57 protein-coding genes (1 of these 57 only partly in view) are annotated in these 54,579 nt (G+C 65.2%); 31 read left to right on the forward strand and 26 right to left on the reverse strand.

Annotated features, from left to right (window positions below; all coding sequences use genetic code 11):
- A partial coding sequence (locus ATF69_RS00920) for a GNAT family N-acetyltransferase (RefSeq protein WP_342212234.1) occupies positions 1–526 on the forward strand: 526 nt, incomplete at its 5' end.
- A gap of 848 nt (positions 527–1,374) precedes the next feature.
- On the opposite strand, the gene ATF69_RS00925 is transcribed toward ATF69_RS00920, so the two are convergent.
- From ATF69_RS00925 to ATF69_RS00985, 13 genes are all read right to left on the reverse strand, one after another.
- Positions 1,375–1,806 (reverse strand): GNAT family N-acetyltransferase, encoded by a 432-nt coding sequence (locus ATF69_RS00925; protein WP_056067433.1) that lies wholly within the window; start codon positions 1,804–1,806, stop codon positions 1,375–1,377.
- A 181-nt stretch (positions 1,807–1,987) separates the two neighbouring features.
- Positions 1,988–2,869, reverse strand: a complete 882-nt coding sequence (locus tag ATF69_RS00930) for an AraC family transcriptional regulator (protein ID WP_146869615.1) — start codon at positions 2,867–2,869, stop codon at positions 1,988–1,990.
- Positions 2,870–2,881: 12 nt separating this feature from the next.
- Complete coding sequence (locus ATF69_RS00935) at positions 2,882–3,241, reverse strand: nuclear transport factor 2 family protein (RefSeq protein ID WP_108497445.1); 360 nt, start codon at positions 3,239–3,241, stop codon at positions 2,882–2,884.
- Positions 3,242–3,365: 124 nt separating this feature from the next.
- Positions 3,366–4,421: an NAD(P)/FAD-dependent oxidoreductase gene (locus tag ATF69_RS00940; protein ID WP_146869616.1), complete on the reverse strand. Its 1,056-nt coding sequence runs from the start codon at positions 4,419–4,421 to the stop codon at positions 3,366–3,368.
- A 124-nt stretch (positions 4,422–4,545) separates the two neighbouring features.
- Positions 4,546–4,875 carry a ferredoxin FdxA gene (fdxA, locus tag ATF69_RS00945; protein ID WP_055393870.1) on the reverse strand — a complete coding sequence of 110 codons (330 nt, stop codon included), beginning with the start codon at positions 4,873–4,875 and terminating at the stop codon, positions 4,546–4,548.
- A 114-nt stretch (positions 4,876–4,989) separates the two neighbouring features.
- On the reverse strand, positions 4,990–6,360 hold the full coding sequence (locus ATF69_RS00950) for a sulfate adenylyltransferase subunit 1 (RefSeq protein WP_146869617.1): 1,371 nt from the start codon (positions 6,358–6,360) through the stop codon (positions 4,990–4,992).
- Positions 6,360–7,313, reverse strand: coding sequence for a sulfate adenylyltransferase subunit CysD (gene cysD, locus ATF69_RS00955; protein WP_099729969.1), 954 nt, complete (start codon positions 7,311–7,313; stop codon positions 6,360–6,362). The genes ATF69_RS00950 and cysD overlap by 1 nt, the downstream gene beginning before the upstream one ends.
- A gap of 14 nt (positions 7,314–7,327) precedes the next feature.
- Positions 7,328–7,951: a phosphoadenosine phosphosulfate reductase domain-containing protein gene (locus ATF69_RS00960; protein ID WP_056067445.1), complete on the reverse strand. Its 624-nt coding sequence runs from the start codon at positions 7,949–7,951 to the stop codon at positions 7,328–7,330.
- 49 nt (positions 7,952–8,000) lie between these two features.
- Complete coding sequence (locus ATF69_RS00965) at positions 8,001–8,390, reverse strand: DUF934 domain-containing protein (RefSeq protein ID WP_395458275.1); 390 nt, start codon at positions 8,388–8,390, stop codon at positions 8,001–8,003.
- 37 nt (positions 8,391–8,427) lie between these two features.
- Complete coding sequence (locus ATF69_RS00970) at positions 8,428–10,212, reverse strand: nitrite/sulfite reductase (protein WP_056067447.1); 1,785 nt, start codon at positions 10,210–10,212, stop codon at positions 8,428–8,430.
- A gap of 7 nt (positions 10,213–10,219) precedes the next feature.
- Positions 10,220–11,023 carry a sulfite exporter TauE/SafE family protein gene (locus ATF69_RS00975; protein ID WP_146869618.1) on the reverse strand — a complete coding sequence of 268 codons (804 nt, stop codon included), beginning with the start codon at positions 11,021–11,023 and terminating at the stop codon, positions 10,220–10,222.
- A 136-nt stretch (positions 11,024–11,159) separates the two neighbouring features.
- Positions 11,160–13,121 (reverse strand): bifunctional tRNA (5-methylaminomethyl-2-thiouridine)(34)-methyltransferase MnmC2/FAD-dependent 5-carboxymethylaminomethyl-2-thiouridine(34) oxidoreductase MnmC1, encoded by a 1,962-nt coding sequence (mnmC, locus tag ATF69_RS00980; RefSeq protein ID WP_146869619.1) that lies wholly within the window; start codon positions 13,119–13,121, stop codon positions 11,160–11,162.
- Between the two features lie 287 nt (positions 13,122–13,408).
- The gene (locus ATF69_RS00985) at positions 13,409–13,681 is read right to left on the reverse strand and encodes an oxidative damage protection protein (protein ID WP_010461281.1); all 273 of its coding nucleotides are present in this window, start codon (positions 13,679–13,681) and stop codon (positions 13,409–13,411) included.
- Positions 13,682–13,843: 162 nt separating this feature from the next.
- On the opposite strand from ATF69_RS00985, the gene ATF69_RS00990 reads away from it, so the two are divergent.
- The 16 genes from ATF69_RS00990 (at position 13,844) to ATF69_RS01055 (ending at position 26,623) form a co-directional block, all read left to right on the forward strand.
- Positions 13,844–14,866: a sulfate ABC transporter substrate-binding protein gene (locus tag ATF69_RS00990; protein WP_056744259.1), complete on the forward strand. Its 1,023-nt coding sequence runs from the start codon at positions 13,844–13,846 to the stop codon at positions 14,864–14,866.
- A gap of 177 nt (positions 14,867–15,043) precedes the next feature.
- Positions 15,044–15,634, forward strand: coding sequence for an NADPH-dependent FMN reductase (gene ssuE, locus ATF69_RS00995; RefSeq protein ID WP_146869620.1), 591 nt, complete (start codon positions 15,044–15,046; stop codon positions 15,632–15,634).
- 138 nt (positions 15,635–15,772) lie between these two features.
- Complete coding sequence (locus ATF69_RS23075) at positions 15,773–15,949, forward strand: hypothetical protein (protein ID WP_158641471.1); 177 nt, start codon at positions 15,773–15,775, stop codon at positions 15,947–15,949.
- 58 nt (positions 15,950–16,007) lie between these two features.
- A complete protein-coding gene (locus tag ATF69_RS01000; RefSeq protein WP_116749593.1) occupies positions 16,008–16,979 on the forward strand; it encodes a sulfonate ABC transporter substrate-binding protein in 972 nt (323 codons plus the stop codon).
- 53 nt (positions 16,980–17,032) lie between these two features.
- Positions 17,033–17,161, forward strand: a complete 129-nt coding sequence (locus ATF69_RS23375; protein WP_280178962.1) for a hypothetical protein — start codon at positions 17,033–17,035, stop codon at positions 17,159–17,161.
- Positions 17,162–17,207: 46 nt separating this feature from the next.
- Entirely contained in the window at positions 17,208–18,371 is a 1,164-nt protein-coding gene (ssuD, locus tag ATF69_RS01005; RefSeq protein ID WP_146869621.1) for an FMNH2-dependent alkanesulfonate monooxygenase, read from the forward strand.
- A gap of 23 nt (positions 18,372–18,394) precedes the next feature.
- The gene (locus ATF69_RS01010) at positions 18,395–18,769 is read left to right on the forward strand and encodes a VOC family protein (protein ID WP_146869622.1); all 375 of its coding nucleotides are present in this window, start codon (positions 18,395–18,397) and stop codon (positions 18,767–18,769) included.
- Positions 18,766–19,632 carry an aliphatic sulfonate ABC transporter permease SsuC gene (ssuC, locus tag ATF69_RS01015; RefSeq protein WP_056067463.1) on the forward strand — a complete coding sequence of 289 codons (867 nt, stop codon included), beginning with the start codon at positions 18,766–18,768 and terminating at the stop codon, positions 19,630–19,632. Before ATF69_RS01010 ends, ssuC begins: the two co-directional genes overlap by 4 nt.
- A 48-nt stretch (positions 19,633–19,680) precedes the next feature.
- Complete coding sequence (locus ATF69_RS01020; RefSeq protein ID WP_146869623.1) at positions 19,681–20,643, forward strand: aliphatic sulfonate ABC transporter substrate-binding protein; 963 nt, start codon at positions 19,681–19,683, stop codon at positions 20,641–20,643.
- A gap of 4 nt (positions 20,644–20,647) precedes the next feature.
- Positions 20,648–21,457 carry an ATP-binding cassette domain-containing protein gene (locus ATF69_RS01025; RefSeq protein ID WP_056067467.1) on the forward strand — a complete coding sequence of 270 codons (810 nt, stop codon included), beginning with the start codon at positions 20,648–20,650 and terminating at the stop codon, positions 21,455–21,457.
- A 60-nt stretch (positions 21,458–21,517) separates the two neighbouring features.
- On the forward strand, positions 21,518–21,733 hold the full coding sequence (locus ATF69_RS01030; protein WP_015013774.1) for a TOBE domain-containing protein: 216 nt from the start codon (positions 21,518–21,520) through the stop codon (positions 21,731–21,733).
- Positions 21,734–22,074: 341 nt separating this feature from the next.
- Entirely contained in the window at positions 22,075–22,683 is a 609-nt protein-coding gene (locus ATF69_RS01035; RefSeq protein WP_146869624.1) for a TetR/AcrR family transcriptional regulator, read from the forward strand.
- Positions 22,684–22,888: 205 nt separating this feature from the next.
- Positions 22,889–23,890 (forward strand): NADP-dependent oxidoreductase, encoded by a 1,002-nt coding sequence (locus ATF69_RS01040; protein WP_146869625.1) that lies wholly within the window; start codon positions 22,889–22,891, stop codon positions 23,888–23,890.
- Between the two features lie 131 nt (positions 23,891–24,021).
- Entirely contained in the window at positions 24,022–24,729 is a 708-nt protein-coding gene (locus ATF69_RS01045) for an SDR family oxidoreductase (protein WP_146869626.1), read from the forward strand.
- 409 nt (positions 24,730–25,138) lie between these two features.
- Complete coding sequence (locus tag ATF69_RS01050) at positions 25,139–25,543, forward strand: GreA/GreB family elongation factor (RefSeq protein WP_146869627.1); 405 nt, start codon at positions 25,139–25,141, stop codon at positions 25,541–25,543.
- Between the two features lie 123 nt (positions 25,544–25,666).
- Positions 25,667–26,623: a universal stress protein gene (locus ATF69_RS01055; RefSeq protein WP_146869628.1), complete on the forward strand. Its 957-nt coding sequence runs from the start codon at positions 25,667–25,669 to the stop codon at positions 26,621–26,623.
- Positions 26,624–26,679: 56 nt separating this feature from the next.
- Here the strand turns inward: ATF69_RS01055 and ATF69_RS01060 are convergent, their stop codons facing one another.
- A complete protein-coding gene (locus ATF69_RS01060) occupies positions 26,680–28,044 on the reverse strand; it encodes an LLM class flavin-dependent oxidoreductase (RefSeq protein WP_146869629.1) in 1,365 nt (454 codons plus the stop codon).
- A 140-nt stretch (positions 28,045–28,184) separates the two neighbouring features.
- Positions 28,185–29,042, reverse strand: a complete 858-nt coding sequence (locus ATF69_RS01065) for a TauD/TfdA dioxygenase family protein (RefSeq protein ID WP_108497574.1) — start codon at positions 29,040–29,042, stop codon at positions 28,185–28,187.
- Between the two features lie 279 nt (positions 29,043–29,321).
- Here ATF69_RS01065 and ATF69_RS01070 point away from each other — a divergent pair, with 279 nt between their 5' ends.
- From ATF69_RS01070 to ATF69_RS01100, 7 genes are all read left to right on the forward strand, one after another.
- Positions 29,322–30,428 carry an ABC transporter substrate-binding protein gene (locus ATF69_RS01070; protein ID WP_146869630.1) on the forward strand — a complete coding sequence of 369 codons (1,107 nt, stop codon included), beginning with the start codon at positions 29,322–29,324 and terminating at the stop codon, positions 30,426–30,428.
- A 289-nt stretch (positions 30,429–30,717) separates the two neighbouring features.
- Positions 30,718–31,590: an ABC transporter permease gene (locus tag ATF69_RS01075; protein WP_146869631.1), complete on the forward strand. Its 873-nt coding sequence runs from the start codon at positions 30,718–30,720 to the stop codon at positions 31,588–31,590.
- A 13-nt stretch (positions 31,591–31,603) separates the two neighbouring features.
- Positions 31,604–32,407 (forward strand): ABC transporter permease, encoded by an 804-nt coding sequence (locus ATF69_RS01080; RefSeq protein ID WP_146869632.1) that lies wholly within the window; start codon positions 31,604–31,606, stop codon positions 32,405–32,407.
- Positions 32,408–32,464: 57 nt separating this feature from the next.
- Complete coding sequence (locus ATF69_RS01085) at positions 32,465–33,298, forward strand: ABC transporter ATP-binding protein (RefSeq protein WP_116749602.1); 834 nt, start codon at positions 32,465–32,467, stop codon at positions 33,296–33,298.
- Positions 33,299–33,334: 36 nt separating this feature from the next.
- Complete coding sequence (locus tag ATF69_RS01090) at positions 33,335–34,429, forward strand: ABC transporter substrate-binding protein (RefSeq protein ID WP_146869633.1); 1,095 nt, start codon at positions 33,335–33,337, stop codon at positions 34,427–34,429.
- On the forward strand, positions 34,426–35,784 hold the full coding sequence (locus tag ATF69_RS01095; protein ID WP_146869634.1) for a sulfatase family protein: 1,359 nt from the start codon (positions 34,426–34,428) through the stop codon (positions 35,782–35,784). The genes ATF69_RS01090 and ATF69_RS01095 overlap by 4 nt, the downstream gene beginning before the upstream one ends.
- A gap of 193 nt (positions 35,785–35,977) precedes the next feature.
- Positions 35,978–36,946 (forward strand): CysB family HTH-type transcriptional regulator, encoded by a 969-nt coding sequence (locus ATF69_RS01100; protein WP_146869635.1) that lies wholly within the window; start codon positions 35,978–35,980, stop codon positions 36,944–36,946.
- Positions 36,947–37,004: 58 nt separating this feature from the next.
- On the opposite strand, the gene ATF69_RS01105 is transcribed toward ATF69_RS01100, so the two are convergent.
- Entirely contained in the window at positions 37,005–38,645 is a 1,641-nt protein-coding gene (locus tag ATF69_RS01105) for an argininosuccinate lyase (protein ID WP_208758676.1), read from the reverse strand.
- Entirely contained in the window at positions 38,609–38,806 is a 198-nt protein-coding gene (locus ATF69_RS23080; protein ID WP_158641472.1) for a hypothetical protein, read from the reverse strand. Before ATF69_RS23080 ends, ATF69_RS01105 begins: the two co-directional genes overlap by 37 nt.
- Positions 38,807–38,820: 14 nt before the next feature.
- Here ATF69_RS23080 and ATF69_RS01110 point away from each other — a divergent pair, with 14 nt between their 5' ends.
- On the forward strand, positions 38,821–39,777 hold the full coding sequence (locus ATF69_RS01110) for a LysR family transcriptional regulator (RefSeq protein WP_146869636.1): 957 nt from the start codon (positions 38,821–38,823) through the stop codon (positions 39,775–39,777).
- A gap of 42 nt (positions 39,778–39,819) precedes the next feature.
- Here the strand turns inward: ATF69_RS01110 and ATF69_RS01115 are convergent, their stop codons facing one another.
- Positions 39,820–40,695 (reverse strand): LysR family transcriptional regulator, encoded by an 876-nt coding sequence (locus ATF69_RS01115; RefSeq protein ID WP_208758677.1) that lies wholly within the window; start codon positions 40,693–40,695, stop codon positions 39,820–39,822.
- 109 nt (positions 40,696–40,804) lie between these two features.
- Between ATF69_RS01115 and ATF69_RS01120 the strand changes: the two genes are divergently transcribed.
- Positions 40,805–41,815 carry a zinc-dependent alcohol dehydrogenase family protein gene (locus ATF69_RS01120; protein WP_146869638.1) on the forward strand — a complete coding sequence of 337 codons (1,011 nt, stop codon included), beginning with the start codon at positions 40,805–40,807 and terminating at the stop codon, positions 41,813–41,815.
- 80 nt (positions 41,816–41,895) lie between these two features.
- Complete coding sequence (locus tag ATF69_RS01125) at positions 41,896–42,243, forward strand: nuclear transport factor 2 family protein (RefSeq protein WP_244303624.1); 348 nt, start codon at positions 41,896–41,898, stop codon at positions 42,241–42,243.
- A 177-nt stretch (positions 42,244–42,420) separates the two neighbouring features.
- On the opposite strand, the gene ATF69_RS01130 is transcribed toward ATF69_RS01125, so the two are convergent.
- The 4 genes from ATF69_RS01130 to ATF69_RS01145 form a co-directional block, all read right to left on the reverse strand.
- Complete coding sequence (locus ATF69_RS01130; RefSeq protein ID WP_146869639.1) at positions 42,421–42,957, reverse strand: hypothetical protein; 537 nt, start codon at positions 42,955–42,957, stop codon at positions 42,421–42,423.
- A gap of 120 nt (positions 42,958–43,077) precedes the next feature.
- Positions 43,078–43,821 carry a YkgJ family cysteine cluster protein gene (locus tag ATF69_RS01135; RefSeq protein ID WP_146869640.1) on the reverse strand — a complete coding sequence of 248 codons (744 nt, stop codon included), beginning with the start codon at positions 43,819–43,821 and terminating at the stop codon, positions 43,078–43,080.
- Positions 43,818–45,308 (reverse strand): sensor histidine kinase, encoded by a 1,491-nt coding sequence (locus tag ATF69_RS01140; RefSeq protein ID WP_146869641.1) that lies wholly within the window; start codon positions 45,306–45,308, stop codon positions 43,818–43,820. The genes ATF69_RS01135 and ATF69_RS01140 overlap by 4 nt, the downstream gene beginning before the upstream one ends.
- Positions 45,289–45,987, reverse strand: coding sequence for a response regulator transcription factor (locus ATF69_RS01145; RefSeq protein WP_056067514.1), 699 nt, complete (start codon positions 45,985–45,987; stop codon positions 45,289–45,291). The genes ATF69_RS01140 and ATF69_RS01145 overlap by 20 nt, the downstream gene beginning before the upstream one ends.
- A gap of 152 nt (positions 45,988–46,139) precedes the next feature.
- Here ATF69_RS01145 and ATF69_RS01150 point away from each other — a divergent pair, with 152 nt between their 5' ends.
- Positions 46,140–46,562 carry a tripartite tricarboxylate transporter TctB family protein gene (locus ATF69_RS01150; RefSeq protein ID WP_056067517.1) on the forward strand — a complete coding sequence of 141 codons (423 nt, stop codon included), beginning with the start codon at positions 46,140–46,142 and terminating at the stop codon, positions 46,560–46,562.
- A gap of 10 nt (positions 46,563–46,572) precedes the next feature.
- Complete coding sequence (locus ATF69_RS01155) at positions 46,573–48,087, forward strand: tripartite tricarboxylate transporter permease (protein WP_056744313.1); 1,515 nt, start codon at positions 46,573–46,575, stop codon at positions 48,085–48,087.
- A gap of 86 nt (positions 48,088–48,173) precedes the next feature.
- Here the strand turns inward: ATF69_RS01155 and ATF69_RS01160 are convergent, their stop codons facing one another.
- The 3 genes from ATF69_RS01160 to ATF69_RS01170 form a co-directional block, all read right to left on the reverse strand.
- On the reverse strand, positions 48,174–50,477 hold the full coding sequence (locus ATF69_RS01160; protein WP_146869642.1) for an ATP-dependent DNA helicase: 2,304 nt from the start codon (positions 50,475–50,477) through the stop codon (positions 48,174–48,176).
- Entirely contained in the window at positions 50,474–51,367 is an 894-nt protein-coding gene (locus ATF69_RS01165; protein ID WP_146869643.1) for a hypothetical protein, read from the reverse strand. The genes ATF69_RS01160 and ATF69_RS01165 overlap by 4 nt, the downstream gene beginning before the upstream one ends.
- 400 nt (positions 51,368–51,767) lie before the next feature.
- Entirely contained in the window at positions 51,768–52,700 is a 933-nt protein-coding gene (locus tag ATF69_RS01170) for a LysR family transcriptional regulator (RefSeq protein WP_158641473.1), read from the reverse strand.
- Between the two features lie 65 nt (positions 52,701–52,765).
- On the opposite strand from ATF69_RS01170, the gene ATF69_RS01175 reads away from it, so the two are divergent.
- Both ATF69_RS01175 and ATF69_RS01180 read left to right on the forward strand, forming a co-directional pair.
- Entirely contained in the window at positions 52,766–53,527 is a 762-nt protein-coding gene (locus tag ATF69_RS01175; RefSeq protein WP_244303625.1) for a sulfite exporter TauE/SafE family protein, read from the forward strand.
- A gap of 6 nt (positions 53,528–53,533) precedes the next feature.
- A complete protein-coding gene (locus ATF69_RS01180; RefSeq protein ID WP_110958933.1) occupies positions 53,534–53,725 on the forward strand; it encodes a hypothetical protein in 192 nt (63 codons plus the stop codon).
- A 208-nt stretch (positions 53,726–53,933) separates the two neighbouring features.
- Here ATF69_RS01180 and dgoD read toward each other — a convergent pair whose 3' ends face one another.
- On the reverse strand, positions 53,934–54,579 hold the 3' portion of the coding sequence (dgoD, locus tag ATF69_RS01185) for a galactonate dehydratase (protein ID WP_146869646.1). 503 nt of this gene lie beyond the right edge of the window; the window shows 646 of its 1,149 coding nt (coding positions 504–1,149); its start codon lies beyond the right edge, outside the window — the gene reads right to left on this strand; it ends in the stop codon at positions 53,934–53,936.

Consider the following 54,579-nt stretch of genomic DNA (forward strand, 5'->3'; position numbering starts at 1 on the left):
AGCGTACGGGATATTTGGGATACACATTCGTGCGCTGGGGACCATTCAGTTCAGCACCCTAAACACAGGCAGCATGTACCCTCTGTCAACGGCATTTTCCGGCCAGCAGCGGGCATTGACATGGGGAAAAAACAGAGTGCAGGTACGTGATCTGGAAAGCCGAGACATTGAGGATGTGTATCAGGTCCTGTCCACCAATGGATGGGCCCATCGAGTTCCTGATGTTGAGTACCTTCGACGAATCGTAGAGGCCTCACAGCGCAGTTGCGTCGCAATCGAAGGGGGCAAAGTTGTCGGTTTTGCGCGGGCCATCACGGATGGATTGTCTAATGGCTATCTCTCAATGGTGGTCGTCGCTGAGCCACATCGTCGACAAGGTGTTGGCAAGGCATTGGTCAAAAGAATCGTCGACTCGGACCCACAGATCACCTGGGTTCTCCGAGCAGGGTGGGATGGGGCGCGTGAGTTCTTTACTGCGCTTGGTTTTTCTGCGTCAAGCGACACGATGGAACGATTACGTCGTTGAGGCCGCTTCGGGCCCTGAGCAGCCGTTGGGCGAAACTGCCCCAAGCTGCCGTTCGTTCAGCACCCGCTGCCTAGTAGTCCAAACCGCGCGATCGCAGTGCTCGCAGCCTTCGTATTGGCAAGCTATTGCTTGCTGAATTGATGCTTGCCGGTTTGTAGGAAACTCATGCCTGTGCTTTTGAACGGTGCCACTGACCGCAAGCTCAATCTGCAAGCCAACTCCAGGGGGAGTCAGAGTTGAGAATACCCCTCAAAATCCAGTTTATCTCGCAGGTGTTGTGGGAGGCATCACGTTGAACACTATGACAAGACCGGCCCGCAAGCATTTGTCAATCGGCTGGGCAATGTTGGCCTGCGCAATGGCTGGGCTAGTTGCCTTTCAGGCCAACTCGATAGGCGGCTTTGGGCATCTCGGCTGGCCGGCTGGACTAGAAGCTCTCCTCGCGTTCTTGAGTTTGGTAATTTCTAGAGGACTCTGGACGGGGCACACAGACGTGCACGTGTTAGTCAGGTGGACTTCTTTTTTCCTACTGCTCCTGCTTTGGCCAGCTGTAGTGATACTCATGTTCCTCTCCCCGATCTTTTCGCTGCCGTTCATCCTTGTTCTTGTGCTGGCGCATGCCAGCAGAAGCGCGCTGGCCGAGGCGTGATGTCTTACATGTAAGTCGACACGGATGCTCCAAGAGCATGCGCTCGCTTAGGTCACTGCTGGCCTTGTCTTTAATTTGCCCCAACCGACTGCTCTTGGCCGGATTCTGCCCCACACAGAAGGACGCTAGCGGGCCCGTTGCAGTCCTTTGGCCCCCGGCAGCAGACGACTTGCCGGTACGCATCATCTTGATTTGAGGATTAGCTTTCACTAAGGTAGCCCCCCTCCACCTGCTGCTGCTGATTCTTGAAGATAGCCATAGCCGTCTTCATTCGCATGAAGCCGAATTTCCTGTAGAAAGGTTCTTTGCCAGGGACCGCATACAAGATGATTTTCTTGTGACCGGATGACATTTCCACCAGGTCACTGACAACTTGTTTGCCGAGGCCTGTGCCTTGATAGCTGGGCAATACCGCAACGTCGCATATGTACGAGCAATCTCCACCATCAGCGAGCGCGCGTCCCACCGCTACGAGCTTCGCATTCTCGTAGACGAAACACTTGAACATGCTGTTTGAGAAGACTTTCTGCAGATGAAGCGGCGGCTTCTCGCCTAGTGGTGCAGCCCGATAGAGGGCAGAAAGTTCTTCCCAGTCGACTCCATCTGCAGAGTGTTTCCATTCGAGTGGCATTTGTGGCTCCAATGTCCGCTTCTGGCCAGTAGGTCGCGGGCAGCTCGATTGCTGTTCCGACCCTGGCTCCGGATGATCTTAATCAGGTTCAAAGGGACTCTCTCAGTCGCTTCCGGCAGGCCGGTTCGACGCCCTTAGCAATGGCGCCCCAAAGGAGCGCGGTCCTCTTGGAGGGGGAGGGTCAGCGCTTGCCCTGGGCAATCGGGATTGCGTAGTGCATTACGGAGTCGCTGGACGTCGGGTGGTATTGCGAGCCGTAGATTTCCAGATCCGGCCCCAGGGTGTGCGACGGGCCGGCCGACAGCAGCCAGCTCGCATAGATGTAGTTCACCGTCACATCGACGTTCTGCGCAGGGCCCCGGTGGGTGAAGCGTGCATAGGTCGATCCGGGGATTTCCATGGCCACCATGCCTGGTGGCAGCGCACCGAGGCCCCGCACTTCGATGCAGGCCAGGTAGCGCAGTTCTTCGGTGTGGGGCCCCGCTGGGGCTACGACGCCGTAGCAGACCCCGGGCACGGTGTTCGCAATCTCGCCCAGCCGAGGCAGGAACTTCGCCCACAGGGGCGGCAGTTTTTGCCCCAGATTGTTCTTTTCGGAGTCGATGCCGTAGTAGTCCGTGGGCAGTCCGACCAGCTGCATGGCAGGCTGCTCCTTGATGTCGGGTTCCAGCGAAATGTTGTGGTGAATGTGCGCGAGGTAGCTTTCGTCGAAGCGGATCTTGCGCACGAACAGCGAGCGGTTGCCCATCTTGCGGTACTGCGACGGTGTGAGCCGATAGCAATCCTTGAATGCGCGCGTAAAGCTCTCCTGCGTCTCGTACCCGGACGCCAGCGCAATGTCGAGCACGCTCAGCCGTGTGTGGGTCAACTGCTCCAGCGCCCGCGAGAACCGGCGCGACCGGATATAGGTCTTGAGGGTTTCGTTGGTCAGCGCCTTGAAGATCCGCTGGAAGTGCCACTGGCTCATCCCGGCAGCCCGTGCCACCTCGGAAAGCTGGATATCGGATTCGAGATGGGCCTCGACGAAATCGATACCCTCCTGGATTTGCCGGAGATAAAGCACGGTGGTGTCGGTTCAAGGGGTTTCAAAGAAACCGGTCATGGCAACCAGGCGATTCTGGTCGTTGTACCGGCCGTAGCTCACGCCTTCTCCGATCACCTGTCCGCTGCCATCCACCATGTTCCATTTGGCGATGCTCTGCTGGTTGTGGCTGGCGAAATAGTGGGTCACAAAATGCCCGCCGGGCACCTGACTGTGAAAGTTGTCCATGTAGGCCGTCAATTGGTCCCAGCCCTGGGCGGTGGCCAGCGGGTCGTTGTAGGTGCAGGCGGGGTCGAGGGATTGGGTAAAAAGGGCTGTGCGGTCCGCGGCCGAATCGGTCTTCCACGACGCGGTGTAGGTGTCCCAGATGGATTGAAGGGGTGGTTGGCTCATGGCGTGCTCCTGGTGGGTGGATGGAGACGCCATCGTGCCGGGCGCCTGCGCGCCCTTTGGACATTTTGTGCTTTTTGTGGGCCCGTCGTTTGGGCACGAAGTGACGAGCCCTGGCCCGCCGGGACTACACGGTGGCAGAAGGCGCCGATAACGGTGCAACGCCCAGCAGCTGGTGCAGGCGCGGACTGGTGGTGGTGTACTGCAGCGCCACCTTGTCGCCCTTGAGCACCTCGGCCGCACCAAAGGCCGCCAGCGTGGCTTCGTGGAAGCCGCACAGGATGAGCTTGCGTTTGCCGGGGTAGGTGTTGATGTCGCCCACGGCGTAAATGCCGGGCACGCTGGTGCGGAAGGATTCCGTGTCCACCACCAGTTGTTTGCGGTCCATGGCCAAACCCCAGTCCGCAATGGGCCCGAGGCGGGGCGAGATGCCCAGCACGGCCACCAGCAGGTCCAGCGCCAGGGCGCGGGTGCTGCCGTCGGCATCCACCACATGCAGTGCGGTGAGGCGGTCGCCCGCAGTGTCAATACCGGTGATCTGTGCGGCCTCGACCTGGATGCGGCCCGCATCGCGCAATTGCTGCAGGCGTTGCAGCAGGGCTTCAGGCGCCTGGAACACGTCGCGGCGGTGCAGCAGGCTGACGCGTGCGGTCTGGCCTTGCTCGACCAGTTCCACGGCGCGGGCCACGGCGGGCTCGTCGCCGCCGTGCACGACCACGTGGCGCCCGGTCACATCCACAGTCGCGGCCAGATTTTGATAGTGGACCTGGGTGCCCACAAAGCGCTCGATGCCGTCCACCTTGAGCGTGCGCGGCACAAAGGCGCCCACACCTGCGGCAATGAACACGCTGCGGGCCAGCAGTTGCGCACCTTGCGAGGTTTCGACCAGCAGGCGGCCATCGGCCTGCACGGTGAGTGCGGACACCAGCGTGTTCAGGTGCCACTGGGTCTTGAACGGCGCAATCTGCTGCAGCAGCAGACCCGCCAGCTCACGCCCGGTGCACACCGGGATGCCGGGTATGTCGTAGATGGGTTTGTCGCCGTACAACTCGACGCACTGGCCGCCCGCATGGGGCAGGGCGTCGATCAGGTGGGCGGTGATGCCTTGCAGGCCCAGCTGGAAGACCTGGAACAGGCCCACGGGACCCGCGCCGATGACGACGGCGTCGGTTTCTTGAATCATGCTCAAGCCACGCGCGCAGCGCCCGAAACTGGCGCTGCCAAAGACCTGTGCCACCGTGGAACTGGCTTTGCCAGGCCACTGGTGGCGTCCCCCTTGGGGGATGGCGCGAAGCGACTCAGGGGGGTCACTTGACTAGTTCGTTGACCTTGCCCGGCTTGCCATTCCATTCGTCGGCGTCGGGCAGCGCCGGCTTGCGCTTGGTGATGCTCTTCCAGCCGTCGGCAAAGGCCAGGTCGGCGTTGAGCTTGATGAAGGCGATCTGGTCGGCCGGCAGGTCTTCTTCGGCAAAGATGGCGTTGGCCGGGCACTCGGGGATGCAGACGGCGCAGTCGATGCATTCGTCAGGGTCGATGACGAGCATGTTCGGGCCTTCGCGGAAGCAGTCCACGGGGCACACGTCCACACAATCGGTGTACTTGCACTTGATGCAGTTTTCGGAAACGACGTGGGTCATGACAGGAGTTGTGTGGGTCGGTGAAAACCCTCGATTTTAAAAGCTTTCACCGACCTTTGGTTGCAGGGTCCCTCACCCCGATGGGGTGACTGGGGCTTGGGGCGCTGATCTGGATCAGTTGACGAGCACGGCGCCAGCGGTTTTGTGGCTGGCGGTGTCCACCAGAATCAGCGAGCCCAGCACGCGGGCCTGGCTGAATGCTGCGGCGGGAATCGCCTCCTGCAGCAGCAGGTCCACATGGCCGATGGCATTGGGATCGAGCTGCGTGGCGGCTTCTTCGGCCAGCGTGTTGATGTTGAGCTTGTGCACCACGGCCTTGACCTTGGCCTTGACCCAGCGGTGGCCGTGGAGCGCCCAATACACGCGGCCTGCAACCAGCGGCTCGTCGTCCATCCAGGCGACGGTAGTGCGCAGCTCGCGGCTGGCGGGCCAGGCCGGGGTGGCGGCGGGCGTGTCGCCAAAGTCGTCATCGGCTGGGGCTGCAGCGGGTGTGGGCGCTGCCAAAATCCAGTCGCCGCGAGATACGTCCACCTCGCGGTCCAGGATGATGCCCGCGCTGGTGCCTGCGGGTACGTCCTTGGGGTGGCGGGCGTGGTCCAGCACCTGGGCCACCGTGGCGAGCTGGCCGCTGGGGAAGATCTGCACCGCCGTGCCGGGCGCAAAACTGCCGGCGGCCACGCGGCCCCAGAACACGCGGCGGCCCTGGCTGGTGTCCGACGAGGACGAGAACTTCTCGACCCACTGCACCGGGAAGGCAGGTGCCAGTGCTGTGTCTGCCGGGGTGTTGTGCAGTTCTTCCAAGACTTGCAAGAGGGTAGGACCGTCATAGCCGCACCAGCCTGCGTGGGCGTCCACCACGTTCCAGCCCTTGAGGGCGGAGACCGGCACCATGGCTCGCACGGTGATGCCTGCCGCCTGGGCAAAGGCCTGCAGTGCGCCTTGAATATGCTTCCAGGCCAGTGCGGGGTCTTCCACCGCGTCCAGCTTGTTCACGGCAAACACCAGCGAGTGCACGCGCAGCAGATGGGCCAGCAGGCTGTGGCGGCGCGTCTGCGGCAGCAATGCGAGGCCGGGGTTCTTCCAGTCGAGCTTGGTCGCATCGACCAGCACCACGGCGGCGTCGGCGCTGCTGGCGGCCGTCACCATGTTGCGGGTGTACTGCTCGTGGCCGGGCGCGTCGCCAATGATGAACTTGCGCTCTTCCGTGGCGAAGTAGCGGTAGGCCACGTCGATGGTGATGCCTTGCTCGCGCTCGGCGGAAAGGCCGTCGGTCAGCAGGGCCAGGTCGGTCTCACCCTGGCGCTGAACGCCGGCCAGGTGGTCTTGCAGCACGGCCTTGCTGTCCACCAGCAGGCGGCCGATCAGCGTGCTCTTGCCGTCATCGACGGAGCCGCAAGTGATGAACTTGAGGGCGGAAATATGGTCGTTTTGGCCGGTAGCGCTAGTGTTGTTTGTGCTGGTGGCTATTGAATTGATAGCATTCATCAGAAATACCCGTCCTTCTTGCGCTTCTCCATCGAAGCATCCGATGTCTTGTCGTCCATGCGCGTGGCGCCACGCTCGCTCACGTCGGCGGCCAGGGTCTCGATGACGATCTCGGCCGGGGTGGCTGCGGTGCTTTCCACGGGGGCGGTGCAGGTGATGTCGCCCACAGTGCGGAAGCGCACATCGCGCGTTTCCACCACATCGCCCTCACGCGGCGGGGTCAGCTCGGTCACTGGCATCAGCAGGCCCTTCTTGTCCACCACCTGGCGCTTGTGCGTGTAGTAGATGCTGGGCAGGCCGATCTGCTCGCGGTCGATGTACTGCCACACGTCCAGCTCGGTCCAGTTGCTGATGGGGAACACGCGGAAGTGTTCACCGGGCTGCAGGCGGGTGTTGAACAGGGTCCACAGCTCGGGGCGCTGGGCCTTGGGCTGCCATTGGCCGAAGCTGTCGCGGTGGCTGAAGATGCGCTCCTTGGCGCGCGCCTTTTCCTCGTCGCGGCGGGCACCGCCGATCAGGGCGTCAAAGCGGAACTCTTCAATCGCTTCGAGCAGCGTGACCGACTGGTGCACGTTGCGCGACTCGCCGGGGTGGGCCAGGCGCACGGTGCCGCGCGCCATCGAATCTTCCACGCTGCGCACGATGAGTTCGGCGCCCAGCTCCTTCGCCCGGAAGTCGCGGAAGTCCGTCACTTCCGGGAAGTTGTGGCCCGTGTCGATCATCAAGAGCGGGTAAGGGATGCGGCCCGCGCCAAAGGCCTTTTCGGCGCACTTGAGCATGACCAGCGAATCCTTGCCGCCCGAGAACAGAAGGGCGGGGCGCTCGAAGGCGGCGGCGACTTCGCGCAGGATGAAGATGGTTTCTTCTTCCAGGGCGTCCAGGTGGGAGTTGTTGAGGTGGTAGCTCATGTTGTTGGTTTTCTCAAGCAGCGCTGAGTCGGTGCGGGCGTTCATGGTCGGACCTGGGGTCAGTGGGCAATGTGCAGGCCACACTCGCGGTTGTCTTCCCCCTTGGTGGGGTCCACGTAGTCGAAGTTGTTGGGCAGGCCGTGTTTCACGCAGTACTCGTGCAGGTCTTTGGACGACCAGTGCAGCAGCGGCGCGACCTTGATGAGGCCGTCGGGGTTGATGCTCACCGGGTCCATCTGCGCGCGCACGGCGGTGTCGGTGGCGCGCAGCGCAGTGAACCAGACTTGCGGCGCGGTCTCGCGCAGGGCGCGGGCAAAAGGCTCCAGTTTCACCTCTTCGGTGAAGGCAGCGTGGCGTGGGTCGTCCAGCGCGGGCGTAGGGCCGTCCACCGCTTCGCGATGGGCGCGCGAGCGCAGGGGCAGGTAGATCTTCAGCTTCAACCCCAGCTGCTGGGTCACTTCGTCGGCAAAGCGGTAGGTGGCTTCGGTGTTGTAGCCGTTGTCCATCCAGACCACGGGCACATCAGGATTCACCTGCGTGACCATGTGCAGGATCACCGCTTCGAAGGGACGGAAGTTGGTGGTGACGATGCTGGTCTTGCCCAGGCCCAGGGCCCATTCCACCAGGGCGGGCGCGTTGCGGCCCAGGTCGGCGTTGATGCGTGCGAGATCGATTTGGCTCATGGTGAGGGACTCGTGTGTTGGTGCAGCGGGCGCGTGGGCAGTGCGCCTGTCAGGCAGCCTTGGCGGCAAACAGGGGTTGGGGGTTCACTGCGTCGCCCTGGTAGAAGCCAGGGAAGCGTTCAAACTGGCGCTGCGCATCGGCAGCGTCCACGCCCTCGCGCAGCACGGCGCTGGAAAAGCCCGTGCGTTGCATCTGCACCAGCTGATCGATCAACACATCGCCGGTGGCGCGGATCTCGCCCGTAAAGCCACGGCGGCGGCGCAGCAAAAAAGCCTGGCTGAATGCGCGGCCATCGGTGAAGTTGGGGAAGTGCAGATCCACACGGTCCACGCCATCGAGCGGCAGGGCCAGCGCATCGGCATCGTTGGGCAGGGCCACGGCGCGGGCGTCGCCATCGGCAGGCGGCTGGTGGTCTTGGGCGGCGATTAGTTTCAACATCATGTCTGTGGGGCTGTGCTGTACGGCGCTGCGGGGCTCAGGCGGCAGCGGTTTCTGGTTCTTTGTGGCGTGCCTGCTTGGCGGCTTCCTTGAACGGGTCGAGGCCAGTGCGGCGCACGGTGTTCTGGAAGGTCTCGCCGCTTTCGCGCAGGTCGCGGTAGGTGCCGAGCACGGCCTCGATCACATCCGGCACTTCGGCCGCTGAGAACGATGGGCCAATCACCTTGCCGGCCACGGCAGCGCCCGACAGGTCAGAGCCGTCGGAGCCGCCCAGCGTGACCTGGTACCACTCTTTGCCGTCTTTATCGACGCCCAGGATGCCGATATGGCCGCTGTGGTGGTGGCCGCAGCTGTTGATGCAGCCGCTGATGTGCAGGTCGATCTCGCCGATGTCGTCCAGCTCGTCCAGATCCTGGTAGCGCTGGGTGATGGCCTCGGCAATCGGCAGCGAGCGGGCATTGGCCAGTGCGCAGAAGTCGCCGCCGGGGCAGGCGATCATGTCGGTCAGCAGCTGCACGTTGGCGCTGGCCAGGCCCAGGGCCTTGGCTTCTTGCCACAGGTCAAACAGACGGCTGGCGTGCACCCAAGGCAGCAGCACGTTCTGGTCGTGCGTCACGCGGGCTTCGCCAGCAGAGTATTTGTCCACCAGGTCGGCCAGTGCGATCAGCTGGTCGCTGGTGGCGTCGCCGGGCGACTGACCAGGGCGCTTGAAGGACAGCGTGACCGCGCGCAGCTGAGCGTTTTGGTGGGCGTGGACATTGCGCTTGAGCCAGCGGCCAAACATCACATGCTCTGCCGCCTGTGCGTCCAGCGATGCCTGCAAGGCTGCAGGGGCCACGTCAGCAATGTCGGCCAGCTTGGGTGGCACAAAGCAAGCGGCCACGCGGTCAAATTCGGCCTGCGGGATGGTGTGGGGGCCGCCGTCGATCTCCAAAATCTGGCGGTATTCGGCTTCTACATCGTCGATGTACTGCTGGCCTTCGGACTTCACCAGAATCTTGATGCGGGCCTTGTACTTGTTGTCGCGGCGGCCGTGCTCGTTGTACACGCGCACGATGGCCTCGATGTAATTCATGATCTGGTTCCACGGCAGGAACTCGCGAATCACGGTGCCGATCACCGGCGTGCGTCCCATGCCACCGCCCACAAACACCTTGAAGCCGATCTCACCTGCATCGTTCTTGACCAGGTGCAGGCCCACATCGTGCCAGCCGGTGGCCGCGCGGTCGTCCTTGGCGCCGGTGATGGCGATCTTGAACTTGCGGGGCAAGAACGCGAACTCGGGGTGCAGCGTGGACCACTGGCGGATCAGCTCCGCATAGGGGCGGGGGTCCACGATCTCGTCCACGGCGATGCCTGCCAGCGCGTCGGTGGTGGTGTTGCGGATGCAGTTGCCGCTGGTCTGGATGCCGTGAAGGTTCACGCTGGCGAGCAGGTCCATCACGTCGGCGCTCTTGGACAGCGGAATCCAGTTGAACTGCACATTGGTGCGGGTGGTGAAGTGGGCGCAGTGCGTGGGCAGGAACGTGGTGCCCAGCTTGCCCTGGCCTTCCATGGCGGCCTTGAAGACGGCGGCTTCGGGCTCGTCGTATTCGCGGGCAATCTGCGCCAGCACGCGCAGCTGGCGGCTGGCGATCTCGCCGTAGGGCACTGCCACGCGCAGCATGGGCGCGTAGCGCTGCACATACCAGCCGTTTTGCAGGCGCAAGGGGCGGAAGTCGTCCTCGCTCAGCTTGCCCGTCTGCCAGCGCGTGAGCTGGTCACGGAACTGTGCGGCACGCTGTTTCACGAACTGGGTGTCGAAAGCGGTGTATTGGTACATAGGGGGCTCAGATCAGAATCAGTTTGAAGCCTGCCCAGGCCAGCAGAATGGACAAGGCGGAGCGAATCAGGCGCTCAGGAGTACGGGCGACGAGGCGAGAGCCCAGCCAGATGCCCGGCAGCGAGCCAGCCAGCAATTGTGCAAGCAAAGGCCAGTCCACCGAGCCCAGCGACGCATGACCCAACCCTGCCACCATGGTCAAAGGCACGGCGTAGGCAATGTCGGCACCGATGATGCGCGGCAGCGGCAGCATGGGGTACACCAGCAGCAGCACCGTGACGCCGATGGCGCCCGCGCCCACCGAGGTAAAGGTCACCAGCGTGCCGATCACGGCGCCCAGCAACACGGGCAGGCTCCAGTGGCGGGGGCGGGTGGGGTCTCCGGTGTGGCTTTTGCGGGCAGCGGCTTCGGCCACCTGGCGCTGGGCAGAAAACGCCACCACCTTGTAGAGCGTGGCCGCCGCCGTGAGCAGCAGGGCAAAGCCCAGCGTGGTGGTCATGATGGCCTGTGCCGTGCCGCTGGCGGGCCCCAGGACTTTCAGCGCCCACAGCGCCAGCAGCGCCGCCGGAATGCTGCCGGCGCACAACTGACCCACCACTTTCCAGGGCACCAGCCGTTGGCGGGCCAGGCTCACTGTGCCGCCCATTTTGGTGAAAGCCGCGAACAGCAGGTCGGTGCCGACCGCCATGTGGGGCTTGATGCCAAAGAAGAAGATCAGGATCGGCGTCATGAGCGAGCCGCCGCCCACACCGGTCAGGCCAACGATGAGCCCGACGGCAAAGCCCGCAAAAACAAACGCCAATTCATGCATGGCGGCGAATGTAGAGGGGCTTCTTATGGATGCAAACTATTGTTTTGCTCTGCCAATATGCTTATTTGTTTATAAGCAAGGCTTGGCGCGGGCTGGCGGGGTGGCCGCCGCCGGCCACCCACTTGCCGAGAGGGTGTTACGGCAGGCGCTCGGTGCCCAGCGCCTTGGCCAGCCGCGCATCCAGCGGCAGGGGCTCGCCCTGCACTCGGGCGGCCAGCAGTTCGCCGCACAACAGCGCCAGTGTCAACCCCCGTGCGCCCATGGCCGTGCTGGCCCACAGGCCCGGCAGGTGGGCCGCGTCCACCGGGCCCACGAGAGGCAGCCGGTCGGGCGCGGTGCAGCGCACGGCGGCCCAGGTGCGCAGAGCCGGGGACTCGCCCGGGGCGGGCTGAGGCGCTGACACGGCCAGCGCCTGGGTGAACAAAGGCTCCAGCTGGGGCGCGATGCCGGGCAGCAGGCCCTGCAGCTTGGCCCAGTTGGTGGCATGGGCGGTGTGGATGTCGGCTGTGCTGGGCGGCAGGGCCTGCACATCGCGTTCGAACGTCGAGCCCATCACCCAGCATTGATCGCCATCGGCTTGATCGCCCAGCGGGAACCGGGGCACCAGGTTGCCATTGCCGTTGGCTGGGAACGGAATCGATGGTCGCAGCGGCGTTGCCGTGTCGGCATATTGGCCCCACGACACCTGCCCGCGCACCGGCTGCAGGGGCCAGCGATGGTTCAGCAGCGCCGCGCTGCCGGCGCCTGCGGCAATGACCACGGTGGGCGCCTCGGCCAGCACCTGGCCGTGGGCATCGATCACTTGCCACGTGGTGATGTCCGGACTGTGCGTCGTGGCGGGTGTCTCCATGCGCCGCAGCTGGGCCACCGCGCAATTTCCCCGCCATTGGATGCCAGGTTGGCCCAGCAAGGCCTTGGCCAGGCGCGCCGGGCGCACCCAGCCCGCCTGGTGGTGCCAGCAGGCGGTTGCGTCGGGCGGTAACTGGGCAGCAGCCAGGGCAGCGGGGGGCGCAGGCTCGCTCCAGGCGGCGCCCGGCCCTTGGGGCCAATCGGGCGACAGACCTGGGCTGCCGTCGGTGCGGTGCTCCAGCACGCCGCAATGTGCCCAGTCCACCCCCTCGTTCAGCAGCCAGCGGGCCTGCTCCAGCGTGGTGCGGATGCCGCTGCGCGACAGGCGCGACAGCACACTGTCGTCGGGCGACACATGGGGCGCAAACACGCCAGCGGGCAGGGCGGATGCGCCTGCGGCGGGCTCGGCGGCCTGGTCCAGCACGGTGACCTGCCAGCCGCGCCGGGCCAGACTGGCGGCGGCGGCGGCGCCTGCAATGCCGCCGCCGATCACGATGCAGGGGCCGGGCAGAGACGGCTCCGGTGTCGCCCCGGGCTGGCGCGGGGTGCGCGGCTCCCAGCGTGGGTTGTAGGTGGCGTGCAGGTTGTCGCGCTTGGGCGGCACGCCGGGCACGCGGGTCACTTCAAAGCCACATTGCGCCAGGGCATCGCGCACGGCGCGTGCGATGGTCCAGGTGGCGAGCTGTGTACCGCGACGGCAAGAGCGCGCCACGGCTTTCAGCGTGTGCAGGTCCCAGCTTTCGGGGTTGCGCTGGGGGCTGAAGCCGTCGAGGTAGATGGAGTCCACCGTCAGGTTCTGCTGGCGCAGCATGGCCTGGGTGTCGCCCACATACAGGGTGAGCAGCACCCGGCCTTCATCAAAACGCAGGCGGTGCACGCCCGGCAGCAGGCCCCACCACTGGCGTTGCAATGCCTCAGCCAGCGGCGCCAGCTCAGGGTGGACCGAGGTGGCACGCAGCAGATCGGCTGCACTCACAGGCCAGGCTTCGGTCGATACGAAATGCAGCAGCGTGGGGCGCTGCGGGTCGGCGCGCCAGGCGGCCCAGGTCACCAGGAAGTTCAGGCCAAAGCCAAACCCGGTCTCCAGAATGCGCCACTGCGGCTGCCCCGCCCAGGCCTCGGGCAGGCCACAGCCGTGCAAAAACACGCGGCGGGCCTGGGTGAGGCCGCCGTTTTCGCTGTGGTAGCGGTCGCCGAAGCGGGGGCTGTAGGGGGTGCCATCCGGCAGCCACTCGATGGGTTCAGTCATGTGGACGGCAAAAGGCCGGCGTGGCGCCGGCCTGTTGGAAAGGGAAGGCGGTTTTTACCGCGAACCGCTCCAGGGTGCGTTGCGCTGCGTCACGCGCCGGGCGGGACATATCCCGCTGCAGCGTCTGCGCCGCTGCCAAAGAAGTGGTATTGGCGAAATCATTTCTCGCAGTGCTTCACTACGTTACGCACTGGGCGGGACGTATCCCGCCGCGGCGTCTGCGCCGCCGCCGAAGAAATGGTTTTGGCGAAACCACTTTTTGCAGCGCTGCACTTCGCGTCGCTCCGTTACGCGCTGGGCGGGACGTAGCCCGCCGCGGCGTCTGCGCCGCCACCAAAAAAGTGGTTTTCCATCTGGCGTGCCAGGTACTGGCGGGCGCGCGCATCGGCCAGGTTCAGGCGGTTTTCATTGACCAGCATGGTCTGGTGCTTGAGCCAGCCGGCCCAGGCTTCCTTGCTCACGCTTTCCCAGATGCGTTTGCCCAGTTCGCCGGGGTAGGGCGGAAAGTCGAGGCCTTCGGCTTCCTTGCCGAGCTTGATGCATTGAACGGTGCGTGCCATGGGATGTCCTTGGTGTGGGGCGAGCGAAAAAAAAAGCTTCGCTCAGATGATTTGGATATTAAGAACTGAAATCTCAGTAGTTCCAGTTTTGAAGAGGGCCTTCCAGAATGCGTTCCATCGGTGATTTGCACCGCAACACATTCACAAAAAAGAGGCCCTTCCATGAACTTTCGCCGCGACTTTATCAAGTTTCCCTTCGCCGCCGCCCTGGTGGGCAGTTTGGCCCTGACGGCATTGCCGTCGTTTGCACAGTCTGTGACGCTGCTCAATGTGTCGTACGACCCGACCCGCGAGCTGTACGTGGAGTTCAACCAGGCGTTTGCCAAGCACTGGAAGGCCAAGACCGGCCAGGACGTGACCATCAAGCAAAGCCACGGCGGCTCGGGCAAGCAGGCGCGCTCCATCATCGACGGGCTGGACGCCGACGTGGCCACGCTGGCGCTGGCGGGCGACACCGATGCGCTGCACACCAACGGAGGCTGGATCCCGAAAGACTGGCAAAAGCGCCTGCCGCACAACAGCTCGCCCTACACCTCCACCATCGTGCTGGTGGTGCGCCAGGGCAACCCCAAGGGCATCAAGGACTGGGACGACCTGGTGCGCCCCGATGTGAAAGTGATCACGCCCAACCCCAAGACCTCGGGCGGCGCCCGCTGGAACTACCTGGCCGCGTGGGAATTCGCCAAGCGCAAGTACGGTGGCGACGCCAAGGCCAAGGACTTCGTGGCCAAGCTGTACGGCAACGTGCCCGTGCTCGACACCGGCGCACGCGGCTCCACCATCACCTTTGCGCAGCGCAACCAGGGTGACGTGCTGATTGCTTGGGAGAACGAGGCCTACCTGCTCGAAAAAGAGTTCGGCACCAAGTTCGACGTGATTGCCCCTTCGATCTCCATCCTGGCCGAGCCCGCTGTGTCGGTGGTGGACAAGAACGTGGACAAGAAGGGCACGCGTGCCGTGGCCGAGGCCTATCTGCAGTACCTGTACACCGAAGAAGGCCAGGACATTGCGGGCAAACATTTTTACCGCCCCGCAGTCTCTGACAAGGCCAAGGCCAAGTACGCCAAGCAGTTCCCCAAGCTGAACCTGTTCACGATCAACGACGCGTTCGGTGGCTGGGACAAGGCTGCCAAGGACCACTTTGCGGACAACGCGAGTTTCGATCAGATCTACACGCGCAAGTAAGCAGGCCCAACCGCCCCGAAGGTGGCTGGGGTGATGCTCCAGCCACCATGGAAGAACCCTGGTCCCAACGGGCCGGGCGGGGCGTTGTTTGTCCTTTTTATAAGAAAAACAAGCTCAAGCGCTAGTCCGTCATGCGCTGGTAGCTATCAAAACAGTAGTAATAAAGGAACCAACACCATGTCCGCCTTGCTCATCGCTGGCAGCCCTTCAGAGCGCTCCCGCTCCGCCGCCTTGCTCGACGCCGTGGCCCAGCGCCTGTCGGTGCGCGGCGCGCTGGTGGATCGCATCCATATCCGCGACCTGTCGCCCCAGGCGCTGTTGCTGGCCGATTTTGGCCATCCCACCGTGGTGAAGGCGATTGACCAGGTGGCAGATGCCAGCGTGCTGGTGGTGGCTACGCCGGTCTACAAGGCGGCGTACAGCGGCGTGCTCAAAGTGTTTCTGGATTTGTTGCCGCAGACAGCACTCAAGGGCAAGACCGTGCTGCCCCTGGCCACGGGCGGCAGCCCGCACCACATGCTGGCGCTGGACTACGCGCTGCGCCCCGTGCTGCAGTCGCTGGGTGCCAAGAGCATCCTGCCCGGCATCTACGCCACCGACGCCCAGGTCACGCTGACGCCCGAGGGCACCTACCACGTGCAGGCCGACATTGCCGCCCGGCTGGATGACGCGGTGAACGTGCTGGTCACCGAAACCCTTCGCCCATCGCCCGCCCAGGCCACACGGTTCGCGCCCGTGCATTTCTCGCAAGTGCGATGTAGCGTCTGACGGACCACGCACCTGCGGCCCTGGCCGCAGGTGCCCACGCTCCGCCCGCCTTCCTCCTTTCCATTGTTTTCCTGGTAATGCCCGCTGAGCGCAGGCAGGGCGGGCTGTTGCCTGCTTGTACAAAAAAAGGTGCTGTTCATGTCCGGTGACGCAATCCCTCTGTCCGCACAGCCACAGGCTCCAGCGGTCCTCGAAGACCGTCCCCTGGGTTTGCGCGACGCCCTGCGCTGGCTGGGTGTTGCCTTGCTGGTGGTGGCCTCGCTCGTGGTCATCGGTGCCTTCTTACTCATGCCGGTGGTGCCTGTCGCGGGCTGAATCCCCACAGTTTTGGCCTCTTTTTGCCGCCCCATTTTTCTAGAAACAAACCATCACCATGACGACACATTTCTCTCTTCATCGCCGCCAGGCGCTGCTCACCGGTCTGGCCGCCGCCGCTCTCGGCGTCACGGGGGCCCCGGCCCTTGCACAAACGACTGCGCCCGGCCGCGTGCTGCGCGTGGGCCACCAAAAAGGCTGGCTTTCCATCCTCAAGGGCCGTGGCACGCTCGAAAAGCGACTGGCCCCGCTGGGCGTGAAGGTCACCTGGACCGAGTTCAATGCCGGCCCCGTGCAACTGGAAGCGCTCAACGTCGGCTCCATCGACTTTGGCGACGTGGGCGAAGCCCCGCCCATCTTCGCCCAGGCCGCTGGCGCGCCGCTGGTCTACGCTGGCGCCACGGTGCCGCGCCCCGCGCTGGAGGCCGTGATCGTGCCCAAGGACTCCCCGATCCGCAGCGTGGCCGACCTCAAGGGCAAGCGCGTGGCCTACAACAAGGGCTCCAACGTGCAGTATTTCCTGGTCAAGCTGCTGGAGAAGAACGGCCTGAAATACGGCGACGTGCAGTCTGTCTTCCTGGCCCCAGCCGACGCGCGCGCCGCGTTTGAAAAGGGCGCAGTCGATGCCTGGATCATCTGGGACCCGTTCCTCGCTGCCGCCCAGAAGACGCTTGATGCCCGCCTGCTGGCCGACGCCACGGGTGTGGTCAACAACCGCGCCTATTACTTCACCTCGCGCGACTTCGCGACCAAGAACACCGATGTGTTGCGCATTGCGATCGAAGAGGTCAACGCGATTGACACCTGGGCGTCCAAGAACAAGGCGGCTGCAGCCGCAGAGCTCTCTGCCGTGCTGGGGCTGGACAAGTCCATCACCGAGCTGTACCTGAACCGCGCGCAGTTCGGCACCGCCCCAGTCACGCGCGAGATCCTGGCCGAGCAGCAAGGCATTGCCGACACCTTCTTCGACCTGAAGCTGATCCCCAAAAAGCTCAACCTGCTGCACGCTGCGCCGGTCGATCTGCTGTAACCCCACCACCCAGACCACAAACACGTTCCAAGGAGCTTCCCATGCCCGCGCCCATGCCTTTCCCGTTGCACGCCCAGCTGCGACGCGTTCTGTGCGTCACGGCCACCGCCTGGGGGCTGAACGGTCAGCAGCGGCGCGCGGTCTTGCGCCCGCCCCAGTTCGGCTTTGCCATCTCCTACTGATTTCGTTCGGACCTCGCTGAGATCCCGTTTTGAAAAGACCTGTCCCATGCAAATCTTCTGGTTCATTCCCACCCACGGCGACAGCCGCTACCTTGGCACTGCCAAAGGCGCACGCCAGCTCAGCCATGACTACCTCCAGCAGGTGGCGGTTGCCGCCGACAGCCTGGGCTACGAGGGCGTTCTGATCCCCACCGGCCGCTCCTGCGAAGACCCGTGGGTAGTCGCGTCCAGCCTGATTGCCGTGACCAAGAAGCTCAAGTTCCTGGTGGCTGTGCGCCCCGGCCTGCACCAGCCCGCACTGGCTGCACGCATGGCGGCCACGTTCGACCGGCTCTCGGGCGGGCGACTGCTCATCAACTTGGTGACCGGGGGCGATCAGGCCGAGCTGGAGGGCGACGGCGTGTTTCTGGACCACGCCACGCGCTACGAGCAGTCGGCCGAGTTCATCCGCATCTGGCGCGAAATCCTCACGCGCAGCCACCAGGGCGAAGGCCTCGACTACGAGGGCAAGCACCTCACGGTGAAGGGCGCAAAGCTGCTGTTTCCACCCTTGCAGCAGCCGCACCCGCCGGTGTACTTCGGTGGGTCGTCCGACGCCGCCCACGACCTGGCGGCCGAGCAGGTGGAGACCTACCTGACCTGGGGTGAACCCCCCGCCGAAGTGGCCAAGAAGGTGGCCGACGTGCGCGCCCGCGCTGCAAAGCGGGGCCGCACGGTCAAGTTTGGCATCCGCCTGCACGTCATCGTGCGCGAAACCGAAGACCAGGCCTGGGCCGCTGCAGAAGAACTCATCAGCCATGTGGACGACGTGACCGTGGCGCGTGCCCAGGCGGTGTTCTCACGCATGGATTCCGAAGGCCAGCGCCGCATGGCACAGCTGCATGCGGGTGGCGTCAAGCGCAGCCGCGCCGACCTGGAGATCAGCCCCAACCTGTGGGCTGGTGTGGGCCTGGTGCGTGGTGGTGCGGGCACGGCGCTGGTGGGTGACCCGGAAACGGTGGCGGCGCGCATCGAGGAATACGCGGCGCTGGGGCTGGACACCTTTGTGCTCTCGGGCTACCCGCACCTGGAAGAGGCTTACCGGTTTGCCGAGCTGGTGTTCCCGTTGCTGCCCGTGGGTGTGCGCGAGAAGCTCTCTGGCGGCAACCCGCTGGGGCCGTTTGGCGAGACCGTGGCCAATGACTTTGTGCCCCGTGCGTCGCAAAGCTGAATCGGCACCGCAGGAGATATGCCATGAGCATCCAGTCCATCAACCACGTGCAACTGGCCTTCCCGGCTGAGGCCGAGGCGCCCATCCGGCGCTTTTACGCCAGCCTGCTGGGTCTGCCGGAGGTGCGCCTGCAGGCCGGTAACGCGCTGCGGTTTGCCGCGGGCACTCAGCGCATCGATCTGGTGCCTACGGAGCACTGGCAACCGGCGCCTGCGGTGTCGCACCTGGCCTTTGAGGTGCAGGACCTGCCCGCGCTGCGCCACCGCCTGCTGCAGGCCGAGCTGCCGCTGGTGGAAAACCGCGCGCTGCCCGGCTACCTGCGCTTTTACGTCAAGGACCCGGCGGGTAACCAGCTGGAGTTCCTGGAGCCCGATAACGAACAGGACATCACACCATGACACAGACCACCCGAGAGCTGCAGATATCGCCTGTGGCGGACTCCGTCGATCTCCCGCTCGAAGGGCCTTTGCTCCCAGCGTCGCTGGTCCGCTTTGTGGCCAACGTGGCGCAGCGTCTGCTGCCCTGGGCCGTGCCTGTAGGGCTCATCGTGTTGTGGCAGATCGCCTCTTCTTCGGGCTGGCTTTCCACCCGCGTGTTGCCTGCACCGCTGGAAGTGGTGAAGGCAGCCTGGACGTTGACCCTGTCCGGCGAGCTGTGGACCCACGTCAAGGTCAGCGCAGGCCGGGCGCTGGCGGGTCTGGCCATCGGGGGCGGGCTGGGATTGCTGCTGGGTCTGCTCACCGGCTCGGTCAAGCTGTTCGAGACGCTGCTCGACTCCACCATCCAGATGGTGCGCAACATCCCTGCGCTAGCGCTGATTCCGCTGGTGATCCTGTGGTTCGGCATCGACGAGTCGGCCAAGCTGTTCCTCATCAGCGTGTCGGTGTTCTTCCCGATCTATCTCAACACCTTCCACGGCATCCGCAATGTGGACCCGGGCTTGATTGAGATGGGCCGCACCTACGGCCTCGGGCGCTGGCAGCTGTACCGCCAGATCATTCTGCCCGGCGCCTTGTCGAGCATCCTGGTGGGACTGCGCTTCTCGCTCGGCCTGATGTGGGTGATCCTCATCGTGGCAGAGACCATTTCGGCACAGGCGGGTATTGGCTACCTCACGATGAATGCGCGGGAGTTCCTGCAAACCGACATCGTGCTCGTGGGCATCTTGCTGTACGCGTTGCTGGGCAAGCTGGCTGACGTGTTTGCCAAGGGGCTGGAGCGCTACTGGTTGCGCTGGCACCCCGGCTACCAGACGGCTTGAGCTGCGGGGCCCTGACTCCGACATTCCTACAACGCATTCATCACGACCATGACCCTTCCTTTCCTGATTCATCGGCGCACCGTGCTCGGTGCCCTTGCGGCCCTGTCCAGTGGCGTGGCTGCGGCGCAAGGCAAGCCCGAGACCTTGCGCATTGGTTTGCAGAAATCATCCACGCTCACCACCATTCTGCGAACACGGGGCACGCTGGAGCAATTGCTGGCACCGCTGAACGTCAAGGTCTCGTGGCACGAGTTCACCAGTGGCCTGCCTTTGCTCGAAGCCCTGAACCTGGGCAACATCGATGTCAGTGCCGACGTGGCTGACACCGTGCCCGTCTTCGCCCAGGCGGCCGGCGCCAACCTCACCTTCGTGGCGCAGGAATCGCCATCGCCCGCCGCCCAGGCCATCGTGGTGCGTGCCGATTCGCCCATCAAGACCGTGGCCGACCTCAAGGGTAAGAAGATCGGTTTTGCCAAGGCGGCGGGCGTGCACTTCTTGCTGATTGCAGCCCTGGAGAAGTCCGGCCTGACGTTCAAGGACATCGAGCCCGCCTACCTCACGCCGGCCGACGGCCGTGCAGCCTTCGAGCGTGGCGCCATTGACGCCTGGGTGGTGTGGGACCCGTTCCTGGCCGCCGTGCAAAAGCAGTCGGCGGTACGGGTGCTGGCCGATGGGCGTGAGCTGGCGTCTTACCAGCGCTATTACCTGGCCGGGACTCCCTATGCCAAGGCCCGACCCGATGTACTCGGTGTGTTCTTCCACGAGCTGCAGAAGGCCGGTGCCTGGGTCAAGCAAAGTCCCAAGGACGCAGCCGCGCTGCTGGCACCGGTGTGGGGGCTGGATGCGGGCGTGATCGAGCTGGCCAATAGCCGCCGCAGCTATGAGGTGCGCGCCGTGGTGCCCACAGCCCTTGCCGAGCAACAGCGCATTGCGGATGCCTTTTTGGCCGAGAAGCTGCTGCCCAGGCGCGTGAATGCCCTCGATGTGCCTCTCTTCAAACCCGGAGCCTGATGCCATGAGCCAGAACGATCCCAACACAGCGCAGGGCGTGCGCCTGGAAGTGCGCAGTGTGGACAAGCGCTACGGCACGCGCGATGTCCTCAAGAAGACCGAACTCACGATTGAACCCGGCCAGTTCGTTGCCATTGTGGGCCGCAGTGGCTGCGGCAAGAGCACGCTGCTGCGTCTGGTGGCGGGCCTGGAGTCAGTCTCTGGCGGTGCGATCCGCCTGGACGGCCGGGACATCACGGGCCTGAGCGGTGACACCCGCATCATGTTCCAGGACTCGCGCCTCTTGCCCTGGAAGCGCGTGGCTGACAACGTGGCGCTGGGCCTGCCGCCCGAGCGGCGCGGCGCCGCGGCCGATGTGCTGGCGCGCGTGGGCCTGGGCGACCGGCTGGGCGAATGGCCGGCACGCCTGTCGGGCGGCCAGCGCCAGCGCGTGGCCCTGGCGCGTGCGCTGGTGCACAACCCGCGCCTGCTGCTGCTGGACGAACCCCTCGGTGCGCTCGACGCACTGACCCGCATCGAGATGCACCGCCTCATTGAAGGCCTGTGGCGTACCAGCGGCTTTACGGCATTGCTGGTCACCCACGACGTGCAAGAGGCCGTGGCCCTGGCTGACCGCGTGATCCTGATCGAAGACGGCCAGATCGCGCTGGACCAGCGCATCGACCTGCCACGCCCCCGTTCGCACGGTGACGCCGCGTTTGCCGCCATCGAAAAACGCATCCTGGACCGCGTGCTGCAAAAGCCCGATGGCGACCCCGCACACGAGGCGCCATGGCCAGGTGTGCCAGCGCATGGCCTTCGCTGGGCGGTTTGATTTTTCTGTTTCTCTCACCCACTGTTTTCATTTTTCAACGGACTATTCAAGGAGAACCCCATGTCCATTCAAGCCATCAACGTACGCAACCAGTTCAAGGGCAAAGTGCGCGAGATCATTCGCGGCGATGTCGTCTCTGAGGTCGATGTCGAAACCCCCTGGGGCATCGTCACCTCCGTCATCACCACCCGTTCGGTGGACGACCTGGGCCTGGTCGTGGGTTCCGATGTGGTCGCACTGGTCAAGTCCACGGAGGTGTCCATCGCCAAGCTGTGATGGAGCACGGCGCGCAGCCATCGTGGGTATTGCGGCTGAATTGCGCGCAAAGCGGGCGGTTGAAGCGACCTGCTGCGTGCGGGGGCCTGCGGTGCTTTGGATGAAGACTGCGACGGGCGAATAGCTCGTTTGGAAACGGTCGCATCGCATGAGGGGAGGGCTGGGGGTTCATCAATACAGCCGCAGCCCGCCTTCTTTTTGACCATCCACCACGTGCCTGTTCATGGCGCTGCTCGCATTCCAGGCCCCGCAGGGGCCTGTTTTTTGGAGGCGGAACGATGCACGGGCGTGTGTTCAACCCCATAGACCAAGCGCAGTTGCGCTGAATGGTGGGTTTATGTATGATAAACATCATGCGAAATAGACAGCCCAATGCCCGAGCCGCCGCCAAAGAAGCGACCCATGAGCGCATCGTGTCGGTGGCGGCGCGGGCGATCCGTCGCCAGGGCTACCATGGCACCGGGGTTGCGGACATCATGAAGGAAGCAGGCCTGACGCATGGCGCCTTCTATGCGCACTTCGAGTCTCGCGAGGCCATGCTGGCCGAAGCGGCAACACAGGCGTGCGCTCAGTCTGTGGCGACGGTGGCGGGCGCTGTGGCGGGGGAGCCCGCCTCGCAGGCGATGGCAACCGTGCTCAAGGCCTACCTTTCGCGCGAACATGTCGAGAGCATCGAAACGGGTTGCCCTCTGGCCGCGTTGGGCTCCGAAACCTCGCGCCAGTCCCCTGAGGTGCGACGCGTCTCCACCCGGCACATCAAGGAAATGGTCGATCTGATTGCGCGCCAGTCACCTCAGTGGGGCCAGCCAGAAACGCATGAGCAAGCGCTTGTCACCTTGTCCACCATGGTGGGAGCGCTCGTGCTTGCCCGTGCTGTGGACGACGCCGCGCTGTCCGACAGCCTGCGCGAAGCCGCGCTCAAGCACCTGTTGCCGGCGGAAACGGCATAACGCGGATTCACACCCAGCCTCTTCATGATCGTGCGATGGCACGCATTTTTTTATCATTACATATGATGTTTATCATGCGAAATAACGACCCAACCCCTGCACAGCATCTGGTGCGTCATGGAGGGACGGCGTTTTTGGTGGAGCCTCGCCAGTCCGCGTGGCATTGCTGTGCAGCCATGCAATCCCTTGCAGCAAAGGAAACCCCATGAAAGCGTTTGTTCTGGATCGCTATGCCAAAAAGGGCGTACTCCGGCCTGCCGATGTTCCTGCTCCCTCCCTGCGCGACGATGAGGTGCTGGTGGAGGTCCATGCAGCGGGCGTCAACCCGCTCGACGCCAAGATCCGAGATGGTGAGTTCAAGCTCCTGCTGCCTTACAAGATGCCGCTCATCCTCGGGCACGATGTGGCGGGCGTGGTGGTGCGGGTAGGGCCGCGCGTGCGGCAGTTCAAGCCGGGGGACGAGGTCTATGCCCGGGCGGACGACTTTCACATCGGCACCTTTGCGGAGCTGATTGCGGTCAAGGAGTCTTCGCTGGCCTTCAAGCCCCGCAGCCTGACCATGGAAGAGGCAGCGTCGATCCCGCTGGTGGGCTTGACGGCATGGCAGGCGCTGGTGGAGAAGGCCCAGGTCAGCAAAGGGCAGAAGGTTTTCATCCAGGCGGGATCGGGGGGGCTGGGCAGCATTGCTATCCAGCTGGCCAAGCACTTGGGCGCCACCGTGGCCACCACCGCCGGCGCGGGCAGTGCCGCACTGGTCCAAAGCCTGGGCGCGGACGTTGTCATCGACTACCGCCAGCAAGATTTTGAAAACGTGCTGCGCAACTATGACGTGGTGCTGCACAGCCAGGACAGCAAGGCGCTGGCCAAGTCCCTGCGCGTGCTCAAGCGCGGAGGCCAACTTGTCTCCGTCTCGGGCCCACCCGATCCCGCATTCGGCAAAACCCTTCGTGCGTCGGGCTTCTTGCGGATGGTGTTCAGGCTGTTGAGCGCCGGTACCCGGCGCCGTGCCCAAGTGCTGGGCATTGGCTACTCGTTCCTGTTCATGCGTGCACAGGGCAGCCAGCTGCAGGAGATCACGCGTCTGGTGGATGCAGGGGCCATCCGCCCGGTGATCGACAAGGTGTTTCCCTTCGACGCAACCAACGAAGCCATCGCCTACGTGGAAACCGGCCGTGCCAAGGGCAAGGTCGTCGTCAAGGTGCGCTGAGCTGCTCGCTTACTGCTGCCTCGCACCCGTCTCGCGTCCGTCTCGCACCTATCGAGCCCTCACTCCATATCCATCCCTTGCACAGCCCGTGCATATCCCTGTTCAGTCCCACCCCAACCCTGGAGATTCCCATGAAGATCGAAAACGCTGTTGTCCTCGTCACCGGTGCCAATCGCGGCATTGGCCTGGCCTTTGTTCGCGAGCTGCTCGCCCGCGGTGCGCGCAAGGTCTACGCCGCCGCGCGCGATCCGTCCACCATCGTCCCGCAACCCGGCGTGCAGGCTTTGCGCCTGGACGTCAACAACCCCGAAGAGGTGGCGGCCGCCGCCGCGCAGGCGTCTGACGTGAGTTTGGTGATCAACAACGCGGGCATCGCCAAGCCCGGCGGGTTTCTGGCGGCCGACAGCGAAGAGGTGATGCGCCGCATCTTTGAGACCAATGTCTTTGGCGTGCTGCGTGTCAGCAAAGCCTTTGCCCCGGTCCTGCAGTCCAACGGAGGCGGGGCGCTGCTCAACGTGCTGTCTGTGGCGTCGTGGGTGAATGGCGGCGAGCTGGCTGCTTACTCGGCCAGCAAGTCTGCGGCCTGGTCGCTCACCAATGCACTGCGCCATGAGCTGGCTGCGCAAAACACGCAGGTCCTGGGCCTGCACATGGCGTATGTGGATACCGACCTGACGCGCGGCTTTGACGTGCCCAAGACCAGCCCGGTTCAGATCGTGCGGCGCGCGCTGGATGGCCTGGAAGCAGGCGCGGACGAGGTGCTGGCCGATGAGCTCACACAGCATGTCAAGCTCGCGATGACAGCCACGCGACCCAGCTATCTGCCGCAAGTGGCCTGAGTACGCCGCGCAGGGGGCCCACCCAGCTGGCGTGACGCTCTGGGTGGCCCCTGGTGGCGACAAAGATCGGCCACCCGGCCACCCGGCCACCCGGCCGCCGGGTATCTGGCAAGAACCCTGGGGCTATTGCCCCCAGAACCGCCCGTGTTGCCTACACTCCGGCTTATGACGACCTTTCTGGTTTGCCCTTTTGCCGCCCTGGCTGTGCTGCCCCGCGCAGCGGCCTGCGCGCGAGCGGTGGCCAAGAAGAACGCGCGTCGTCAGTTGACGCCAGCACATTCCTGAGCCCGGCGGCACCCTCTCTCCTCATCCCCTTGTAGCGCAACCATCCACCGCCGGGCACCAGCCAAGCGCGGTAGCGGCCGTCTTGTCCCCACGGGGCACCGCCGCATTCGATGGAGTGCTTTGTATGCATGCAGTTGTGACCCCTGGCGAGCGCACGCTCACCGACCTGGACTATTCGCGCCTGACCAAGCTGGTCGGCAACCGGCCAGCCCCCTTGCTGGACGACCTGCTGGCCAACGCCGATATCACCAGCCCGCGCACCGTGCAGGCAGACGTGGTCACCATGAATTCACGTGTGGAGCTGGTGGACCAGCACACCCACCGGCGCCAGGTGCTGACCCTGTGTTACCCGCAGGACGCCGAGCCTGCGGCGGGCTTCATCTCGGTGCTGTCGCCGGTGGGCATCAGTCTGCTGGGCTTGCGGGTTGGAGATATGGCCAAGTGGCAAACGCCCCATGGCGAAGAGTGCTCCGCCACCATCGAGAACATCCAGTACCAGCCCGAGGCCACGGGCGACTACCTCACCTAGTCGCCTTCGCACGCCCGCCCGCTGCGGGCCGTACCAGCAGATCACTTCTCACCAGACCGGCGCCAATCGCATTGGCAGCCGTTGGAGGAGTGCGCGTTGTTCACCACAGAAGGACGTACCACCATGACCCCTCGCTCCATCCTCGTCTTCACCGACTTTTCTGAACTGGGAGGGCACGCGCTGGCGCGCGCAGCGCTGCTGGGCGCAGAGCATCGGGCTGCGTTGCAGCTGGTGTATCTCTCCCAATCCGGCGAAGTGCCGCCACCCGACGTGGCCGTGCGACTGTCGCACCATGCGCTGCAGATTCGGCAGCGCCACCAGATTCCTGTTCATGCCGGAACACGCGTGGATTGCACGGTGGCGGATATCGCCCGCGCGGCAGCGGGTCACGACCTGGTGGTGTGGGGCATGGCCCCGCAGCGCGGGTTGCGGACCTGGTTCGGCGCGCACCCTGCGATCCAGTTGCTCCGTGCCTGCCGGCGCCCCGTGATCGTGGTGCGTAGCGCAGCGGCACAGCCCTACCAGAGCCTGATGGTGGCGGTGGACTTTTCTCAGGCTTCGCATCGCCTGGTGGAGCTGGGCCTGGCGCTCCACCCCCGCGCACGTGTGGAACTGTTCCATGCCGTCAGCACTGCCAATGAGGGCAAGCTACGTTATGCCGAAGTGTCGGAACGCGCCATCCAGATCTACCGCGAGCAGTGCAGGCGCCATGCGCAGGACCGCATGTTCACGCTGACCGACTCGTACGATGCGCGGCGCAACCGGCTTTCATTCTCCCTCGGCCGGGGCGACCCGGCGCGACAGGTGCTGGTGGCGCAGCAAGGGGCCGGGGCCGATCTGATCATGGTGGGCAAGCATCCCGCGTCCCGGTGGGCAGACTGGCTGTTCGAGAGCGTTGCGCAACGCATTCTGCGTGAAGCCCGCACGGACGTGCTGGTGGTACCGCACGGCTTTCAGTCCGCATCCCGGGGGGCCGCCCTGAAACGCCTGGCGACCGATCTGCCCGTGCGCCGTGTCAAGGCAGGCCAGCCGCGCTTGCCGAGCCATCCCAACCCTGCGGCGCTGCAGGGTGGCACATGACGAAGGAGCCCTGCGGACAGCCCTGCCGAGGTCATTGGGCTCGCCATGCATGAGGCCTAGGCCGCCTTCGCGAGCAGTGTTGTGTACCGGCTTGCGGGCCTTGCCAGGCCCAGGTTTTCCCGCAGGGTGGTGCCTTCGTAGGCGGTGCGAAACAGGCCGCGCCGCTGCAGTTCAGGCACCACCAGGTCCACAAACTCGTTGAGTGATTGGGGCAACACAGGCGGCATCACGTTGAAGCCGTCCGCCGCCCCGTTCTCAAACCATTCCTGCATGCGGTCGGCAATGGTCTCGGGTGTACCGATCACCACCCAGTGGCCGCGTGCACCGGCGAGGTATTCGTACAGCTGACGCACGGTGTACTTCTCTCGCCGAGCCAGCTCCAGCACCACGTGGGCGCGGCTGTTGATGCCCTTGGGTGGCTCGGGGATGTACGGTGGAGGTGCGTCAAGGTTCCACTTCGACAGATCCTCTCCGGGCCAGAAGGGGGTGAGCGTGGCCAGGCCCACGCTGGGGTGGATCAGCGCCTGCAGCTCGGCCCACTTGGCCTGGGCTTCTGCCTCGGTGCGGCCAATCACGGGTGAGATGCCGGGAAGCACCAGCAGTTCTTCGGGACTGCGGCCGTACTTGGCCATGCGACCCTTAACATCCTTGTAGAAGGCCTGGGCCTCGGCCAGGCTGGTCCAGGCGGTGAAGATGGCTTCGGCCGTCGCGGCGGCCAGTTCCTTGCCGTCTTCCGAGGAGCCGGCTTGCACAATCACTGGGTGGCCTTGCACCGAGCGCTCGATGTTGAGCGGCCCTTGCACCTTGAGGTGTTTGCCCACGTGGTTGAGTGCGTGCAGCTTGTCGGGGTCAAAGTAGATGCCGCTTGCCTGGTCGCGCACCAGGGCGTCGTCGTCAAAGCTGTCCCACAGCCCCTTGACCACGTCCACAAATTCGTGGGCGCGCTCGTACCGCGTGGCGGGGTCCGGGTGAGTGTCCAGGCCAAAGTTGCCGTGCACGTTTTCGGCGCTGGTGGTCACCACGTTCCAGGCGGCCCGGCCCTTGCTGATGTGGTCCAGCGACGCAAACTTGCGCGCCAGCAGGTAGGGGTCTTCGTAGGTGGTGGAGGCTGTGGCCACAAAGCCGATGTGCTTGGTGACGGCCGACAGCGCCGCCCACAGCGTCACGGGCTCGAAGTGCGAGATCCGTCCCTGGCGGCTGAAGGACTCGCGGTCGCCCTTGTGCCACACGCCGGGGCTGTCGGCCACGAACACTTGGTCAAACAGGCCACGTTCGGCTGTTTTGGCGACCTCGATGTAGTGATCGATGTTGACACCCGAATCGACCTGTGAGCCCGGGTGACGCCAGGCGGCTACGTGGTGGCCCGTGGCCATGATGAAGGCGCCGAGGCGCAGTTTTCTGGATGTGTCGGGTTGGGTCATGTGAGATTCCAAAACTTGTGGAGATGGCTCGCGGCCTTCGACACTGGCGCGGCCCAGGCCAGTGCACCCGTGGAGCCGGCTTTGCCGGGCCAGGGGGGGCGTCCCCCCAAGGGGGATGGCGCCGAAGGTGACTCAGGGGGCTACTCGGTAATAGTGATGCGATGCAGCTTGCGGTGCTGCGGGAAGAAGTCGCCCACTGCGTAGTGCTGGGTGGAGCGGTTGTCCCACACGGCCAGCGTGCCCGGCGCCCAGCGCAGGCGGGCCTGGAACTCGGCCACCTGTGGCAGGGCAAACAGCTGGGTCAGCAGCGCATCGCTGTGCGTGCGGTGCAGGCCCTTGATGTGGCTGGTGAAGGTGGGGTTCACGTACAGGATCTTCTTGCCCGTGACGGGGTGCACGCGCACCACGGGGTGCTCCACGGGCGGGTACTTGGCGCGGGCGGCCTTCAGTTCTTCGCCGCTGGCGTCCTTGCGCAGCAGGTACTCCGTCCAGCCACTGATCTCCCAGGTGTGCACGGCCGTGAGCGTTTCCAGGTAAGCCTGGAAGGCGGGCGGCAGACTGGCGTACGCGGCCGTGAGGCTGGCCCACAGCGTATCGCCGCCGCTGGCCGGGATCACCTGTGCATAGAGGCTGGTGCCCAGCGGCGGTTGCTCGCGCCAGGTGATGTCCGCATGCCATTGGTTGGACGCCTTGGGGCGCTCGGCCGTGCTCTCCACGATCTCGATCTCAGGGTGGCTCTCCAGCCGGGGGAAGAACGCCTTCACCTCGGCCACATTGCCAAAGCTGCGGGTGAAGTCCACCTGCTGCTGCGGCGTGATGTGCTGGTCGCGGAAGAACAGCACCTCGTGCACGGCCAGTGCCTGGCGCAGCTCGGCCTGCGTGGCGGCGTCCAGGGGCTGGCGCAGGTCCAGCTCGTGGATGACTGCCCCGATGGTGGGGGTGTAGGGCTCTACAGCAAAGCGGGTGAACGTGGGGTGCAAATCGTTGATCTTTGACATGGCGCTGCTTTCTGAAACGGTGGGGTGATGAAAGAGAACTCCCACACGATTGGGACAGCGCGCAGTGCGCGCATCAACGAAGCAGTTCGCATATGCATAGTCGGAAAACTGCGCCTCGCACTGGCGCGCGTGGGCCTGCCATCCGCAAATTTGGATATCTGTTTTTGGTCGTTGGCCCCCGCGCAGGGCCTGCCTAGAGTGATCGGCGACGTGTGCAGCACATTGCGCACGCACACCGGAACGACAACAGGCAAAACAACAGGCACGAAGGGTCAACAGATGAAAAAAACGCAATGGAAAACAGCGCTCTGGGCGGCTGCCAAGACAGCCAGCGCAGCGGTGGCCCTGGGCCTGTGGGCGGGTAGCGCAGCCGCACAGGCGCAAGATCCCCTGAAGGTGATCCGCATAGGCATCGCCACCGGCGGTGTGGGCAGCGACCCGGTGCGCCATGGTGGCACCTCGGCCGCGCTGGCCTACACCGATGGCGGGCTGGAAGAAGAGTTCAAGAAGGACGGCGTGAAGGTGCAATGGACCTTCTTCAAGGGCGCAGGCCCGGCCGTCAATGAGGCACTGGTCAACAAGCAACTGGACTTTGCGTGGCAGGGCGACCTGCCCTCTATCGTGCACCGGGCCAGTGACGTGAAGACCAAGATCATTCTGGGCAGTGGCGTGCGCGGCGGGCTCTACCTTGCGGTGCCGCCCGACTCCAACATCCGCCGCCTGGAAGACCTCAAGGGCCGCAAGGTGGCCGTGTTCAAGGGCACCAACCTGCATCTGGCAGCCGTGCGCGCGCTGGCCGACAAGGGTCTGAGCGAGCGCGATGTGAAACTGCTCAATCTGGATTTGCCCAGCGCTGAGGCGGCGTTGATCAGCAAGGACATCGACGCCGCATTTGGCTATGTGGGTTTTTTCAAGCTGCGTGACCAGGGCCTGGCCAAGGTGGTGTGGTCGGCTGCAGAAGATTCCTACAAGTACACCCGCCAGACGGCGCTGCTGGTGACCGACGACTTCGCCGCCCGCCACCCCAAGGCGGTGGAGCGCGTGGTCAAGACGGTGGTGCTGTACGCCCATAAATATTCCGACGAAAACCGCCGTGCCGAACTGTTTGCGCAGTGGGGCAAGGCCGAGTACGCCGAGAAGGTGTGGCGCGAAGACTTCATTGGCCAGCCGCTGCGCGTGCGCCTGTCGCCACTGCTCGACCCATTTCTGGTGGCGCGCTACAAGGACGCGGCTGACGAGGCCCACAAGCTCAAACTCATCCGCAAGAAGCCAGAGATCGATAGCTGGTTTGACCGCCGCTATCTGAACGCTGCTCTCAAGGAACTGAAACTGGAGAGCTACTGGCCCGTGTATGGCGCCAACGGGGATCTGGTCGCCGCCCCTTGATCCAGGTCTCCAATCCAAACCACGGTGCGTAAGCCCGGAAAAGCCGCTCACCACCGCTCGTTGCAACCCGCCCGCACCTTGTGCGCGGCGGGTTTTTTGTGCCTGCGCCGAGGCAACCTCATAACGCAGGCGTCGCTGCTCATGCCGCAAACATCTTTGTCATTGCATATGAGTATTAACCATTTATTTTTATAACAAACGTCTTTTACATTTCTTTTGGTTGTTATCGATGGCGCTGCGCTCACCCCAGGTGGTAGCAGCTCCACCACCCACAAAGGAAATGCAAAAGATGGCGATACCCGCACTGAACGCGGCCGGGCCAGGCAGCCCCGTGAGCCCGCTGGACGCGCTGCCGGATGCCCCCACACGCCGCCCCGCAGCGGTAAGGCAAAACGCCGCCTGGACTTGGGCGAGGCGTTCGCTTTGGGCCTGGCCCTTTCCGCTGGCCGTACTGGCGCTGTGGCAGCTCTCCGCTCTGTGGGGCTGGGTGCCCGAGCAGGTGCTGCCGCCGCCCGCCGCCGTGTTCAAGGTGTTTGGCGAGCTGCTGGCCAGCGGCGAGCTGTGGGACCACCTGCGCATCAGCATGGTCCGTGTGTTTGCGGGCTTTGGCATCGGCCTGTCGCTGGGCCTGGTGCTGGGTGGTGCCATGGGCCTGTCGCCGACATTCCGTGACTACTTCTTCCCATTGTTCAAGGCCTTCAGCCAGGTGCCGGTGATCGGCTGGCTGCCGCTGCTGATCCTGGTGGTGGGCATTGACGAGGGGCTCAAGTTTCTGCTGATCGCCAAGGCGGCCCTGGTGCCGGTGGCCATCAACACCTGCCAGGGCATTCAGAACGTGCCCAACCGGCTGGTGGAGGTGGCGCGTGTGTATGGCTTCACCCGCTGGCAGATGCTGCGCAGGGTGGTGTTTCCGGCGGCTACGGCACCCATCTGGAACGGCGTGCGCTATGGCCTCACGCATGCCTGGCTGGCGCTGGTGGTGGTGGAACTGCTGGCGTCATCGGAGGGCATTGGGTTCCTCATCGTCTATGGCCGCCAGCTCTTTCAGCTGGACGTGGTGCTGGCCGCCGTGCTGGCCGTGGGCATCGTGGGGTTTGTGATCGACAAGCTGCTGGCCGTGTCCGAGGCCTGGCTGCTGCGCTGGCGCAAGCCGGGTTTGTGAGCGGGGTGTGCCAATGTCTTCTGTGAACGTGCAACGCAACGTGTTCCAAAAAGTGCCCGCACGCCTGCGGGGCTGGGTGCTGCCCGTGCTGATCCTGGCCGTGTGGTGGCCGGTGGTGGCTTCGGGGGCGTCTGATTCACCCCTGCTGGTATCGCCATTGGCCGTATGGCAGCGCGGTGTGGGCCAGGTTGTCAGCGGCGAACTGTGGGTGGCCTTGTCGGCCAGCCTGTGGCGCATGGCCTGGGGGTTCGGCATTGGCTCCGGCATCGGGCTGGCGGTGGGTGCGCTGCTGGGCTGGTCGCGCTGGGCCGAGCGGCTGGTGGGGCCTACGTTCCACACGCTCAAGCAGATCTCGCTGTTTGCGTGGATTCCTATGCTGTCGATGTGGTTTGGCCTGGGCGATACCGCCAAGGTAGCGTTTGTGGCCATGGCGGCGTTCTTTCCGGTGGTGCTCAACACGCTGGAGGGCCTGCGCAGCGTGCCGCGTGAGTACCTGGAGGTGGCCCGCGTGTACGAGTTCAGCGTGTGGCAAACGCTGCGCCGTGTGGTGGCGCCTGCCGCCGCGCCCTCACTGTTCACCGGTATCCAGCTCTCGCTCATCTACAGCTGGCTGGCCACGCTGGGGGCCGAATACCTGCTGGCCTCGGGCAAGGGCATTGGCAACACGCTGATCGATGGGCGCGAGCATTTCTGGATGGACCTGGTGCTGTTTGGCGTGGTGGTGGTGGGCCTGGTGGGCTTTGTACTGAACGCGCTGCTGGCCGCACTGGAAAAGCGCCTGCTGGCCTGGCGTGATCGCACGATCGCCAGGTACTGATGCTGCCGACGCATCGCATACGCATACGCATACGCATACGAACACAAGGAAATCAACATGGCACACGCCGGTACCCTGGCCATTCGCGGCCTGAACAAGCAGTACGAGGTCAAGGGCGAAGCCCTGCCCGTGCTGCAGGACATCCACCTCACCATCGAGCCCGGCGAGTTCGTGAGCATCGTGGGCTCGAGCGGCTGCGGCAAGTCCACGCTGCTGCGGCTGGTGATTGGCCTGGAGGGCGATTACCAGGGCGAGATCCTGCTCAACGGCCAGCGCATTGTGGGCACCAGCCTCAACCGGGGCATCGTGTTCCAGGAGCACCGCTTGTTCCCCTGGCTCACGGTCGAGAAGAACGTGGCGCTGGGCCTGCTCAATTCCAGCCTGACCGAGGGCCAGCAGCGCGCCACCGTGCGCGAGCACATTGCGCTGGTGGGGCTGCAGGGGTTCGAGACCGCCTACCCGCACCAGCTCTCGGGCGGCATGTCGCAGCGCGTGGCCATTGCGCGGGCGCTGGTCAACCGGCCCGACATCCTGCTGCTGGACGAACCCTTTGGCGCACTCGACGCCATGACCCGTGCCCACCTGCAGCAGGAGCTGCACCGCATCTGGCAGCAGGAGGGCATCACCATGATCCTGGTGACCCATGACGTGGAAGAGGCCGTGTACCTGGGCGACCGCGTGGTCGTGATGGAGCCGCGCCCCGGCCGCATCCGCCGCACGGTTCCGGTGGGGCTGCCCCATCCGCGCGAGCGCACCTCCCACGCGTTCACCGCCATCAAGGACAGCGTGCTGCGCGAGTTCTCTGGCCACCCGGCGGCCGACCTGGCCGAGCCGCCGCTCAAGCGCGGCGAGCAGCTGGCGCCTGCCGCGCAGTGGCAATTTGCCGTTTGATTGTTTGTTCCCCTTTTACCGATCCCCGAGATTCCCATGACACAACAAAACCCCCTCGTTTTCTCCACGCGCCGTTCGCTGCTGGTGACTGGCGCTGCCGCATTCGCTGCCCCCATGGTGCTGCGCGCCCAGTCGCCCGCCAAGGTCATCCGCATCGGCTCGCCCGACCTGGGTACGGCCGGCAAGCCCTCGCCGGGCGGCAGCGTGTTTGCGGTGCTGCAGGCCAACAAGTGGCTGGAAGATGAATTTGCCAAGGACGGCATCAAGATCGAGTGGAACTTCTTTCGCGGCGCAGGCCCGGCCGTGCACGAGGCGCTGTCGGCCAAGCAGCTCGACATCGTCTCGCTGGGCGACCTGGCCGCCGTCATTGGCCGTGCGCGCGGTCTGCCCACCCGCTTCATTGCGGCCACGGGCCGGGGCAGCAACAGCTATCTGGCCACGGCGCCCGGCGTGAGCATCAAGACCGTGGCCGACCTCAAGGGCAAGAAGGTCACTGTGCTCAAGGGCACCGCCTACCAGCGCACCTTCGACAACCTGCTGGCCACGGCGGGCCTGACCGAAAAGGACGTGAAGCTCATCAACATGGACTGGCCCACCTCCAAGGCCGCCGTGGTGGCTGGGCAGATCGACGCCACGTTCGGCGGCTCGGACCTGTTCCTGCTCAAAGCGCAGGGCGCGCAGATTGCGCTCAGCACCAAGGGCCGTGGGCCGGACTACACCATCAACTCCGGCATCCTGGCCACCGAGGATTTCGCTGCACAGAACCCGCAGCTCACGCAGCGCCTGGTGACCCAGCTGGTGCGCGCCGCCCATTGGTCTTCGCAAGAGGGCAACCGCGAGTCGCTCATCAAGCTCTACGCCGACAACAGCGGCAACCCCGAGCTGTCGTTCCGCGAGGAGCTGGCGGGCGACAACCTGAACGCCCGATATTCGCCGCTGCTCGACGAGGGCTTCATCGCTGGTTACCAGGGCGTGCTGGATGACGGCGTCAAGCTGGGGCTGATCCGCCAGACGTTTGACGTGAAGGCCTGGTTCCAGCCCGCCTTCGTGCAGCAGGCCGTCAAGGACCTCAATCTCGACAAGCAGTGGCGCGAGACCGATGCCGCCGGCAAGGCCAAGGGGGCTGCATGAGCATCACCACCAATGTGGCCGCCTCCGCTTCCACCCAGGCGCCCAACATCGTCTTTATCCTGGCCGACGACCTGGGCTGGGCCGACCTGAGCGTGTACGGCCAGGCCGTCTTCACCACGCCGCACCTCGATGCGCTGGCAGGCGAGGGCGTGCGCTTTACCCAGGCCTATGCCAACTCGGCTGTGTGCTCGGCCACGCGGTTTGCGCTCATCACCGGGCGCTACCAGTACCGGCTGCGCGGCGGGCTGGAGGAACCCTTGGTGCGCAAGGCCCATGTGCACGGCCTGCCGCCGGAGCACCCCACGCTGCCATCGTTGCTGCGCGATGCGGGCTATGACACGGCGCTGATTGGCAAGTGGCACCTGGGCAGCCTGCCCACCTTCGGCCCGCTCAAGAGTGGCTACGACCGCTTCTTTGGCAACTATGGCGGTGCCATCGACTACTTCACGCACAAGCCCGGCGTGGGCGATGCCGTGGCGCGCGATTTGTACGAAGGCGAGGTGCCGGTGGAGCGCGTGGGCTACTACACCCAGCTGCTGGCCGATGAGGCCACGCGCTGGATCGGCGAGCGCAGCGCGGCCAAGCCGTTCTTTCTGTCGCTGCACTTCACCGCACCCCACTGGCCCTGGGTGGGTCCGGAGGACGAAGAGATCTCGCTGGGCCTGAAAGACCTCTTTCACTACGACGGCGGCAACCTGGCCACCTATGCGCGCATGGTGCGCTCGCTCGACAAGGCGGTGGGCCAGGTGCTGGATGCCCTCAGGGCACAAGGCCTGGCCGACAACACCATCGTCGTCTTCACCAGCGACAACGGCGGCGAGCGCTTTTCCAAGACCTGGCCCTTCACCGGCCAGAAGACCGAGCTGCTCGAAGGCGGCATCCGCGTGCCCACGCTGCTGCGCTGGCCTGCGCGCATTGCACCGCAGGTGAGCGACCAGGTCACCGCCACCATGGACTGGCTGCCCACGCTGCTGGCCGCTGCGGGCGTGGCGCCCCATGCCGACTACCCGCCCGACGGCAAGAGCATCCTGCCCGTGCTGCTGGGCGATGCGCCTGCGCACCCGCGCACGCTGTTCTGGCGTTACAAGTCGCAGCGCCAGCGCGCCGTGCGCGAGGGCCGCTTCAAGTACCTGCGCATCAACGACAACGAGTTTTTGTTCGACGTGGAAGACGACACGCTGGAGCGCGCCAACCTGCGCCACAAGCACCCCGAAGTGTTTGAACGCCTGCGCGCGGCGTGGGAGCAGTGGAATGCGCAGTTCCTGCCCATCACCGACGAGGTCATCACCCACGGGCTGTCGCCCGACATCCAGGCCGACCGCTATGTGCCCGACCTGTCCCAGCGGGGCATGTAAGGCCCGTACGGGAAAAAAACCAAAGAAAAGTGACTGATGCGCTAGTGGAATATGCGCTTTATGCTATTAAAAACATAGTGTTTACAGGCCCCTGCGCTATGGGCTGTCTGGCTACGGAACGCATGGGGCCGTCGCCAACACGGTCCCCGCGCGGTGGCAGTCACATCGACCTTGTGAGACCGGCTTTTCATCCATGAACTTTCAGCAACTGCGCTCAGTGCGCGAAACCGTGCGGCGGGGCTTCAACCTGACCGAAGTGGCACACATCCTGCACACCTCGCAGCCCGGGGTGAGCCGCCAGATCCGCGAGCTGGAGGAAGAGCTGGGCGTGGAGATTTTTGTGCGGGCGGGCAAGCGCCTCACGGGCCTGACACCGCCTGGCGAAGTGCTGCTGCCCACGGTAGAGCGCCTGCTGCTGGAGGCCGACAACCTCAGGCGCGCCGGCCAGGACTTCAGCGACAGCGCGCAGGGGCGCCTGTCGGTGGCGGCCACGCACTCGCAGGCGCGTTATGCGCTGCCCCAGGTGGTTCGCGACTTTCGGGCGTTGTTCCCGCAGGTGTCGCTGCACCTGCACCAGGGCTCGCCCCGCCAGGTGGCAGAGATGCTGTTGTCCGGCGAGGCCGACATCGGCGTGGCCACCGAGGCGCTGGCCGGCTACGACGCCCTGGTCACCCTGCCGTGCTACCGCTGGACGCACAGCATCGTGGTGCCCCCGGGCCACCGCCTGCTGGACCTGCCCGGCCCGGTGACGCTGGAGCAATTGGCGCAATATCCCATCATCACCTACGAGCTGGGCTACACCGGTCGTGCGCACATCGACGAGGCCTTTGCGCGCGAAGGCATTGCGCCCGACATCGTGCTCACCGCCATGGACGCTGACGTGATCAAGACCTATGTGGAGCTGGACATGGGCGTGGGCATCGTCGCGTCCATCGCGGTCGATGAAGAGCGCGACCGCCACCTGCGGCTCATCGACGCGGGCCATCTGTTCGAGGTCAATCTCACCCGCCTGGGTCTGCGGCGAGGTGCCTGGCTGCGCGGGTATGCCTACCGGTTCATTGAAAGCTTTGTGCCGACGCTCACGCGCGAAGCGGTCGAAAAAGCGGTGCAGCAAGGCGGCGATGGCGTGGTGGATGACGCCGACGGGCGCAGGCTGGAATGACGCAGGCGACGCCGCCGGTTTCTTGTTCTCCTCAGGCCCGCCCCCGGGCATCCCCCGTTCAGGGCAATGACTTCACGCCCTCAAACGCCGCGTTCAGCGCCGCCTCGGCGGCCAGCAGGCGCTGCCGGGCTTCACCCGACCAGGCGCGGTCCTTGGCCAACGTGTCCTTGGCGGCGGCCACCATGCGCGCGACCTCCTGGGGCTGGGGGCCGCCTGTGCCTGTGCGGGTCAGCACCATTTCGGCGGGGGACAGGGCGCGGCGGAATTCCTTTTCCGTCAGCGGCAGGCGCTGGTCCTTGATGTCGTACTTTTTGCCCGCTTCGCGGTAGATGCGGACGGCCTCGGCGTACGGAAAGTCCTTGGGCCGGATGTTGCGCTCTTTGGCGTACACGACCACGTCCGACGCAAAGTGATGGCCCACCCGGAACGGAATGGCATGGGTGCGCTGCAGGGTTTCGGCCAGCTCCATCGACGTGGTCCATTCGGATTCCAGTTCGTCCAGTGCGCGGGCCGGGTCGATGCGCAGCGAGTCCAGCACATCGGCCAGCTGCTGCAGCATCTCCACGCCCTGGACAAAGGTTTTGGCGCTGCCGGGGCTCCAGGTGTTCTTGTAGTCGATCATGCCGGGCGTCACGTTGTGGGCCCGCCACAGCGATGCCTGGGCCGACGCCACCACATCGCTGGCTTTGGCGCGGGTGTTCTGGATGATGCCGGGGTTGGCCTTTTGCGGCATGGCGCTGCTGGTGTAGGTCTTACCGCTGGCCAGCAGCAGCCATGGCCGGGTCTGGTGGTACTGGGTGTGTACATCCTGCATCAACGCGCCCACACGGATGGCCGTGGAGCTGGCGATGGACGTGGCCTCGATGGGAATGTCGTACGTGCTGATCTGCCCCGCATCCAGCGAGTTGACGATGAGCCCGTCAAACCCCAGCAGCTGTGCGAGGCGCTCGCGGTTGATGCTCCAGCTGGAGTTGGCCAGCACGGCCGTGCCCATGGGGCTGAGGTTGATGCGCGCGTAGGCCTCGCGGATGCGTGCCGAGTCGCGGGCGAACGAATCGGCAAACGCCATCAGGTAGTGCCCGTAGCTGATGGGCATGGCCTGCACGCCGTTGGTGTAGGCGGGCACATAGGTGGCGGTGTGTGCCTGGGCAATGGTGATGAGCCGTGCGCGCACCTGGTCCAGAGCATCGGCAAAGTCCAGCATCTCCAGCCGCAACTGCGCAGCGTTCAGGGTGGAGTGGATGTCCTGGCGGCTGCGCCCGGTGTGGATCAGCGTGGCCTCGGGTCCCACGGCGTCCGTGATGATCTTCTCGACCTGCAGCACATCGGTGGGGCGCTTGCCGCCCGGGGCCGTCGCCTGCGTGATCGACAGCTCCACACCGCGCGCGATGCGGCCTGCCTGGGCTTTGGGGATGATGCCTTGCTCCACGTTGACCACGGTCGATGCCATGTTGATGCGGCCAAACCAGTAGAAGGTGTCCTGCGACTTGGACAAGGCGCTGGTGGCATCGCCCTTGACCGTGCCCTGGATCTTGGCGACCTGCGCCTGGCATTCGGCCGTGGTCTTGCAGGCGGTGTCCAGGGTGTCTGCAGCCTGTGCGTGGCCCATTGCCAGGATGGCGCCCACGACCGGGGCGAGCAGGAAGCGGGTGGGGCGCAAGGTCATGGTGCGCAGCGGCTGGCGCTGAGGTGATGGCATGGTGGTTTGTCTCCTGGCATCCCGTGCAGCCAGCGGCAGGCTGGTGCGGGAATAAGATTCGTTAATTGAATGTGCTTGGCGTGGGTTTTGCCCGTGCCAGCTTCGGAATATTTCCACAGCAGGCGCTGCGAGGCCAATGCTTGTTTTTCAAGTGAATTCATTTTTTGAATAAGCCATGCCGGATTTGACGCCTTCCGTCCTGTTCAACCGCATCCTGGGGCGGGTGCGCCTCAAGCACCTGCAGCTGGCCATTGCGATCGCCGACCTGCAAAGCCTGCACCGGGCGGCTTCCTCCATTGGCCTGAGCCAGCCCGCCGCGACCCATGCGCTGGTCGAGCTGGAAAGCTCTCTGGGCGGCCCTCTGTTCGAGCGGCACTCCAAGGGCATGCGCTTGACCCGCCTGGGAGAGGCGGTCCTGCCGCTGTTGCGCGCATCGCTTGTTCCGCTCCAGGCCGCCGCAGGCAATGCTGCGCTGTTGCAGCAGGGCGCAGCGTCCGCGCTGATCCGCATTGGCAGCATTGCGGCGGGCATCAACGGCCTGCTCACGGTGGCCATCCCGACCTACGTTGCCGCACACCCGGATGCGGCCATCGATGTCCACGAGGTCACGATCGACAATTTGCTGGAGAGCATCCAGGAGGGGACGCTGGACCTGGCCATCTGCCGCGAACCGACCCCGCTGCCGCAAGGGTTCGCGTTTTGCGCCGCGCTGCAGGATGGGTTTGTGGTGGCCTGTCGCCCGGAGCATCCTCTGACCCGGCAGGCCACCGTCACCGCCGCAGAGCTGCTGGCGCAGCGCTGGCTGGCCCCACCCCTGACCGGGCTGGGACCCCAGCAGGTGGAGAGCCTCTTCGATGAACTGGGTGGTGTGCCTGAGCTGTGCCGCGTGTCGAGCCGTTCGACCGAGATTGCATACGCCATGCTGGCCGACAGCGACATGCTGATGTGCGCGCCCGCCAGCCTGCTGCGGCCGCTGGTTCAGCGTGGAGAGCTGGCGGTCTTGCCGTGGAAGTCACAGGCGGTGGGGCCGTTGGGCGTTTTGGTCAAGGCAGATGTGCTTGCGCACCAGAGCCACCCGTGTCACAGCTTCATCGAGCATGTGCTGGCCGTTGGGGCAGGGCTGGGTCGCTGACCGCCATCAGCCAAGCGCTGCGACGGCGCTCCCAGCGTTTTGTCAGCCGCCCTGGTCGCCTGCGTCGCCCTGAGCAGGGCCCAGCGCTTGCATCAGCATTTCCACCAGCGCGCGCAGCCGGGGGACCCGGCGCAGGTCCCGGTGGTAACCCAGCCACACATCGCGCCCTGGCGGCGTTGGGGTACGTTCCACCCTTTGCAGGCCGGGGTGCGAGTCACCCAACGGGCAAGGCAGTACGGCCAGGCCCGCGCCCGATGCGCAGGCCACGGCCTGCACGTGCCGGTTGTTGCTGCGAAACGCGATGCGCGCCGAAGGAAAGGCCTCGCGCAGCCAGGCCGCGTCCGGCATCTCGCTGAATCCCAGGTCCATGGTGATGAGGCGAAGGTCCGCATCGTCCGTGGGCATGTCTGCGCCCCGCTGCAAGTACAGCGCATAGGGCACATGCATCAGCTGCCGCTGTATGACGTCGGGCTCGTCAAAAGGAACGATGCGCGCCACCAGGTCCGCCTCGCGGCGCGCCAGGCTGAAGAGGCGCGCATCGGTCAGGAGTTCGATGCTGACGCGGGGGTGGTGGTTGGTGAACGCGGCACACAGCGGCGCCAGCACATGCAGTCCAAACCAGTCAGAGGTCGATACCCGGAGCGCGCCTTCCAGCTGCTGGTCTGCGCCGTCCAGTTGGCGGGAGAACGACAGCGCCTGCGCTTCCATGCCCTCGGCGTGGCGCAGCACGGCGGCGCCTTCGTCGGTCAAGACGAAGCCCTCGGAGGTCCGCTGGAACAGGGTGTGGCCCAGAGAAAGCTCCAGCGCCTTCAGCCTGCGGCCCATGGTGGGCTGGCTTTGTTGGAGGGCGCGGCCTGCCGCACCCAGCGTGCCGTGCCGGGCAATGGCCAAGAACACCTGTACGTCATCCCAGTTCATTGACTGGATCATACAAAAGTGAATGACAAGGCTTCAATCTTGTGGCTTTTCATTCAAAAGCGAAAGGTGAAAACTGGCGGCACTGTTCAACCCCACGAAGGAAAACGCCATGTCCACCTCTCCCGCCCCCACCATGCAGGCCCTGGTGCTCGCATCCCCCCACGGCGCACTGACCCCCACCTGGCTGCCCCGGCCCCAGCCTGCGGCGGGCCAGGTGCTGGTCCGCATCCACGCCAGCGGCGTGAACCCGCTGGACACCAAGATCCGCGCGGGCGCCGCCGAGCACGCCCAGCAACCGCTGCCCGCCGTTTTGGGCATGGACCTCGCGGGCGTGGTGGAGGAGGTGGGGCATGGCGTCTCTCGCTTTAAGGTGGGGGATGCGGTGTATGGCTTTACCGGCGGCATCGGCGGGCTGCAAGGCAGCCTGGTGCAATACGCGGCGGTGGATGCCCGGCTGCTGGCCCACAAGCCAGGCCGGCTGACGATGCGCCAGGCAGCGGCCTTGCCGCTGGTCTTCATCACCGCCTGGGAGGGCCTGGTGGACCGCGCCAACGTGCGCAGCGGGCACAAGGTGCTGGTGCACGGCGGCGCCGGTGGCGTGGGCCATGTGGCCGTGCAGCTGGCCCGCGCCCGGGGTGCCGAGGTGTTTGCCACTGGCACCGCGGCGCAGGCTGGTTACATCCGGTCCCTGGGCGCGACGCCCATCGACCATGAAACGACCTCGGTCGAGGCCTATGTCAACGCGTTCACCGACGGCCAGGGGTTTGATATTGTTTACGACACCGTAGGTGGGCCGGTGCTGGATGCGTCGTTTGTGGCCGTCCGCCGCTACTCGGGCCATGTGGTGACGTCGCTGGGCTGGGGCACCCACAAGTTGGCGCCCTTGTCGTTCCGGGGCGCGACCTTCTCGGGCGTGTTCACGCTGCTTCCCATCCTCACGGGGGAGTTTCGCGAACACCATGGCGAGATCATGGAGCAGGCCACCACCCTTGCGGAAGCGGGTCAACTGGTGCCATTGCTCGACCCGACCAGCTTCACGCTGGACACGGCCGAAGCGGCGCACGCCCTGGTCGCCAGCGGCCGCGCCCGTGGCAAGGTGGTGGTCAGCGTGCTGCCATGAGCCAGCCGGGTCAACCTTTGGCAGCAAGCGCCAGCCGGCCAGCCAGCAGGGACGACGCAGCAGGCCTGCGGCATGGTGCGATGGCCCCCACGCACGAACACCTACGCCACGTGGCGGATGCGCTGATCGCGGCCACCAACGCATTTGCGGTGGAGCGGGTGCTCGCCCTTTTTGCGCACGATGCCGTGATCGACGACCCCTCCACGGGCCACCGTTTTGATGGCCATACCGGAATAAGCCGCTATGTCGAACAGTACTTCGTCGGCTACCAGACGGTGACCCGGTTCCTGTCGATGCAACGCCTGGGGCCGCAGCGCGCGAGGGTGCGGGTGGACTTCACGGGGGATTTTGGTCACGAGATCGGCAACCTCGACATCACCGTGAATACGCAGGGCCTGATCGCCCGGCTGGATGCCGACCTGGAATGAGCGGTGTGAATGGCTTGGCTGCGCGACGGCCCTCAGGGCTGGCGTGCGGCACCAAGCTGCACGAGGCGGAGGTGGGCGGCGCTGGGCTGTTTTGATGCGGGATTTGATCAAAAACAGCCGGAAGCGCTAGTGAATCATGCGGTAGTAGCTATCAAAAAGAGAGCGAATTGATCCGACTCAACGCGGTAAGCACCCCGCAAACCCCCTGGGCCCTGCCGCCGAGACATCCGCCAGCGTCACGGCCTCCAGCCGGTCGTTCTGCCCCGGTATCTTGGTCAGCCGCTGGCCGTTCTGCCAGCGCCACTGGGTTCCGTCAAAACTGTAGATGAAGGTGTGCGTGCGGTTGGACAGCAGGTGCGCGGGGGTGAGGGTGACGGCCTGGGCGGCGGCTTCGGTGGGTGCGTGGGCCTGGGCCTCGTTGTCCTTGATGACGAGCTTGCCTACGTAGGGTGTCACGGTGGATTCGGTGCGCGTGACTTCGGGCTGGACCAGGGCGGGGCTGTAGCCGGTCAGGGTCCAGTCGCCCGCGGCGCCGGGCAGTACATGGGGTTGCCGTGCGGCCAGGAACTGGGTGCACGCGGTGGTGATGGCATCGAAGCTGGTGGTGGCGGGGCCGGTGGCTTCGGGCTTGCTGCAGCCTGCCAGGCCCGCCACCACGGCGGCAGCGGCTGCCAGGCGGAGGGGGGCGCAGGAGCGGAGGGTGGGCTGGGTCATCAGGCGTGAGGCGGGGGTTCGTCGAGAAGTTCGGCCGCACGGCCAGGCGGCTGCGGGGCTGGCTGCATTGTGTGCGGCTGGTTGCGGCGGGTCTTGACGGATATCAAGGCGCGTGGGCTTTTACGGCAATGTGGTGGGCAGGGCCAGCGCGCCTTCGTCACCCCGGTACCAGCGCAGCAGGGCGCTGGGTGCGTGGAGCGGCGTGCCGCCGAGGGCTGCCAGCACGGCGGCGTTGAGTTCGTGGGCGCTGGCAGGCAAGGGCTGGTCGCGGTAGGCCAGGGCGGTGCCGGCCATCAGCGCTTCGGCGTCCACCAGCAGGCGCAGGTTTTGCGGGATGGTGGGCGATTGCTCTGCACAGTGCACAGCCGACAAGGAGTGCGCCTTGCGGCAGGCGGCAGGGCGCACGCTGTAGATGGCACACCGATCATTGACGAGAAAGCTGCAGGGCTGGCGCGTGGTGCCCGCGCTTGCCGCCGCCACGTGCTGCTGCAGGCGCAGCAGGGTTGTGGCCTGGTCCGCGCCGGGCAGCGTGTGCAGGTGCTGGGCGATGTGCAGCACCTCGGGCTCCGTCGCCTCCACGCGCAGGTGGCAGCAGTGCGCGCAGCCCGCCTGGCACGCTGGCTGGGGGCCGGTGGCGCGGGCTTGTTCTGCCACGGTATCCAGGCCCTTGTGCAGTTGTGCGATGAAATCGACGGCGGCCTGGGCTGCGACGTTGGCGTCAGTGCCATGGGCTGCTGCGCCCTGCATTGCGTGGGCCTGCACCGCCCGCAAGGCCCGCCCGGCCGCGCTGCGCACGCGGGCGATGGACTGCAGGAAGGCCGCTTGCTCTGCCTCGGTCAGTGCTGGGTTGGGCGGGCTCGTCATGGGGTTGTGGGGAGCGTGCTGGAGGGGGCGGGCGCATTGGGCGCCAACGGCAGCCACACGCTGGCCGCGAGGCCAGATCCGTCGGTCGTGTCGCTGGCTGCCGCCAGTTCCAGCCGTCCTTCCATCAGCTGCACATACCGCGCCACGATGGCAAGGCCCAGCCCTGCACCGTGGCCCAGGCGCTGGCCCTGGTCGCCCTGCGCCCAGCGCTGTTGCAGCTGCTGCGCCAGCGTGGCATCCACGCCGGGGCCGTTATCGGTCACGCGCAGCACACCAAAGCCGGGCTCGGTGTGCAGCGCCACGGTGATGCGGGGCGGCGTGCCGCGCCCGTAGCGCAGTGCGTTGTCCAGCAGGTTGTTCAGGATGCCTTCGACCAGCGCTGTGTTGCCCCGCACCACCACGGCCTGGTCTAGCCCCTCGGCGCCCAGGTCCACCCCCAGGGCATCGGCGCGTGGCAGGTAGCGCAACAGCACGTCGCGCACCAGCGTGTGCAAGGCCAAGGGCTGCAACGCCAGCGCGATGCCACCCTCGGCCGCACGGGCCAGGGCCAGCAGCTGGTCCACGGTGCGGCTGGCGCGCTGTTCGGCTTGGGCGATGCCCTCGATTTCGCTGCGCCAGACGGCCGGGTCGTTGTGGGCCAGCGCGTGGGCGGCCTGGGCGCGGATGCCTGCGAGCGGAGTGCGCAGCTCGTGCGCCACGTTGCCCGCAAATTCGCGCTGCGCATGCAGGCTTTGCTGCACCCGCGCCAGCAAGCCGTCCAGGGCCACGCCCAGGCGTTGCACGTCGCTGGTGCTTGCCTGTTGCGTCAGCGCGGGCGGCAGAGGTTGCAGGTCGGCAGCGTCGCGCTGGTCCATGGCGTCCTGCAGTGCACCCAGCGGATGCAGGTCGCGCTCGATGCCACGCAGCAGCCACGACCCCAGCACCACCAGCAGCCACAGCTGGGCCAGGCCCGAGTACACCAGCAGCCTGCGCAGCAGCTGCGTGCGCTCGGCGGTGGTCTGCGCCATGACGACGGTGAAAGAGGGCGGCCCCGCAATCTGCAAGGTGGCGCGCCGCAGCTCGCGCCCGTCTTGCGAAAGCTGCGAAAAGGCGTGGCTGCTGCCCGCCGTCACCACACCCGGCGCCAAGTGGGGGTCGCCGGCGATGAAGCTGCCATCGGGCGCGTACACCGCAAACCACACGGTTTCGCTCTGGTCAAAACGCAGCAGCCCCACCTCGCGCGGCGTGAGGTCCAGCCGCAAAGGGTCGTGCGCAGGATCTGTCGGCTGGCCGCCGCGCACATGGGCGGCCACGGCGTGTGCGTCATCGAGCAACGCTCGGTCAAATGCCTCGGCCACAAAGTGGTTGCCCACGCCCAGCACCACCGTGCTGCCCAGCCCCCAGATCAGCACCAGTGACAGCAGCACGCGCCGGCCTATGCGCTGGCGCAGGTCGGGCGGCTGCTGGTGCAGCGGTGCGGGGCTGGGTTCAGGACTGGCCAACGTCATCCTCTAGCACGTAACCCAGCCCGCGCAGCGTGCGAATCGCCGCGCCGCTGCCCGCAATCTTGCGCCGCAGGCGGGAGAACGAGGCCTCCAGCGCGTTTTCGCCCACCACCTCACTGCCGTCCGACAGGCGCGAGGACAAGTCGCCCTTGCTCAGCACACGGCCGGGCGGGGTCATCAGCTCCCACAGCAAATCGAACTCGCGCGCGGGCAGCTCCAGCGGTTGCCCGGCCACGCTGACGCGGCGCGCCTGGCGGTCCAGCACCAGCTGGCCCACGGTGACGATGTCGGCGGTGCCGCTGGCGCGCCGCAGCAGCGCGCGCAGGCGCGCTTCCACCTCTTTGAGTTCATAGGGCTTGCCCAGATAGTCGTCGGCGCCGGCGTCCAGCCCGGCAATGCGCTCCTCGGTGCTGTCGCGGGCACTGAGCACCAGCACGGGGGTGCGGTCGCCGCGCGCACGGGCGCTGCGCAGGGCGGTGAGACCGCTGCCCAGGCCGCTGCGCGCGTGGGCAGCGTGGGGCAGGTTCAGGTCCAGCAGCACAGCGTCGAAAGCCTGTACGGCCCACCAGTGCTGGGCTTCTTCGACGGTATGGGCCAGCTCGACACGGTGGCCCGCGTTTTCGAGGCCCTGGGCCATGGTGCGGCTGAGCACCGGGTCGTCTTCCACCAGGAGGAGGCGCATGGAGGTCGGGGTTCTACGTGAAATTACGCATGGCCAAGATCAGCCTGCGATCAGGTTCGATGGAGATAGTCTGCCCGTCAGCATACCCCAGCCCTGCGCGCCGTTTGCACCGCCGGATGGGGTCGTCCAGCCTATCAGGAGACAACCTTTACATGATCAACCGCAATCTACTCAGAGGCTTTGCCCTCATGGCTTTGGCGCTGGGCTTTGGCCTGCCGTCCATGAGCTATTCGCTGGGGACGCTCGGCCGCGCAGGGCCGGGCATGTTCCCGTTCATCGTCAGCTGCATGCTGTTTGTGATTGGGGTCATCACCGTGGTGCGCGCGCGCCTGGTGGCACCGGTGCCCATGGACTTCCAGGTGCGCAACATCGCCATCATTCTGGGCAGCCTGTGCGGCTTTGCGGCGCTGTCGCACTTTGTGAACATGATCGCGGGCATCGTGTTTCTGGTGTTCTGCTCGGGGTTTGCGGGTACGTCGTACTCGTGGAAGCGCAACCTGAAGATCGCTGCGGTGCTGGTCGGCATCGCGTTTGCATTCCAAAAGCTGCTGGGCGTGAGCCTGCCGCTGTACTGAGGTCGCCGCCATGGAAGTCTTGAACAACCTCGCGTTTGGCTTCAGCCACGCGCTGACGCTGCAGAACCTGATGTTCTGCGCCCTGGGCTGCACCGTGGGCACCCTGGTGGGCTTGCTGCCGGGCCTGGGCCCGCTGGCTACCATCAGCCTGCTGCTGCCGCTGACCTATTCCATCGACACCACCGGCGCACTCATCATGCTGGCCGGTATTTACTACGGTGCGCAGTACGGCGACAGCGTGAGCGCCATCACCATGAAGATCCCGCATGCGAGCAGTATCGTGGCGTGTATCGACGGGTATGCGATGACGCTGAAAGGGAAAACGGGGCTGGCCCTGTTCACCGCCGGGTTCTCCAGCTTCATCGGGGGCACGGTGGCCATTGTGGTGCTGGCGTTCCTGGCGCCCAGCCTGGGCGAGGTGGCCTTTCTGTTTGGCCCTGCCGACTACTGCGCGCTGATGCTGGTGGGTTTTGTGTGCGTGAGCTTCGTGACCACGGGCAGCCTGCTCAATGGCCTGGCCATGTGCATGGTGGGCGTGCTGCTGGGCTCCATCGGTACCGACGTGAACAGCGGCCTGGCCCGCTTCACCTGGGACGCTCCGTTCCTGGCCGACGGCGTGGGCATTGTGAGCATTGCGCTGGGCTGCTTCGGCATTGCCGAGATCGCCAAGAACCTCGACTCGCGTGAAGAGCGCTCGCCCTTCAACGGCAAGATCAAGCTCATGCCCACCTGGCCCGAGTTCAAGCGCATCATCCCCAGCGCGCTGCGTGGCAGTGTGGTGGGCTCCATCCTGGGCATCCTGCCCGGCGGCGGCCCCGTGATCGCCCAGTTTGCGGCCTATGCGCTGGACAAGAAGGTCAGCAAGTACCGCCACGAAATCGGCACCGGCTGCATCGAAGGCGTGGCCGGCCAGGCTGCAGCGGACGAAGCGGCTGCACGCACCAGCTTCATCCCGCTGATGAGCATCGGTATCCCCGAGAACGCCGTGATGGCGCTGATGATGGCTGCGTTCATCATCAAGGGCATCCAGCCCGGCCCCAACATGATTGCCGGCCACCCCGAACTCTTCTGGGGTCTGGTCGCCAGCATGTGGATCGGCAACTGCTTCCTGCTGGTGCTCAACGTGCCGCTGGTGCGCTACTGGCTGTCGGTGTTCAAGATTCCGTACAACGTGTTGTTCCCCGCGATCTTGTTCTTCTGCTGCATTGGCACCTACAGCATCAACAACAACCTGGACGACGTGTTCATCACCGTAGCGTTTGGTGCGCTGGGCTACCTGTTCATGCGGCTGGAGATGGACCCCTCGCCGCTGATGCTGGGCTTCATCCTGGGCCCCATGCTCGAAGAGAACTTCCGCCGATCCATGCTGCTGTCGCGCGGTAGCTTTGAGGTGTTCATCAACCGTCCTATCAGCGGCACGCTGATCAGCCTGATCGCCGCATTCGTCTTGTGGCAAACGGTGGCGTTTTTCCGCCAGCGTGGCAAGGCCAAGGAGCTGGTGGTGACGGAGCCCGTTGCATCCTGAAGATTGACTCTCTGTGTGCCGCTTTGGCGGCCTTTGCAAGGCCGGTCCCCAACGGGTGACCGGCCTTTTTTTTGCGGCTCAGCCTCTCAGTCCACCTGCCACCATGCAGGCAGCAGCGCACGCACCTGGGCCTGCGCAAACCGGTCGTCCATCAGGTGCACCACGCCCTCGTCGCTGGGCGTACGGATCACGCGGCCTGCGGCCTGCACCACCTTTTGCAGGCCGGGGTAGAGGTAGGTGTAGTCGTAGCCCGCGCCAAACAGCGCCTGCATGCGCTCGCGGATCTGTTCGTTGACGGGGTTGACCTGCGGCAGGCCCAGCGTGGCCAGAAAGGCGCCAATCAACCGCTTGCCCGGCAGGTCGATGCCCTCGGCAAACGCGCCACCCAGCACTGCAAAGGCAATGCCCTGACTGCTGTCGGTAAAGCGCGCCACAAAATCGCGCTGCTCGCCCTCCAGCATGCGGCGCGACTGGCACCAGTGCGGCACCTCGGGGTGCTGCTGCGCAAACAGTGCGGCAGCCTGCTGCAGGTAGTCATAGCTGCTGAAAAACGCCAGGTAGTTGCCGGGCCGCTCGCGAAACTGCTGCGCCATCAGCGCCGCGATGGGCGCGAGCGACGCCGCGCGGTGCGGGTAGCGCGTGGAAATGTGGCGCGCCACCTGCACCTGCAGCTGGTGCGCGGCAAAGGGCGATTCCACGTCCACCCACGCATGATCGTCGGGCAGGCCCAGCAGGTCGGCGTAGTAGCGCGCGGGCTGCAGCGTGGCCGAAAACAAGGTGCTGGTGTGCGCGGCTTGCAGACGGGGTTGCAGAAAGGGCGCAGGCCCCACGTTGCGGATGCAGACCACGGAATCGCCGGGTTTGGAGGACCGCTGGTGGTGGGCGGCAGAAGCCTGGGTGATGTCCACCATCGAATGCGCATCGAGCAGGTCGGCCATGCGCTGCAGGTGCAGGGCATCGAAGTAGAACGTTTGCAGCGCGCCGTCTGGCTCCGTGGGGTGGTCGGTGAAGTGTTCGGTGAGCGTGGTGGTGCACTGCTGCAGCGCGGCCAGCAGCTTGTCGGGGAAGGTTTCGAGCACCGTGTATGGGGCCGGGTGCGCCTTGTCCAACGCCACCCAGGCGCGGCGCACCTTGTCCAGCGCCTTTTTCACCGGCGCATGCTGCGCGGCGGTGGGGCTGCTGCGGGCCTGGGCCAAGGCGGCGGGGTGCAGCTCGGCGGTGAACATCTTGCGGCCGCGCTCCACCAGGTTGTGGGCCTCGTCCACCAGCAGCGCCGTGCGCCACTGGTTGGCCTGGGCCAGGCCGTGCAGCAGCCCGCCCAGGTCAAAGTAGTAGTTGTAGTCGCCCACCACCACATCGGCCCAGCGGGCCAGTTCCTGGCTCAGGTAGTAGGGGCAGACGTCATGCTGCAGGGCTACGTCGCGCACACGGGCTTGTTGCAGGACGAGCGCGGGTTTGTCTGCGCTGGCGGGGGCCACGGCGGCAGCGCGGGCGGCAGGCAGCCGGTCGTAAAAGCCCCGGGCCAGCGGGCAGGATTCGCCGTGGCAGGCCTTGTCGGGGTGTTCGCACGCCTTGTCGCGCGCCACCAGCTCCAGCACGCGCAGGGGCAGTGCGGGTGCGTTGTTGGACAGGCGCGCCAGCGCATCCAGCGCCATCTGCCGCCCCGAGGTTTTGGCGGCCAGAAAGAACACTTTGTCGATGCGCTGGGCCGGTGCTGCCTTGAGCAGCGGGAACAGCGTGCCCATGGTCTTGCCAATGCCCGTGGGCGCCTGGGCCAGCAGGCAGCGGCCCGCCACTGCCGCCTTGTACACGGCCTCGGCCAGCGGGCGCTGGCCGGTGCGAAAGCCGCCAAAGGGAAACGCCAAGGTGATCAGTGCCGCATCGCGTGCGGCACGGTGGGCCAGCTGCTGTTCGGCCCAGGCAATGAAGCGCTGGCACTGGGTCTCGAAGTGCTGGCGCAGGTCGTCGGCGCTGCAGTGTTCGGTGAACACCGTCTCCTGCTGCGTGCCCACGTCCAGGTATACCAGGGCCACGTCGATGTGCGCCAGCTGCTCCTGCTCGCACAGCAGCCAGCCATACACCTTGGCCTGCGCCCAGTGCAGGTGGCGGTGCGATGCGGGTTGGCGGTCCAGCCGCCCTTTGAAGGTCTTGACCTCGTCGATGCGCTGCTGCGCGGGGTCGTAGCCATCGGCCCGGCCGCGCACGCGCAGAGTTTGGTAACTGCCGCTCAGTGCCACCTCGGCGCGGTAGCCTGCACCCCGGCGCGACGCTGCCACCGCATGGCCCGCCATACCCTCCAGCGCGGTAGGCGCAGGCGTAAAGCGCAGGTCCAGGTCGCCCTGCTTGGCGGTGAACTCGCACAGCTCGCGCACCGCCACGGTGTAGGTCATGGCGGCGTGGTCGGGGTGTCTGTGGCGGGAGGAGCAGGCTCGCCCAAATGGGTCTGAGCCATGTCGTCATCGCTGCGCAGCGGCGTGGCTTTGCACAGCGCCATCCACACAGAGAAGGGCAGGGTGCAGCGGTTGTGCCGCGCGGGGCGCAGCAGCTCAAAGCGCCCGTCCTCCACATTGCCATGTAGCACCCAGATGCCGAAGTGCTCGGGGATCTCTTCGGGCTCGGCTATGCCCGCCGGGAAGACGTAGTAACACTCCTCGCACAGCCACTGATAGGCCTGCCGCTTGGCGTCGTGCCGCAGGTCCGACAGCAGGTCGGCCCGGCTCGCCTTCACCTCGTGCACCATGGGCTGCAGGTAGGCGGGCACCGAGGTATTGCGCACCGAGAACAGATCGGGCCGGGCCATGCGCCACACATTGGCAGCGGCGCGGGCAGCCGGGGCGTGGTCATCGTCGGCCCACAGCGGTGCCATGGCGGGCGCGGTGTTGGCGGGCGCATCGGCCGTGGCCGCAGGCAGCACCGCATCCCCCATCGGCACGGTGTCGATCACCGCGCGCAGTGACAGTTCGGTCCATACGATGCGCCCCGAAGCCAGCAACTGCGCTGCAAACTTCTGCCCCAGCCGGTCGTGTAGGCTCAGCGCCCGCACGCCACGCTGGCGGGCCTGCGCCAGGGTGTGGATGCCTTCGTCGGTGAGGCGCAGGGTTTCGCAACCATCGGCCGCAATGTGCAGGTGGATGAGGCCCGCAGCCAGCAGGTCAATCTCCAGACCATCCTTGCACGGCCAGCCTGCCGAGCGCCAGATCTGCATCAGGCGCGTGCGGTGAAAGCGGGTGATGGGGGTGGAGGGCGGGGAGTCCGAAGTGGGGGAGGGCAGCGCCGTCATGGCAGGGTGGGAGGGCTGGCGTCACACTGATTTTAATCACAGTGTCTGGGAGGGACTGTTTTTTGGACAAGGGTAGAACAGGGTTGCAGAGGAGTTGGGGGTGTGATCGGCACCTAGCGCAATATGGGTGGGTGCTGGCAGCTATTGAAATGTGAGCATCCCTGCGTGACATTCCGAGGGAGAAGCAATGAGTCACCAGGGGCCTGAATGAGGACGCTCCTGTCCGCCATTGGGCTAACAACCGGAAGTTGTTGTCGCGTGGCCGTCTATGCCGCAGGAAAATTGGAAGTGGTTGCGAGAGGCTGCAGCACAGGGTTTGCGGCCGGTCAGTGTTCTGACGCTGATAGCAGGCTACCGGGCAACAGCAATCCTTATCCCATACCCAGCCAACTTCCTCTGCTCACCGGCTCCCAACCTGCGGTCGCGCTGTCAGCAGCGCATTGGCCAGCGCGCTCACGCTGGGTAGTTCGCTGCCTGCCGGGGTCATGCAAACGAGCAGCTTTCTCCGAGACCAAGCGTCAGATAGTCCTAGGATCTGGGTGCCTGACTTGGCAAAGCGCGCAGCCGCGCTCTCGGACATCACCGCCACTCCCACGCCTTCGGCTACCAATTGCGCGACAGCGTCAAATCCGCCCAGACGCACCCGATGGCGCGGGACCCGGCCACTGCGACTGGCCTGCGCTGCCAGAAAGCGGCTGAGTCCACTCTCCCGTGCCAAACCCACAAAGGAATGCTCTAGCAATTCGCCATACGCCACGGAACGGCGGCGGCCCAAAGACCAGCGCTTTGGCAAGAGTGCCACCAGACGGTCATCGACCCATGGCTGCACAAGCAGCCCAGAGGTGTCCACGTAATCGGCGACGATGCCCAGGTCGGCGGTGCCACGGCGCAATGCCTCTACAACCGCCTCGCTCGAAAGCTCTTGCACGTCCACATCAAGATCAGGGGTCTTCACCAAGAATTGGCCGATCGTGCGCGGAAGGCTCTCGGACATGGCGGCTGTGTTGCACAGCAGCCGAACGGTCCCGCGCAATCCATGACCAAAGCTCGCCATCTCTACATGCAGCGATTCGAGCTCAGCCAGCACGCGGTTGGTATGGCGCAGCAGAGCGCGTCCCGCATCGGTGGGTATTGCGCCCGACTTGGACCGCTCGAACAACCGCGAACCGGTCGCGTCTTCAAGACCCTTGAGGCGAGCGCTGGCCGCAGCCAACGACAGATTCACGGACGAAGCAGCGGCAGTGATGGTTCCATGCTCCATCACGGCGGCAAAGAGGTGCAGGTCAAACGGATCAACGCGGTAATCCGTGGTGCGGCGCTTAGGGGTACTCATGACCGCCATCCTACGGAATACGCGAAGGATCTGTTCACTGCTATCCGATGGACAGCACTTGGGCCATGCACACACCATGGGGCATGGACATATTGCAGCTCTTGATGGTGGTCGTTGTTTTCGTTCTGGCCGGTGGTGTGAAGGGCGTCACCGGCATGGGGCTGCCTACAGTAGCCGTGAGCTTGCTCGGGCTGAGGATGCCCCCTGTGCAAGCCGCCGCACTGTTGGTCATACCCTCGCTGGCAACCAATATCGCGCAATGCCGTGGCCCTCACCTGCGCTCGCTGGTATCCCGGCTGTGGCCCGGTTGGCTGGCAATCGCGATCGTGACTGTGAGCGCGCCCGGTCTGGGGGACGCCGTTTCCGCACAAACGACCAAGGGCTGGCTGGGCGGGATTCTCATGGCCTATGGCATCTGGGGCTTGTGGCGACCTCAGCTGCCCGATCTTTCACTCACCAGCAAATGGCTGAGCCTGCCGACAGGCGCGGCCACCGGGTTCGTGACGTCACTCACGGCCGTCTTCGTATTGCCCTGGGTTCCCTACTTACAGACGCTGAGGCTGGGCAAGGACGAGATGGTGCAAGCGCTGGGCCTTTCATTCACCGTGGCCACTCTGTCGCTCGCCGTGAAAGTGCAGATGTCCGCCCCTTTGGGGTTGATCCCGTCGTCTGTTGCTATTGCAGTCGGTGGAGCATTGATCGGCGCATTTTGCGGGCTCAAGCTTGGTGAGCTGCTACGTAGCCGCCTTGTCGGCCCCGTCTTCCAGAAGACACTTTTTATGGTGTTCCTCGGATTGGGTGCTGCCAATCTGATCCAGGCACACTGACACAGTATGAGCGGACAAAAGGAGTTGCTTGAGGCTGCAGCCTTGTTAGAGCGGGCTTACCGGCTGGCACACGTGTTGCAAGGCGAAGGTTTGCTTGAAATCGGAAGCAGACAGTTTGTTGCAGACGAGCTTGTCGAGGTGCTTGATGAAGCTCGTGTGGCGCTTTTTGCAGCCTGTGATTTGCCCAAACCGCTCTGACTTTCTCTGAGCTGACAGAGTCATCCCCGTACCAGCAAGCGTTCGAAAGATGAAACTGGGCGACTGCTCCTAGCCTATTGATCTGGCGCAATCCATTCATGAGCCCCGTTCGAGCCGAGGCTGCCGAAGCCCTGGGCAAGCTGAGGTACAGCGCCATCGATACTCTGGAGTAAACCGCGCCGCATCAATAACAAGGCGCCCAACCACCTCACCACTCCGCAAAGCTCCCATCCCGGTGCCGCCACACCGGGTTCCTCCACCGGTGCCCCAGCTGCGCCCGCTCGCGCACGTAGTCTTCGTTCACCTCAATCCCTAGCCCCGGCCCCGTGGGGATGGCGACCATGCCGTCCTGGTACGCAAACACCCCGGGGTTAGACACATAGTCCATCAGGTCGTTGGCCTGGTTGTAGTGGATGCCCAGGCTCTGCTCCTGGATGAAGGCGTTGTAGCAAACCGCATCCAGCTGCAGGTTGGCCGCCAGTGCAATCGGGCCCAGCGGGCAGTGCAGGGCCAGGGCTACGTCGTAGGCCTCGGCCATGCTGGCGATCTTGCGGGTTTCGGTGATGCCGCCTGCGTGCGACGGGTCGGGCTGGATGATGTCGGCATAGCCGCCTTGCAGCACGCGCTTGAAGTCCCAGCGCGAGTACAGGCGCTCGCCCAGGGCGATGGGGGTGGACGAGATGCGGGCGATCTCCTTCAGCGCCTCGTCGTGTTCGCTCAGTACCGGCTCTTCGATGAACATGAGCTTGTAGGGCTCCAGCTCCTTGACCAGCACCTTGGCCATGGGCCGGTGCACACGGCCGTGGAAGTCCACGCCAATCCCCACATTCGGCCCCACGGCCTCGCGCACGGCG

This window comes from Acidovorax delafieldii, assembly GCF_007993815.1.
Classification (GTDB): domain Bacteria; phylum Pseudomonadota; class Gammaproteobacteria; order Burkholderiales; family Burkholderiaceae_C; genus Acidovorax; species Acidovorax delafieldii.

Excerpts from the sequence above, each read along its gene's own strand:
- ATF69_RS00925 (WP_056067433.1), bottom strand. The coding sequence starts at position 1,806 with ATGCCACTCGAATGGAAACACTCTGCAGATGGAGTCGACTGGGAAGAA.
- ATF69_RS00935 (WP_108497445.1), bottom strand. The coding sequence starts at position 3,241 with ATGAGCCAACCACCCCTTCAATCCATCTGGGACACCTACACCGCGTCG.
- ATF69_RS00940 (WP_146869616.1), bottom strand. The coding sequence starts at position 4,421 with ATGATTCAAGAAACCGACGCCGTCGTCATCGGCGCGGGTCCCGTGGGC.
- fdxA (WP_055393870.1), bottom strand. The coding sequence starts at position 4,875 with ATGACCCACGTCGTTTCCGAAAACTGCATCAAGTGCAAGTACACCGAT.
- ATF69_RS00950 (WP_146869617.1), bottom strand. The coding sequence starts at position 6,360 with ATGAATGCTATCAATTCAATAGCCACCAGCACAAACAACACTAGCGCT.
- cysD (WP_099729969.1), bottom strand. The coding sequence starts at position 7,313 with ATGAACGCCCGCACCGACTCAGCGCTGCTTGAGAAAACCAACAACATG.
- ATF69_RS00960 (WP_056067445.1), bottom strand. The coding sequence starts at position 7,951 with ATGAGCCAAATCGATCTCGCACGCATCAACGCCGACCTGGGCCGCAAC.
- ATF69_RS00965 (WP_395458275.1), bottom strand. The coding sequence starts at position 8,390 with ATGTTGAAACTAATCGCCGCCCAAGACCACCAGCCGCCTGCCGATGGC.
- ATF69_RS00970 (WP_056067447.1), bottom strand. The coding sequence starts at position 10,212 with ATGTACCAATACACCGCTTTCGACACCCAGTTCGTGAAACAGCGTGCC.
- ATF69_RS00975 (WP_146869618.1), bottom strand. The coding sequence starts at position 11,023 with ATGCATGAATTGGCGTTTGTTTTTGCGGGCTTTGCCGTCGGGCTCATC.
- mnmC (WP_146869619.1), bottom strand. The coding sequence starts at position 13,121 with ATGACTGAACCCATCGAGTGGCTGCCGGATGGCACCCCCTACAGCCCC.
- ATF69_RS00985 (WP_010461281.1), bottom strand. The coding sequence starts at position 13,681 with ATGGCACGCACCGTTCAATGCATCAAGCTCGGCAAGGAAGCCGAAGGC.
- ATF69_RS00990 (WP_056744259.1), top strand. The coding sequence starts at position 13,844 with ATGAACTTTCGCCGCGACTTTATCAAGTTTCCCTTCGCCGCCGCCCTG.
- ssuE (WP_146869620.1), top strand. The coding sequence starts at position 15,044 with ATGTCCGCCTTGCTCATCGCTGGCAGCCCTTCAGAGCGCTCCCGCTCC.
- ATF69_RS23075 (WP_158641471.1), top strand. The coding sequence starts at position 15,773 with ATGTCCGGTGACGCAATCCCTCTGTCCGCACAGCCACAGGCTCCAGCG.
- ATF69_RS01000 (WP_116749593.1), top strand. The coding sequence starts at position 16,008 with ATGACGACACATTTCTCTCTTCATCGCCGCCAGGCGCTGCTCACCGGT.
- ATF69_RS23375 (WP_280178962.1), top strand. The coding sequence starts at position 17,033 with ATGCCTTTCCCGTTGCACGCCCAGCTGCGACGCGTTCTGTGCGTCACG.
- ssuD (WP_146869621.1), top strand. The coding sequence starts at position 17,208 with ATGCAAATCTTCTGGTTCATTCCCACCCACGGCGACAGCCGCTACCTT.
- ATF69_RS01010 (WP_146869622.1), top strand. The coding sequence starts at position 18,395 with ATGAGCATCCAGTCCATCAACCACGTGCAACTGGCCTTCCCGGCTGAG.
- ssuC (WP_056067463.1), top strand. The coding sequence starts at position 18,766 with ATGACACAGACCACCCGAGAGCTGCAGATATCGCCTGTGGCGGACTCC.
- ATF69_RS01020 (WP_146869623.1), top strand. The coding sequence starts at position 19,681 with ATGACCCTTCCTTTCCTGATTCATCGGCGCACCGTGCTCGGTGCCCTT.
- ATF69_RS01025 (WP_056067467.1), top strand. The coding sequence starts at position 20,648 with ATGAGCCAGAACGATCCCAACACAGCGCAGGGCGTGCGCCTGGAAGTG.
- ATF69_RS01030 (WP_015013774.1), top strand. The coding sequence starts at position 21,518 with ATGTCCATTCAAGCCATCAACGTACGCAACCAGTTCAAGGGCAAAGTG.
- ATF69_RS01035 (WP_146869624.1), top strand. The coding sequence starts at position 22,075 with ATGATAAACATCATGCGAAATAGACAGCCCAATGCCCGAGCCGCCGCC.
- ATF69_RS01040 (WP_146869625.1), top strand. The coding sequence starts at position 22,889 with ATGAAAGCGTTTGTTCTGGATCGCTATGCCAAAAAGGGCGTACTCCGG.
- ATF69_RS01045 (WP_146869626.1), top strand. The coding sequence starts at position 24,022 with ATGAAGATCGAAAACGCTGTTGTCCTCGTCACCGGTGCCAATCGCGGC.
- ATF69_RS01050 (WP_146869627.1), top strand. The coding sequence starts at position 25,139 with ATGCATGCAGTTGTGACCCCTGGCGAGCGCACGCTCACCGACCTGGAC.
- ATF69_RS01055 (WP_146869628.1), top strand. The coding sequence starts at position 25,667 with ATGACCCCTCGCTCCATCCTCGTCTTCACCGACTTTTCTGAACTGGGA.
- ATF69_RS01060 (WP_146869629.1), bottom strand. The coding sequence starts at position 28,044 with ATGACCCAACCCGACACATCCAGAAAACTGCGCCTCGGCGCCTTCATC.
- ATF69_RS01065 (WP_108497574.1), bottom strand. The coding sequence starts at position 29,042 with ATGTCAAAGATCAACGATTTGCACCCCACGTTCACCCGCTTTGCTGTA.
- ATF69_RS01070 (WP_146869630.1), top strand. The coding sequence starts at position 29,322 with ATGAAAAAAACGCAATGGAAAACAGCGCTCTGGGCGGCTGCCAAGACA.
- ATF69_RS01075 (WP_146869631.1), top strand. The coding sequence starts at position 30,718 with ATGGCGATACCCGCACTGAACGCGGCCGGGCCAGGCAGCCCCGTGAGC.
- ATF69_RS01080 (WP_146869632.1), top strand. The coding sequence starts at position 31,604 with ATGTCTTCTGTGAACGTGCAACGCAACGTGTTCCAAAAAGTGCCCGCA.
- ATF69_RS01085 (WP_116749602.1), top strand. The coding sequence starts at position 32,465 with ATGGCACACGCCGGTACCCTGGCCATTCGCGGCCTGAACAAGCAGTAC.
- ATF69_RS01090 (WP_146869633.1), top strand. The coding sequence starts at position 33,335 with ATGACACAACAAAACCCCCTCGTTTTCTCCACGCGCCGTTCGCTGCTG.
- ATF69_RS01095 (WP_146869634.1), top strand. The coding sequence starts at position 34,426 with ATGAGCATCACCACCAATGTGGCCGCCTCCGCTTCCACCCAGGCGCCC.
- ATF69_RS01100 (WP_146869635.1), top strand. The coding sequence starts at position 35,978 with ATGAACTTTCAGCAACTGCGCTCAGTGCGCGAAACCGTGCGGCGGGGC.
- ATF69_RS01105 (WP_208758676.1), bottom strand. The coding sequence starts at position 38,645 with ATGCCATCACCTCAGCGCCAGCCGCTGCGCACCATGACCTTGCGCCCC.
- ATF69_RS23080 (WP_158641472.1), bottom strand. The coding sequence starts at position 38,806 with ATGAATTCACTTGAAAAACAAGCATTGGCCTCGCAGCGCCTGCTGTGG.
- ATF69_RS01110 (WP_146869636.1), top strand. The coding sequence starts at position 38,821 with ATGCCGGATTTGACGCCTTCCGTCCTGTTCAACCGCATCCTGGGGCGG.
- ATF69_RS01115 (WP_208758677.1), bottom strand. The coding sequence starts at position 40,695 with ATGAACTGGGATGACGTACAGGTGTTCTTGGCCATTGCCCGGCACGGC.
- ATF69_RS01120 (WP_146869638.1), top strand. The coding sequence starts at position 40,805 with ATGTCCACCTCTCCCGCCCCCACCATGCAGGCCCTGGTGCTCGCATCC.
- ATF69_RS01125 (WP_244303624.1), top strand. The coding sequence starts at position 41,896 with ATGGCCCCCACGCACGAACACCTACGCCACGTGGCGGATGCGCTGATC.
- ATF69_RS01130 (WP_146869639.1), bottom strand. The coding sequence starts at position 42,957 with ATGACCCAGCCCACCCTCCGCTCCTGCGCCCCCCTCCGCCTGGCAGCC.
- ATF69_RS01135 (WP_146869640.1), bottom strand. The coding sequence starts at position 43,821 with ATGACGAGCCCGCCCAACCCAGCACTGACCGAGGCAGAGCAAGCGGCC.
- ATF69_RS01140 (WP_146869641.1), bottom strand. The coding sequence starts at position 45,308 with ATGACGTTGGCCAGTCCTGAACCCAGCCCCGCACCGCTGCACCAGCAG.
- ATF69_RS01145 (WP_056067514.1), bottom strand. The coding sequence starts at position 45,987 with ATGCGCCTCCTCCTGGTGGAAGACGACCCGGTGCTCAGCCGCACCATG.
- ATF69_RS01150 (WP_056067517.1), top strand. The coding sequence starts at position 46,140 with ATGATCAACCGCAATCTACTCAGAGGCTTTGCCCTCATGGCTTTGGCG.
- ATF69_RS01155 (WP_056744313.1), top strand. The coding sequence starts at position 46,573 with ATGGAAGTCTTGAACAACCTCGCGTTTGGCTTCAGCCACGCGCTGACG.
- ATF69_RS01160 (WP_146869642.1), bottom strand. The coding sequence starts at position 50,477 with ATGACCTACACCGTGGCGGTGCGCGAGCTGTGCGAGTTCACCGCCAAG.
- ATF69_RS01165 (WP_146869643.1), bottom strand. The coding sequence starts at position 51,367 with ATGACGGCGCTGCCCTCCCCCACTTCGGACTCCCCGCCCTCCACCCCC.
- ATF69_RS01170 (WP_158641473.1), bottom strand. The coding sequence starts at position 52,700 with ATGAGTACCCCTAAGCGCCGCACCACGGATTACCGCGTTGATCCGTTT.
- ATF69_RS01175 (WP_244303625.1), top strand. The coding sequence starts at position 52,766 with ATGCACACACCATGGGGCATGGACATATTGCAGCTCTTGATGGTGGTC.
- ATF69_RS01180 (WP_110958933.1), top strand. The coding sequence starts at position 53,534 with ATGAGCGGACAAAAGGAGTTGCTTGAGGCTGCAGCCTTGTTAGAGCGG.